Source organism: Weeksella sp. HMSC059D05, from assembly GCF_001809725.1.
Taxonomy (GTDB): Bacteria; Bacteroidota; Bacteroidia; order Flavobacteriales; family Weeksellaceae; genus Weeksella; species Weeksella virosa.
In genome coordinates, this window is sequence record NZ_KV798542.1 from 1 (window position 1) to 49247 (window position 49247).

The 49247-nt window shown below is 36.2% G+C and carries 51 protein-coding genes and 1 pseudogene; 38 read left to right on the plus strand and 14 right to left on the minus strand.

Annotation, left to right across the window (positions count from 1 at the left end):
• Window positions 1-129 precede the first annotated feature (129 nt).
• The 13 genes and pseudogenes from HMPREF2660_RS06100 to polA all read left to right on the plus strand — a co-directional run bounded on the left by HMPREF2660_RS06100 (window position 130) and on the right by polA (window position 10098).
• The gene (locus HMPREF2660_RS06100) at window positions 130-429 is read left to right on the plus strand and encodes a hypothetical protein (protein ID WP_070486142.1); all 300 of its coding nucleotides are present in this window, start codon (window positions 130-132) and stop codon (window positions 427-429) included.
• A gap of 12 nt (window positions 430-441) precedes the next feature.
• Complete coding sequence (locus HMPREF2660_RS06105; protein WP_018027467.1) at window positions 442-1056, plus strand: hypothetical protein; 615 nt, start codon at window positions 442-444, stop codon at window positions 1054-1056.
• A 153-nt stretch (window positions 1057-1209) separates the two neighbouring features.
• A complete protein-coding gene (locus HMPREF2660_RS06110; RefSeq protein WP_255356421.1) occupies window positions 1210-1596 on the plus strand; it encodes an RHS repeat-associated core domain-containing protein in 387 nt (128 codons plus the stop codon).
• A 213-nt stretch (window positions 1597-1809) separates the two neighbouring features.
• A complete protein-coding gene (locus HMPREF2660_RS06115) occupies window positions 1810-2334 on the plus strand; it encodes a hypothetical protein (protein WP_070486150.1) in 525 nt (174 codons plus the stop codon).
• 46 nt (window positions 2335-2380) lie between these two features.
• Window positions 2381-2476 (plus strand): annotated as a pseudogene (locus tag HMPREF2660_RS11035) (RHS repeat domain-containing protein); the annotation flags it as partial.
• A complete protein-coding gene (locus HMPREF2660_RS11015) occupies window positions 2474-2914 on the plus strand; it encodes a hypothetical protein (RefSeq protein ID WP_348984810.1) in 441 nt (146 codons plus the stop codon). The pseudogene HMPREF2660_RS11035 and the gene HMPREF2660_RS11015, both read left to right, overlap by 3 nt.
• A complete protein-coding gene (locus HMPREF2660_RS06125) occupies window positions 2904-3725 on the plus strand; it encodes a tetratricopeptide repeat protein (RefSeq protein WP_070486153.1) in 822 nt (273 codons plus the stop codon). The genes HMPREF2660_RS11015 and HMPREF2660_RS06125 overlap by 11 nt, the downstream gene beginning before the upstream one ends.
• Window positions 3726-3926: 201 nt before the next feature.
• Window positions 3927-4544 carry a DUF8184 family protein gene (locus tag HMPREF2660_RS06130; protein ID WP_141743560.1) on the plus strand — a complete coding sequence of 206 codons (618 nt, stop codon included), beginning with the start codon at window positions 3927-3929 and terminating at the stop codon, window positions 4542-4544.
• 50 nt (window positions 4545-4594) lie between these two features.
• Entirely contained in the window at window positions 4595-4777 is a 183-nt protein-coding gene (locus HMPREF2660_RS06135) for an HNH endonuclease (RefSeq protein ID WP_070486156.1), read from the plus strand.
• A gap of 28 nt (window positions 4778-4805) precedes the next feature.
• Window positions 4806-5144: a DUF7716 domain-containing protein gene (locus HMPREF2660_RS06140; protein WP_141743561.1), complete on the plus strand. Its 339-nt coding sequence runs from the start codon at window positions 4806-4808 to the stop codon at window positions 5142-5144.
• A 453-nt stretch (window positions 5145-5597) separates the two neighbouring features.
• Window positions 5598-6650 carry an NAD(P)/FAD-dependent oxidoreductase gene (locus tag HMPREF2660_RS06145; protein WP_013598321.1) on the plus strand — a complete coding sequence of 351 codons (1053 nt, stop codon included), beginning with the start codon at window positions 5598-5600 and terminating at the stop codon, window positions 6648-6650.
• Between the two features lie 240 nt (window positions 6651-6890).
• On the plus strand, window positions 6891-7223 hold the full coding sequence (locus HMPREF2660_RS06150) for a 2Fe-2S iron-sulfur cluster-binding protein (RefSeq protein WP_013598322.1): 333 nt from the start codon (window positions 6891-6893) through the stop codon (window positions 7221-7223).
• Between the two features lie 49 nt (window positions 7224-7272).
• Entirely contained in the window at window positions 7273-10098 is a 2826-nt protein-coding gene (polA, locus tag HMPREF2660_RS06155; RefSeq protein ID WP_070486160.1) for a DNA polymerase I, read from the plus strand.
• Window positions 10099-10206: 108 nt separating this feature from the next.
• Here the strand turns inward: polA and HMPREF2660_RS06160 are convergent, their stop codons facing one another.
• Window positions 10207-11280 carry a mannose-1-phosphate guanylyltransferase gene (locus HMPREF2660_RS06160; protein WP_070486162.1) on the minus strand — a complete coding sequence of 358 codons (1074 nt, stop codon included), beginning with the start codon at window positions 11278-11280 and terminating at the stop codon, window positions 10207-10209.
• A complete protein-coding gene (locus HMPREF2660_RS06165; RefSeq protein ID WP_070486164.1) occupies window positions 11277-11864 on the minus strand; it encodes a hypothetical protein in 588 nt (195 codons plus the stop codon). Before HMPREF2660_RS06165 ends, HMPREF2660_RS06160 begins: the two co-directional genes overlap by 4 nt.
• A 52-nt stretch (window positions 11865-11916) precedes the next feature.
• Between HMPREF2660_RS06165 and HMPREF2660_RS06170 the strand changes: the two genes are divergently transcribed.
• The 8 genes from HMPREF2660_RS06170 (at window position 11917) to cmk (ending at window position 18007) form a co-directional block, all read left to right on the plus strand.
• Window positions 11917-12663 carry an MlaE family ABC transporter permease gene (locus tag HMPREF2660_RS06170; protein WP_041942111.1) on the plus strand — a complete coding sequence of 249 codons (747 nt, stop codon included), beginning with the start codon at window positions 11917-11919 and terminating at the stop codon, window positions 12661-12663.
• The gene (locus HMPREF2660_RS06175) at window positions 12663-13430 is read left to right on the plus strand and encodes an ABC transporter ATP-binding protein (RefSeq protein ID WP_070486165.1); all 768 of its coding nucleotides are present in this window, start codon (window positions 12663-12665) and stop codon (window positions 13428-13430) included. The genes HMPREF2660_RS06170 and HMPREF2660_RS06175 overlap by 1 nt, the downstream gene beginning before the upstream one ends.
• Window positions 13431-13443: 13 nt before the next feature.
• Window positions 13444-14043 carry a porin family protein gene (locus HMPREF2660_RS06180; RefSeq protein WP_013598328.1) on the plus strand — a complete coding sequence of 200 codons (600 nt, stop codon included), beginning with the start codon at window positions 13444-13446 and terminating at the stop codon, window positions 14041-14043.
• Window positions 14044-14121: 78 nt separating this feature from the next.
• Entirely contained in the window at window positions 14122-14823 is a 702-nt protein-coding gene (locus tag HMPREF2660_RS06185; RefSeq protein WP_013598329.1) for a tetratricopeptide repeat protein, read from the plus strand.
• A gap of 129 nt (window positions 14824-14952) precedes the next feature.
• On the plus strand, window positions 14953-15447 hold the full coding sequence (gene ribH, locus HMPREF2660_RS06190) for a 6,7-dimethyl-8-ribityllumazine synthase (protein WP_070486166.1): 495 nt from the start codon (window positions 14953-14955) through the stop codon (window positions 15445-15447).
• 9 nt (window positions 15448-15456) lie between these two features.
• Window positions 15457-16185 carry an acyl-[acyl-carrier-protein] thioesterase gene (locus HMPREF2660_RS06195; protein WP_070486169.1) on the plus strand — a complete coding sequence of 243 codons (729 nt, stop codon included), beginning with the start codon at window positions 15457-15459 and terminating at the stop codon, window positions 16183-16185.
• 66 nt (window positions 16186-16251) lie between these two features.
• Complete coding sequence (porQ, locus tag HMPREF2660_RS06200) at window positions 16252-17280, plus strand: type IX secretion system protein PorQ (RefSeq protein ID WP_070486170.1); 1029 nt, start codon at window positions 16252-16254, stop codon at window positions 17278-17280.
• 28 nt (window positions 17281-17308) lie between these two features.
• Window positions 17309-18007 (plus strand): (d)CMP kinase, encoded by a 699-nt coding sequence (gene cmk / locus HMPREF2660_RS06205; RefSeq protein ID WP_070486172.1) that lies wholly within the window; start codon window positions 17309-17311, stop codon window positions 18005-18007.
• A gap of 45 nt (window positions 18008-18052) precedes the next feature.
• Here cmk and HMPREF2660_RS06210 read toward each other — a convergent pair whose 3' ends face one another.
• From HMPREF2660_RS06210 to smpB, 3 genes are all read right to left on the minus strand, one after another.
• Entirely contained in the window at window positions 18053-18577 is a 525-nt protein-coding gene (locus HMPREF2660_RS06210; protein WP_013598334.1) for a hypothetical protein, read from the minus strand.
• A gap of 119 nt (window positions 18578-18696) precedes the next feature.
• Complete coding sequence (locus tag HMPREF2660_RS06215; protein WP_013598335.1) at window positions 18697-20199, minus strand: OmpA family protein; 1503 nt, start codon at window positions 20197-20199, stop codon at window positions 18697-18699.
• Window positions 20200-20253: 54 nt separating this feature from the next.
• Window positions 20254-20706 carry an SsrA-binding protein SmpB gene (gene smpB / locus HMPREF2660_RS06220; protein WP_115042210.1) on the minus strand — a complete coding sequence of 151 codons (453 nt, stop codon included), beginning with the start codon at window positions 20704-20706 and terminating at the stop codon, window positions 20254-20256.
• A 68-nt stretch (window positions 20707-20774) separates the two neighbouring features.
• Here smpB and HMPREF2660_RS06225 point away from each other — a divergent pair, with 68 nt between their 5' ends.
• On the plus strand, window positions 20775-22400 hold the full coding sequence (locus HMPREF2660_RS06225) for an ABC-F family ATP-binding cassette domain-containing protein (RefSeq protein WP_013598337.1): 1626 nt from the start codon (window positions 20775-20777) through the stop codon (window positions 22398-22400).
• 154 nt (window positions 22401-22554) lie between these two features.
• Complete coding sequence (gene pyrF, locus HMPREF2660_RS06230) at window positions 22555-23904, plus strand: orotidine-5'-phosphate decarboxylase (RefSeq protein ID WP_013598338.1); 1350 nt, start codon at window positions 22555-22557, stop codon at window positions 23902-23904.
• Between the two features lie 62 nt (window positions 23905-23966).
• Here pyrF and HMPREF2660_RS06235 read toward each other — a convergent pair whose 3' ends face one another.
• Window positions 23967-26495 (minus strand): M1 family metallopeptidase, encoded by a 2529-nt coding sequence (locus HMPREF2660_RS06235; protein WP_083299080.1) that lies wholly within the window; start codon window positions 26493-26495, stop codon window positions 23967-23969.
• A 76-nt stretch (window positions 26496-26571) separates the two neighbouring features.
• Entirely contained in the window at window positions 26572-27366 is a 795-nt protein-coding gene (locus HMPREF2660_RS06240; RefSeq protein WP_070486174.1) for a thymidylate synthase, read from the minus strand.
• Between the two features lie 95 nt (window positions 27367-27461).
• On the opposite strand from HMPREF2660_RS06240, the gene rlmB reads away from it, so the two are divergent.
• Together rlmB and HMPREF2660_RS06250 are read left to right on the plus strand one after the other, a co-directional pair.
• The gene (gene rlmB / locus HMPREF2660_RS06245) at window positions 27462-28211 is read left to right on the plus strand and encodes a 23S rRNA (guanosine(2251)-2'-O)-methyltransferase RlmB (protein WP_013598341.1); all 750 of its coding nucleotides are present in this window, start codon (window positions 27462-27464) and stop codon (window positions 28209-28211) included.
• 12 nt (window positions 28212-28223) lie between these two features.
• The gene (locus tag HMPREF2660_RS06250; RefSeq protein WP_013598342.1) at window positions 28224-28484 is read left to right on the plus strand and encodes a hypothetical protein; all 261 of its coding nucleotides are present in this window, start codon (window positions 28224-28226) and stop codon (window positions 28482-28484) included.
• Here HMPREF2660_RS06250 and HMPREF2660_RS06255 read toward each other — a convergent pair.
• On the minus strand, window positions 28481-28927 hold the full coding sequence (locus HMPREF2660_RS06255; protein ID WP_013598343.1) for an exosortase F system-associated membrane protein: 447 nt from the start codon (window positions 28925-28927) through the stop codon (window positions 28481-28483). The genes HMPREF2660_RS06250 and HMPREF2660_RS06255 overlap by 4 nt on opposite strands.
• On the minus strand, window positions 28911-29462 hold the full coding sequence (xrtF, locus tag HMPREF2660_RS06260) for an exosortase family protein XrtF (protein WP_041942112.1): 552 nt from the start codon (window positions 29460-29462) through the stop codon (window positions 28911-28913). Before xrtF ends, HMPREF2660_RS06255 begins: the two co-directional genes overlap by 17 nt.
• Before the next feature lie 153 nt (window positions 29463-29615).
• Between xrtF and HMPREF2660_RS06265 the strand changes: the two genes are divergently transcribed.
• The 3 genes from HMPREF2660_RS06265 (at window position 29616) to gyrB (ending at window position 32764) form a co-directional block, all read left to right on the plus strand.
• Window positions 29616-30062, plus strand: a complete 447-nt coding sequence (locus tag HMPREF2660_RS06265; RefSeq protein ID WP_041942302.1) for a GAF domain-containing protein — start codon at window positions 29616-29618, stop codon at window positions 30060-30062.
• A 9-nt stretch (window positions 30063-30071) separates the two neighbouring features.
• Entirely contained in the window at window positions 30072-30701 is a 630-nt protein-coding gene (gene rsmG / locus HMPREF2660_RS06270; protein WP_013598346.1) for a 16S rRNA (guanine(527)-N(7))-methyltransferase RsmG, read from the plus strand.
• A 128-nt stretch (window positions 30702-30829) separates the two neighbouring features.
• A complete protein-coding gene (gyrB, locus tag HMPREF2660_RS06275; protein WP_070486176.1) occupies window positions 30830-32764 on the plus strand; it encodes a DNA topoisomerase (ATP-hydrolyzing) subunit B in 1935 nt (644 codons plus the stop codon).
• Between the two features lie 184 nt (window positions 32765-32948).
• Here the strand turns inward: gyrB and HMPREF2660_RS06280 are convergent, their stop codons facing one another.
• A complete protein-coding gene (locus tag HMPREF2660_RS06280; protein WP_013598348.1) occupies window positions 32949-33203 on the minus strand; it encodes a hypothetical protein in 255 nt (84 codons plus the stop codon).
• Between the two features lie 778 nt (window positions 33204-33981).
• On the opposite strand from HMPREF2660_RS06280, the gene HMPREF2660_RS06285 reads away from it, so the two are divergent.
• On the plus strand, window positions 33982-36246 hold the full coding sequence (locus HMPREF2660_RS06285; protein ID WP_070486179.1) for an aconitate hydratase: 2265 nt from the start codon (window positions 33982-33984) through the stop codon (window positions 36244-36246).
• A gap of 236 nt (window positions 36247-36482) precedes the next feature.
• Here the strand turns inward: HMPREF2660_RS06285 and HMPREF2660_RS06290 are convergent, their stop codons facing one another.
• Together HMPREF2660_RS06290 and trmB are read right to left on the minus strand one after the other, a co-directional pair.
• Window positions 36483-37967: a M20/M25/M40 family metallo-hydrolase gene (locus HMPREF2660_RS06290; protein WP_083299081.1), complete on the minus strand. Its 1485-nt coding sequence runs from the start codon at window positions 37965-37967 to the stop codon at window positions 36483-36485.
• Between the two features lie 13 nt (window positions 37968-37980).
• A complete protein-coding gene (gene trmB / locus HMPREF2660_RS06295; RefSeq protein WP_070486183.1) occupies window positions 37981-38658 on the minus strand; it encodes a tRNA (guanosine(46)-N7)-methyltransferase TrmB in 678 nt (225 codons plus the stop codon).
• 122 nt (window positions 38659-38780) lie between these two features.
• On the opposite strand from trmB, the gene HMPREF2660_RS06300 reads away from it, so the two are divergent.
• Together HMPREF2660_RS06300 and HMPREF2660_RS06305 are read left to right on the plus strand one after the other, a co-directional pair.
• Window positions 38781-39203, plus strand: coding sequence for a hypothetical protein (locus tag HMPREF2660_RS06300; RefSeq protein WP_013598352.1), 423 nt, complete (start codon window positions 38781-38783; stop codon window positions 39201-39203).
• 85 nt (window positions 39204-39288) lie between these two features.
• On the plus strand, window positions 39289-39765 hold the full coding sequence (locus tag HMPREF2660_RS06305) for a DUF6702 family protein (RefSeq protein WP_013598353.1): 477 nt from the start codon (window positions 39289-39291) through the stop codon (window positions 39763-39765).
• A 67-nt stretch (window positions 39766-39832) separates the two neighbouring features.
• Here HMPREF2660_RS06305 and HMPREF2660_RS06310 read toward each other — a convergent pair whose 3' ends face one another.
• Together HMPREF2660_RS06310 and HMPREF2660_RS06315 are read right to left on the minus strand one after the other, a co-directional pair.
• On the minus strand, window positions 39833-41068 hold the full coding sequence (locus HMPREF2660_RS06310) for a D-alanyl-D-alanine carboxypeptidase/D-alanyl-D-alanine-endopeptidase (protein ID WP_013598354.1): 1236 nt from the start codon (window positions 41066-41068) through the stop codon (window positions 39833-39835).
• A 19-nt stretch (window positions 41069-41087) separates the two neighbouring features.
• Complete coding sequence (locus HMPREF2660_RS06315) at window positions 41088-42005, minus strand: mechanosensitive ion channel family protein (protein WP_013598355.1); 918 nt, start codon at window positions 42003-42005, stop codon at window positions 41088-41090.
• A gap of 201 nt (window positions 42006-42206) precedes the next feature.
• Between HMPREF2660_RS06315 and HMPREF2660_RS06320 the strand changes: the two genes are divergently transcribed.
• The 7 genes from HMPREF2660_RS06320 to rplT all read left to right on the plus strand — a co-directional run bounded on the left by HMPREF2660_RS06320 (window position 42207) and on the right by rplT (window position 49089).
• Window positions 42207-43526, plus strand: a complete 1320-nt coding sequence (locus HMPREF2660_RS06320) for an OmpA family protein (RefSeq protein ID WP_070486187.1) — start codon at window positions 42207-42209, stop codon at window positions 43524-43526.
• 92 nt (window positions 43527-43618) lie between these two features.
• A complete protein-coding gene (gene tgt, locus HMPREF2660_RS06325; protein WP_013598357.1) occupies window positions 43619-44749 on the plus strand; it encodes a tRNA guanosine(34) transglycosylase Tgt in 1131 nt (376 codons plus the stop codon).
• A gap of 1 nt (window position 44750) precedes the next feature.
• On the plus strand, window positions 44751-45848 hold the full coding sequence (locus HMPREF2660_RS06330) for an LptF/LptG family permease (RefSeq protein WP_013598358.1): 1098 nt from the start codon (window positions 44751-44753) through the stop codon (window positions 45846-45848).
• Window positions 45849-45902: 54 nt separating this feature from the next.
• Window positions 45903-47825, plus strand: a complete 1923-nt coding sequence (gene thrS / locus HMPREF2660_RS06335; RefSeq protein ID WP_070486189.1) for a threonine--tRNA ligase — start codon at window positions 45903-45905, stop codon at window positions 47823-47825.
• 51 nt (window positions 47826-47876) lie between these two features.
• Complete coding sequence (infC, locus tag HMPREF2660_RS06340; RefSeq protein WP_115041944.1) at window positions 47877-48389, plus strand: translation initiation factor IF-3; 513 nt, start codon at window positions 47877-47879, stop codon at window positions 48387-48389.
• 58 nt (window positions 48390-48447) lie between these two features.
• A complete protein-coding gene (rpmI, locus tag HMPREF2660_RS06345) occupies window positions 48448-48645 on the plus strand; it encodes a 50S ribosomal protein L35 (RefSeq protein ID WP_013598361.1) in 198 nt (65 codons plus the stop codon).
• 99 nt (window positions 48646-48744) lie between these two features.
• A complete protein-coding gene (gene rplT, locus HMPREF2660_RS06350; protein ID WP_013598362.1) occupies window positions 48745-49089 on the plus strand; it encodes a 50S ribosomal protein L20 in 345 nt (114 codons plus the stop codon).
• The last annotated feature ends 158 nt before the right edge of the window (window positions 49090-49247 follow it).

Below are 49247 nucleotides of genomic sequence, written 5' to 3' on the forward strand. Positions count from 1 at the left end.
AACCCGGTGGAGTGGGTGGATCCGTTGGGGTGGAATAATGTTAGCACAGGTGCATGAAGAGATAGTGTGACTTATCGAGGGTATAAAAACGGGAAATCATATACTGGCTACGCTAGTGCCCCTAGTAGCATGGGGCTTTCACCTGAGCAAATTATTAGTTATAGATATGGTGGTAATTTTGATGCTTTTGGGGGACAGGCACCTACGCCTGTATATAGTGGAAGTGACATAGAAGGTAAAAAAACAGCTAGAGGATTAGAGCAATATTATTTTGAGGAAGATAAGACAGTTTTGGGAAGAGAAAACGTTGCCAATGCGCAAAATCCAGTCGGAGCAAATAATCCAAATAGAGACGAGTACAAAAAGGCAGCAGAAGCGCATCTAGGCAAGAATCCTCAAACAGTTCATAAAACAAAATGCGAGACTTAAAAGGAATTAAGAATGACTAGAGTTACTTGGAAAAAAGGCACGGTTATTAGTATTGAAGCTAGAGAGGATATTTGCTTTTTAGCCCAAATGATGGAGGAGCCTTTTCTTTATTTTTTTGATATTTATAATGATTCTCACGAGTGGAAAATCTCATCGTTAGAAAATACAAATACTCTCTTTTGTGTTCCTGTGGTACATAAATTTTTAAAAGACAGTCATGTCAAAAAAATGGATATAGTTGGAAATTCTACCCTGCAATTTCCTTCACGCTGGATACAAAGAAACTTTGAATCTCAAATGTATACTATTTGGGAGGGGACGGATGATGAAATGACTTTTGCTATGTCAAAGCCGGGTGGGGTTTTAGTTGAAAGGACTCTGACAACTAAACCACAAGATTTCATTGTAATCAAAGAAATTAACAATAATGAGGACAGCATCATTGATAGTCATGAACTTACATCGTTGAGAACATATCCTGAACTTAATGAAAGGCTATATCTTAGCTATTTATTCGGTAAAAATGTAGATCCACTTAAAGATATTATGTTTCAAAGAACTATGAAAAAAGAATATAAAGTGTATATGCAAATATTTACAGGAAAATATAAAGGACTTTATAAGTAAATGCGGAGATTGTGAAAACTCTTTGATGGTCAGTTTGTGCCCTTGGCGCAATACATCAATAGCAGTGATGGACAAGCGGAACTATTGAGCTCACGGGTGTGGCAGGCCGAGTTAGCAGAAGAAACTCAAGCAGAGCCGAAACTTTATCATTATGTGTGCGATCACCTCGGTAAGGTACAATTTTTGAAGAACCAAAATCAGTATTATGATGCTGAGACGTCGTTAAATTACAATACCTTTAGGTATTATCACCCAGAGCTAGGTCGCTTTATCAGCCAAGACCCGATCGGCTTGATGGGAGGGATTAACCTCTATCAATACGCCCCGAACCCGGTGGAGTGGGTGGAACCGTGGGGATGGAAAACTCGCTCTAGTACATTGCAAAGACTTTGGAAAGATTATGTCGGACAGCCTCATGTTTTCGCAGAAATTCATCATGGTTTCCCTGAAGAGTTTGCAGATAGATTTAAAAGATTAACTGATATTGATGTTAATAATCCGAAATATTTCTTAATTTCTCGCCTGAAAGACATAGATTAACTAAAGGTGTACATACTAATAGTTCTAGAGTTGGCAAGAATTGGAACAAAGTATTTGATGGTTTGTTAGATTATGTTGAAAAACAAGGAATGGATAAAGAAACAGCTAAAGATTTCCTTGAAAAACGACTGAGAGATTTAGCAAGAAAAGAAAGAATCGGTAAATATTTTGCTGACGCAGTAAAAAATAGACCTTGTAAGTAATCTAGTTAACATGGATAAAGAAGATAAAATGAAACTGATTAACTCAAATGAGCTTTTTAATTTCCTTGAAAAACTTGATCCTGTCATTAAAGATAAAGGTAGAATCCCTCAAATTGATACAAAATATACTGAGTTCATTCATCAGTATAAAGAGGTTAGTATTACACCGGATATTGTGTTATATGGCTATCAGAAGGCGATTGAGTGGAATAAGCGAGCATCCGATAATAATTTGCCACAAAATTTGTGGCTTATAGGGCAGTCAGGGCAAGGAGATGAATGGTTTTTGAATGAACAAACCAAAACCGTATTCTTTTTTGACCATAATCAGGGGGAATATGGGGGATTAGAGAATTTTTTAAATCTGCAGATTGATTTCACTGGTTTTCTTAGGATGGGTTTTTTGCTTGCGAAGTTAGAGCAGAGACTTGAAAAAGACCAAAGTATAGATGAATTTAAGCAGGTAGTCATGGGACTAATGAATAGTATTCACCCTCAATTATTTGAGATGTTTCCTTATAAATATTTCGATTGATTGTTCCTAGTCAGAAAAGTAGACAAACTCTCTCTTTAGGTATTATGACCCAGAGCTAGGTCGCTTTATCAGCCAAGACCCGATCGGCTTGATGGGAGGGATTAACCTCTATCAATACGCCCCGAACCCGGTGGAGTGGGTGGATCCGTGGGGGTGGCATCCTGCTTTGGTTAGGCAAGTTCTTCGAAATGGCGCAATTTTGGTGGGAGGCTTGTCAAGGCTTGGAAAACGAGCGCATGGCAATTCTAAGTTAAGCAGGCGACGGAATCATGTTTATAGAATTGTGGATATAGATACTGGTGATGTTTATAAATGGGGCGTTAGCGGTGGTAGGATAAGACGTGATGGAAAATCTAGCCGCGCAGAAAGTCAAGTAAGAAAACTAAACCATGAAGGCGGAAATTTTAAGTCGGAAATTGTTTGTAGAAATTTAACAAGGGCAGAAGCTTTGGCTAAAGAACAAGGTTTTGTTAATGCTTATGCAATAGGTGCAATGAGGCGAGATGGAACAGCACGTAACCCTCTTGGTAATAAAAGACCTAAATATAATGAAGTGATAGTCAACAGTTATGGTAAATAAATACTTAAATGTTCTAGAAATTGTTACTCCTTTTGATGTTGGGGAAAATGGTTGGGCTTGGAAAGTCATTAGTAGTGCTTTTGAATTTTACGCTCATAGGAAAATTACTTCTGAAAAAATAGATAAATTGGTTATTTATATACTTGATACTCCACCAGAGAAACCATTGAATAAAAGCCCCGAGACATTGGGTGTTGTGCAGGTACGTGTTGTTATTGATGGTGAATATTTCAGGCGGTTAGACTCAAAGCGTGAGTTACTAGAGTTTGCGTATGATGTTTTTAAAACCACTGTACTTGGTCTAGTTAATGATTATGATCTAAAGCAAGATGAACTCTTAACTGTATTTGCTGCTTTTGAAGCATTAGACTTTGTGTACGAAGGTGTAGTGAAGAAAATCGATAAGGAGCTGACTTTACGTTGGCATTTAGAGAAACATTTACATTACTTTATCCGAATGACTAGGGAGGACGAAGGCTTTGATGATATTACCGTTTTGGAAGTAAATGGAGGGGATTTACGTCATTTTGATCGATTCGGTAAGATTAAACGACAAGATAATAAGGTATTAATTCATTGGAAGAAAAGTAGTTTTTATTCATTGGTGGATTTAGATAGTCATGAAGTCAAAGTTTTATCTGAAAAAGCACTAGCAGGGGATGCGCATCATCAATATATGCTTGCTCAAGCATATTTTAAGGGGCAATACACAAAAGTGAACGAAAAAGAAGGCATATATTGGCTTAAGTTAGCAGCAGAGAATGGTTTCTCACGCGCTCAAAATATGTTAAAGAAATTGGTTGATGACTAATTTAGTGTTGGCGCAAAGAGTGTTAGTATTCACGAAACTAGATCTAACAAAGTCATTGGAAATTTAAAAATTCCAAAGGAAAACTTTCGCGCTGCTCAGGAGGCTTTATCCAGTCTCTTAAATAAGGGTTTAGGTACTAGAAAAACATCAGATATGGCATGGGAAATATTAAAGAAATTTTCTAACTAATATATTGAATATGTGAGTGTTATTTATTATGGAATTATTATGGAATCGTTTGATATTGAGAACTTTAAAAGTGGATATATAGCAATTCAACCTACTTATGGGTTTGACTTTTATCACCACCATTGTATTAGTTTTAGTAAGAAGATAGGTGGCTTCGGTATGAATTTATCACCGTTAGGAGAACCACTTGTTGTCCCTATTCGGGGTTTTCAACTTACTGAAAAAGGGTATGAGTTTCATTGTAATGGTGAACGTTACTCAGGAGAGGATAATAGCCTTCTTGAAAGCAAATTAACAAAGAATCTAATACAGATAGTCAATGCTTTTACTTTTACGGAAAAAAGCAAAACAAACATTTCAATAGAGTATACCTCTGATTTTTTGGTTGCTCTAAGGATGTCAACTTATCTTCCTAGTGAAGAACCTCAATTTTTTAAACTTATACGCGCAGAAAACGGAAATTTATATTCCGGTCAGTTCCCTCTTTCGGAGACTGAGGCGGTGTTTGTGCATAATGTTTCAATAGAAAATGACAAAATCATTGTCAATATAAATACTGATTCAGAAATTGTTTATCCTTTTTTTCTCCAACCGGAGATACAGCGTATTTTAAAATGCTTTTTCAGTTAGATATTAATAGATTTGCAGATAAAGTTTAATGGCTCTCTATGTCAGGATAGTTGTCACCCCCTGGATTGACTTGGCATCATCATGAAGATTTAGGACGATTGTCTTCAGTTGACCGTACAGATCATAGTTCAAATCATGCTCTTTACCATCCGACAGGCAAAGGAGGTAGAGATATATGGGTGGAGGTGAAGATGGTAGAAGAGGTAAGCTTGATGGAAAAACAGGTGGATTAAAAAGTAAAGGATCAAAACCATGCTCATAATGAAAACATTTTACTCTATAAATAAATTAGTTGATGCGTTCAAAGAGAATCTAACTATAGGCGAACAGATTTGTGTTTATACGAAACCCAATGTTGACGAGTTTGTGCTTGGACAAGAGTATTGGATCGATGATTACCCGGATATTGATGACGATGATAATGAAGTATTTCCATCTGGGGTGATTGGTAATCATTTGGTTTATTTATATTCTGGCCAACAATTCGCCGATGTTATTGGTAACGTCAGTGAGCAAAAGGCTACTGCGACGTTAAGTGATTATGTTGCTGCCTTAAATTATTATAATCAGCATGATACCTTCATGGATTTTAGTAGTTAAATTATCTTGAGAATGCTATATAACGACGTTTCACTTTTGCGTTTTATTGCATTTACGAACCCATGCATTGATGTCTGCTCGGTGAACATTTATTTACTTTTGCTTTAAAATATTAAATAATTACACCCCCGATTTTTTTTAATAGAAAATGAAAAATATAGCCAAACGAATCTCTTATATAAGAAAATAAAGAAAAGCTATTCCTGAAACTTAAGTATATTATCGATGGAGAGAAGCATAATCTTTTAAAAAAAATGCAAGAGTATTTTGAGGATTATTGTCGTAAACCTGTGAGGTAATAATAAACACTTCTCTCTAAAACATTCCATAAAAAAACGATAAGTTTCACTTGCATAATTCATTAAAACTTAACTATGATGATGATAGTCATTCATTTTTTGGTTCAAAATTGTTAAATTTGTGGACATCAAAAAACGTAAAAAAAATCCAATCATGATAGAAACAGATATCATCATTATAGGCGCTGGACCAACAGGATTATTTGCTGTATTCGAGGCCGGATTATTAAAACTAAGATGCCATATAATCGATGCTCTTCCACAGCCTGGAGGTCAATTGGCAGAACTATATCCTAAAAAACCAATTTTCGATATTCCAGGATTCCCAAGCATTGGTGCAGGAGAGTTAATAGACAATTTGATGGAGCAAATAAAACAATTCGAACCAGGATTTACGCTCAATGAAATTGCCACTACAGTAGAGAAGCAAGAAGATGAAACCTTTATAGTAACAACCAACCGAGGGACCAAAGTTCACGGAAAAGCCGTTGCAATAGCAGGAGGATTAGGGTCTTTTGAGCCAAGAAAGCCGTTAATCGACAATATTGCCGATTACGAAGAAAAAGGAGTAGAATATTTTGTTCGTCAGCCCGAAATGTTCCGCGATAAAAAAATTGTGATTGCAGGAGGAGGTGATTCTGCTTTGGATTGGACGATTTTTTTGTCGGATATAGCAGAAGAAGTTACCCTTGTTCATCGTAGAAACGAGTTCCGTGGTGCCCTGGATTCGGTAGATAAAGTAATCGAACTGAAAAAATTAGGAAAAGTTAACCTAATTACGCCTGCCGAAATTACAGCAATACAAGGAGACGGAAAGGTAGAAAAATTAGAGATAGAAAAAGAAGGAGAGAAATTCTATATAGAGACAGATTATTTTATTCCACTTTTTGGTCTATCGCCAAAATTAGGTCCTATTGCCAATTGGGGATTAGAAATAGAGAAAAATGCAATCAAAGTGAACAATGCACTTGACTATCAGACCAATATAGAAGGTATTTATGCCATAGGCGATATCAATACCTATCCAGGAAAATTGAAATTGATACTCTGTGGTTTCCATGAAGCAACCTTGATGTGTCAATCGGTCTATAATCGCTTAAACCCAGGTAAGAAATTTATCCTGAAATACACAACTGTAGCAGGAGTGGATGGTTTCGATGGAACCCGAAAAGAAGCAGAAAAAGCAGTAGTAAAAGCCATAGAGTAATTCATTGCTGTGAGAAAATCATCAGAAAAACCTTGTTGCTTGCAATAAGGTTTTTTAGTTTTTAAAATAGATAAGCATCAAACTAGAGTACAGAATTCATGTAAAAAGAAACCGTCCTATGAACCATTCTACCGAAAAAGCTTATATAGATTGAGTTTTTTTAACCCAAATCTTATTGATGAAGTATCGTAAAGGAGAATAAAATTGTATTTTTGTTAGCAACACAAATTCTTAGAAACAATGTCTGATATAAAAGTTACAATCATCGATCGCGAAGGAGTAAGCCACGAAGTTGATGCACCAACCGATATGAACATGAATATGATGGAAATTGTGCGTGTATATGAGTTGGTAGAAGAAGGTACCTTTGGGGTTTGTGGTGGAATGGCCATGTGTGCCTCATGTCAGTGCTATGTAGAATCTCCAGAGACTCCACTGCCAGAGATGAATCCTGATGAAGATGCAATGCTCGCAGAAGCTTTTCACGTGAGAGAAAATAGCCGTTTGAGCTGTCAATTGGCCGTAACTCCCGAAATAGAAGGATTGGTTTTGCAGATAGCTCCCGAACAATAATAGAACAATTATAGTTCTACATTAGAAAATAATATATATAAGAACCCGAATGAATCATTCTGATAAAAGATTATTTCTATTAGATGCATATGCATTGATTTTTAGAGGTTATTATGCATTTATTAAGAACCCAAGAATCAACTCGAAAGGTTTTAACACTTCGGCAATAATGGGGTTTCTTAACTCCTTGTTCGATGTTATTCGACGAGAGCAACCCACACACTTAGCCGTAGTTTTTGATGTGGGAGAAGCAACCATAAGAACGGTTGATTTCCCTCAATATAAAGCAAACAGAGAAGAAACTCCCGAAGCCATCCGCGAAGGAGTACCTTATATCCAAGAAATCCTTAATGCACTAAGAATACCTGTTTTGTACGCACAAGGCTACGAAGCAGATGATGTGATTGGGACACTCGCAAAAAAAGCAGAACAAAGAGGATATACCACTTATATGGTGACTCCCGATAAAGATTTTGCACAATTGGTTAGCGAACACATCAAGATGTATAAACCACCAGCTTATGGTCGTGGAGTTGAGATTTGGGGTGTAGAAGAAGTAAAAGAAAAATACCAAATAGAAGACCCAATACAAGTAATAGACTTATTAGGTATGATGGGCGATTCGGTAGACAACATTCCTGGAATTCCAGGAGTTGGAGAAAAAACAGCCATAAAATTCATCAAAACATACGGGTCTTTAGAAGGGTTATTGGCCAATACTGATCAATTGAAAGGAAAACAAAAAGAGAATGTCATCGAAAATAGAGAACAAGCAATCTTATCTAAAAAATTAGCTACGATTATTACCGATGTACCCGTTGAGTTCGACGAAGAAGACTTAACAGTTTGTCCGCCCAATCTGGAGAAAGTTACCGATTTGTTTACAGAGTTAGAGTTTCGTCGAATGCTCGAAACCGTTTATAGATTATATAATGTCGATCCTTCTAGAATCAATCAAGATACACAAAACGAGATTTCTCAATCGATACAAAAAAACAAAGAAACAACACAACAATCGTTGTTCGACTTCACCTCAGAAGAAGTAATCGTTCCGCTCAATTCTAATTTTACCAATATTAGCAATACCGATCATTTTTATCAATTGGTCGACACACCTGTGGCGCGTAGATTACTAATTGACAAAATGAAAACGTTGGACAGCTTTGCGTTCGATACCGAAACGACAAGTTTAGATCCATTAGAAGCCAAGTTAGTAGGAATTTCTTTCTCTTGGGAAAAAGGCAAAGGGTATTACCTACCCTTCCCAGAAGATTTTGATGATGCAAAAAACATTATTCTCGAGTTTGCCGAACTATTCAGCAACCCTGCAATAGAAAAAATAGGACATAACATAAAATACGACCTCAAGGTTTTGTATAAATACGGAATCCGAATTGATGGAGAAAATTTCGATACGATGATAGCACATTATCTTCTCAATCCCGATATGCGTCATAATCTCGATGTTTTGTCAGAAACATATTTAGGATATAAGCCAGTATCTATCGAAACATTGATAGGAAAGAAAGGGAAAAATCAGAAAAATTTCCGAGAAGTTGATTTAATAGAACAAACCGAATACGGTACTGAAGATTCGGATGTAACCTTTCAGTTGAAAAATATCTTCGAACCCGAACTAGAAAAAGTATCGCTCACGAAACTCTTTCGAAATATAGAAATGCCTTTGATGAAAGTTTTGGCAACAATGGAAATAGAAGGAATACGGCTAGATGTAGATTTTCTGCAGCAATTATCGAAAAAGCATCAGGAGAAAATCAAAGAGTTAGAACAAAAAATATTTTCAGAGGCAGGAGAAGAGTTTAATTTAAATTCCCCAAAACAATTGGGAGATATTCTATTCGATAGATTAAAACTCGAGCCTAAAAGTAAAAAAACCAAAACAGGGCAATATTCAACAGGAGAAGAAGTACTATCTAAATTGGCGCATTATCCAATTATCAAAAATATTTTACATTACAGACAGTTACAAAAACTGAAATCAACCTATATCGACGCTTTGCCAGAGTTAGTGAATCCTGTTACACAGCGTGTTCATACAACATTTGCACAGACGGTTGCCGCTACAGGGAGATTATCCTCAGTAAATCCGAACTTGCAAAATATCCCTATAAGAACAGAAGAAGGGCAGCAAATCAGAAAAGCATTTATTGCTCGCAATCCCGAGCATAAAATAATTTCTGCCGATTATTCTCAGATAGAACTTCGGTTGATTGCGCAAATGGCACAAGATCCCGTAATGGTGAAAGCTTTCCAAGACGGAGAAGATATTCATGCGTCCACAGCAGCAAAGATTTTTGGGGTTGCACTAGATGAGGTGACAAGAGAACAGCGATCGCAAGCCAAAACCGTAAATTTTGGTATTATTTATGGTGTTTCTGCTTTTGGATTGGCACAGCAAACAGGGCTTTCGAATACAGAAGCCAAAAAACTGATAGATGCTTATTACGAAACATATCCTACACTGAAAAAATATATAGATCAACAAATTGCATCTGCAAGAGAAAACGGATTTGTCGAAACTCTGATGCGGCGCAGACGTTATTTAAAAGACATCAACTCGAGAAATAATACAGTACGTTCGCATGCAGAGCGCAATGCTGTAAATGCTCCGATCCAAGGGTCTGCAGCAGATATTGTCAAGTTGGCTATGATTCAAATCCAGAAAGAGCTGGATAAGAAGTTTGCCACCAAAATGCTCCTTCAGGTACATGATGAGTTGGTGTTTGATGCACCCATTAGCGAAGTAGAAGAAGTGAGTAAAATGATAAAAACCACCATGGAGTCGGTAATACAAATGGAAGTTCCTTTGGTGGCGGAAGTTGGTGTAGGAGATAATTGGTTAGAAGCGCATTAGATCTTTGTGTCTTCTTATATACAGTGATTCTACAATAAAATAAGCGCAGAATTTTTTTTCTGCGCTTATTTTATTGTAGGTTGTTTTTTTATTCTATTAAGAAAATCTCTAACAAAAACGATCGCCCTTACTCAGTTTAAGATCGTTGACATACGTTTTGATTTCTTGATCATTTTTTTTAGGACAAATCAGTAAGCCTTCTTTGGTATCGACTATAATATAATCATCGAGACCATCGATAATCATTGCTTTTTTAGTTGTGTTGTAGATGATACTATTGGTTGTATTGTATACTTGAACATGCTTCCCTTTGATGATATTCTCTTCTTCGTTTTTCTTTCCGTATTCGAACAAAGAATTCCATGTTCCGAGGTCTGTCCAACCGAATTCTGCAGGTACTACATACACATTTTTAGATTTTTCGAGTACCCCGACATCAATAGAAATCATTGGTAAGGTCGAATAAACAGAACGCAAAATAACTTCGTTGTTGGTTCCATTCTCGAAATAGGTGTTGAGTGTCTTGTACATGCTTGGTAATAATTCTTTGAAAGCGTCTAAAATAGCCCGTACCGACCAAATAAAAATTCCAGAATTCCATAAAAATTCACCACTCTTCAGTAAGGTTTCAGCTATTTCTAAACTAGGCTTTTCCGTAAAAGTCAAGACCTTAGATATGGGATCACTCGAAAAGTTATTATACTGTATATATCCATAGCCAGTTTCTGCTCGAGTTGGTTTTATGCCTAAGGTTATTAATTTTTCATCATCCACATGATCGAAAGCAAAGTTTACTTTATGCATAAATTCTTCTTCATCCAAAATAAGATGGTCAGACGGAGCAACAATAATTTTTGCTTTCTTATTGATTTCTCGGATAATGAGAGATGATAAAAGATTACAGGCAGCAGTATTGATAGCCTGTGGTTCTCGAATAATATTGAAGGGATGAAGTTCGCTCAATTGTTCCATTGTAATATCAACATACTGTTGGCTGGTAACAACAAAAATATTTTCTACCGGAACAACTTTCTTTAGGCGTTCATACGTTATCTGGATAAACGTTTTTCCGGTTCCTAAAATATCATGAAATTGTTTAGGCTTTCGGGTTGTACTCAACGGCCAAAAACGTGTGCCAATTCCACCCGCCATAATTACAGCGTAGCGATCATTCTGTTTCATTCTTTCACTCTATTTACTTGGGCAAGACCACTTACTAAATACTTCTTACCTGTATTTTTTTCATGACAAAGATACCTTATTTTTCTTTTTTTTCCTTTCTGTAAAAGTTTATTTCCTATGTAGAAAAGGCTTCCTTCTGGCAAATCTTCTAAATAAGGCAAACCGTTCTCATTTCTCAAAAGATTTTTAGCAATGCCCGGATCAGCCGTGACAGAAGCTTTTGGTTTGCGTGCATGTTGCAAAATATAAGGCTGTATTTCGGTAGAATAAAGATAAGCCGAATCGATCAAAAGTTTAGAAAAAGTCTCTTTCCATTCTTTCCCGTGTGCTAAAATTAGTTTCCCATGAAAGTCGTGATAAGCTTTTAGATGAGCAAACTCATGTGTGAGAACAAAAAAGAAGGCCTCGGGTGATAAATTTCCGTTTACCGAGATAGAATGTAAAATACCGTTTTTGCGGTAATCGCCCAATTTTGTTTTGCGATTGGGCGTTATTCTTAGTTGTATTTTAAAAGGCGAAAACCATGTTTCAATCAAAGGTAAAGCATCTTTAGGAACATAATTTTCAAGTTGTCGATAGTGCACTTTGTCGAATATTTAAAAAGAATATAACAATAAAAATACTATTTTTGTGGCAATGAAATTGTTTGAAAACTTAGGGAGATACGTTTTGCTGATGACAAAAGTATTTCAAAAACCTATCAAGTTTAAATATTTTTGGAAATTAATCATCCGCGAAGTGATGGATCTCGGGATGAGTTCCTTGGGTATTGTGACGTTTATTTCTACGTTTATGGGTGCCGTTGTTGCGATTCAAATGGCTCAAAATTTTCGAGGATCAGAAATTCCAGTTCCCGATGCATATATCGGTTATGCAACAAAAGTAGTGTTAGTTTTAGAATTTTCCCCAACCATTGTTTCGCTTATTCTGGCGGGGAAAGTTGGTTCTTATATCGCCTCTAGTATTGGTACAATGAGAGTGACCGAACAAATCGATGCATTGGATGTGATGGGAATTAATTCTCCTAACTTTCTCATTTTACCGAAAATAATAGCTTGTGTATTTTTCTTTCCATTCCTGATCGCCATTAGTATAGGATTCGGGATTCTAGGAGGACATCTCATTGGTGTTTTTACCAAAATGTGGGCACCAGTCGATTTTGTACAAGGACTACAAATGGGAATGGCTCTAAAATTCTATATTTATACTTTCTTCAAAACCATGGTGTTTGCATTTGTTATTGCTACAGTACCAGCTTATTATGGGTATTACGTAAGCGGAGGATCTCTAGAGGTGGGACGCTCGAGTACGACAGCAGTTGTATGGACATCGATTTGCATCATCATTCTCAACTTATTATTAACCCAAACCATTCTTAGCTAATGATTGAAGTAAGAAACATAACTAAATCGTTCGATGATATCGAGGTATTAAAAGGTTTTTCGGTCGATTTTCACGAAGGGAAAACCAATCTCATTATCGGACAAAGTGGTTCAGGTAAAACAGTTTTCTTAAAATGTTTGATAGGATTATTAATGCCGACCTCTGGAGAAATCTACTTCAATGGTGAAAATACTATTGATTATGATTACAAACAAAGACAATATTTACGAGAACAAATTGGAGTTGTATTTCAGGGAAGTGCCCTTTTTGATTCGATGAATATTCTAGAAAATGTTTGCTTCCCATTAGAGATGTTCTCTAATCTATCTAGACAAGAAGCTATTGCAAGAGCTAAGAAAATGCTTGATCGTGTAGAAATAGCCAAAGAAGCTTTGGTAAAATATCCATCAGAAATTTCAGGTGGTATGCAAAAAAGGGTCGCTATTGCTCGTGCAATGATCAACGAACCAAAATTCCTATTTGCCGATGAACCAAACTCTGGGCTCGACCCAAAAACAGCTCTAGTTATCGATAAATTGATTTATGAGATTACACGAGAGTACAATACAACAACGGTGGTTAATACCCACGATATGAATTCGGTGATGGAAATTGGAGATAAAATTATTTTCCTGAAACAAGGCTACCTTGAATGGGAAGGGACAAAAGATGAAATACTCACGGCCGACAATAAATCGGTGATAGATTTTGTATATTCATCAGAACTTTTTACGAAATTGAGAACAGCATTATTAAAAGACAAATAAAAAAATAAATACCATGAGAAAAAAATTATTTATCGCAACAACTGCATTAATTACAGGATTTGCACAAGCTCAAAGTTTAGATTTTGGATTGAAGGCAGGCGTTGTTTTCAATGCCGATAACGGTAAGTCGGTAGTAGAAAATGCTGGAAATATTTTCAGAGACAAAGGAAACGGATCTACAGGTTTCCAGGCAGGAGCCTTAATTCGTGCAAAATTTGCAGGAATTTATGTACAGCCAGAAGTATTGTATACACAATATAAAAATGAGTATGAAACGCAAGGAATCCAATACGACATTACTAAAAAAAGAATTGATATCCCTGTAGGAATTGGAAAAGAATTTTTAGGATTAGCTCACGTACAAATCGGACCAACCTTTTCTTATTACTTTAATGACGATATTTCTTTTAACGAAATTTCCAAAGCAAAACAAGATGAATTTAATGTAGGAATGCATATCGGTGCAGGAGTAGAAGTCTCTAGATTCTTATTCGATTTGCGTTACGAATTTGGATTTGGGAAAGTAACGTCTGAGTTTATAAAAGATAACTGGGATTACAAAACAGAATCAACTCCGAAACTCCTAAATTTGTCGGTAGCTTATTTATTCTAAATCTGTTATAAAACTATAGAAGATTGTTGGAAATAAGCAAATAGAAGCCTATTTTTGCAATCGCATTAATAATATTACATGGCAAAGAAAGTAAAAAACGAAGAGTCTACAACAGAGGAATTGGTACAGAAATTAGATCGTACCGCCCTTAATATGGAACTCTTCTTAGAAAAAAATGCTAAAGCTATAGGAATTGTAATCGGCATAGTGGTGCTTGCTGCATTGGGTTATTTCGCTTATATAAAATTAATCGTAGACCCAAAATCAGATCAAGCACTCAAAGAAATGGTGACAGCAGAACGACTTTTCGAGCAAGACTCAATCGGTCAAGCACTCAACGGGAGCAAAGGAAGTTATATGGGGCTGCAACAAATCGTAGACGAGTATGGCAATACAGATGCGGGAAATTTAGCCAAACTAAAGGCCGGAGTTGCATATTACAAACTGGGTGATTATACAACTGCGATAAAAATGTTCGAAGATTTCTCGACCAAAGATCCAGTTCTTATGGCTCAGAAATACGGAATGATCGGAAACTGTTTAGTACAAACCGGGAAAGTAGAAGAAGGTTTGCCATATTATGTAAAAGCAGCAGAAGCAACCAACGTTGTTACCATCGAGCAAACATATTATACCAAAGCAGGCAATATTGCGATGAGCTTAGGTAAGAATGAAGATGCGCTAAAATATTTCCAGACAATTGTAGATAAATACCCAGGAGCAAACAATAACGAAGCAGAGAAGTTTGTAGAACGTCTAACTTATGCGCTAGGTCAGTAATAAAACAAACAAAAGATAGAAGACTATCAAATAAAAAGTCGGGTTGGATACAATTATTATTCGGCCCGACTTTTTTCTTGGCAAGAATAGCCGTAATTTTACTCATGCACAAAATAATAACATAATATAATGGCAACTGAAAATAAAAATCTATCACAGTACGATAAAAGCACACTACCATCAGGTAAAGGAAAATGCTTTGCAATCGTAACCTCAGAATGGAATAATCACATAACATTCAATCTAAGAGATGGCGTAAAAGATACGTTGATAGATTTGGGAGTAGATGAAAAAGATATCTTAATGATGCATGTGCCAGGTAGTTTCGAGTTGGTCTATGGAGCCGATAAAATCGCACAAAAGTACCCAAATCTCGACGGAATAATAACGGTAGGATGCGTCATAAGAGGAGAAACCGCACACTTTGATTATGTCTGCCAAGGCGTTACCCAAGGTATTCAATTTCTTAATCAGAAACATCCAATGCCCATAATATTCTGTTTATTAACTGATGAAAACGAACAACAATCGATTGATCGTTCGGGCGGAAAACATGGGAATAAAGGAGTAGAAGCAGGTGTTGCAGCTGTAATCATGGCCGATTTCAAATCTCAATTATCGTAAATATTGTAAATGAATCCTGTCGATTATTATACCGAAAAATTTTATATCGATTACAGTAGAGTCTATCCCAACCGTAAAATAAAATACCCAGAATTGGCAAACATTCTACAAATAACCGCAGCCAATCATGCAGATTTTTGTGGTTTGGGTTTTGATGATTTGCAGCATAATAAACAGGCTTGGGTGATGAATCGGATTCGGATTGAGATTGATACTTTACCCGAACTCAATGATGAGGTTACAATTGATACTTGGCTAGAGTTACTTCGTGTTCCGAAATCTATTCGGAACCTCGAGATAAAGAAAGAAGGGAAGAAACTAGTCGGTGTGTCGAGTTTGTGGGCCGTTTTCAATACAGAAAGAAGACGTCCAGAAGCATTGAAAATTGACGCTGACCACCTGAAAATTTTCACTGATTTACATGCGACATCTTTGGAAAATAATAAAATAGAAACTCCAGAAAGTTTCCAGAAAGTTGCAGAATATCAAGTAAAATTATCAGATTTAGATGTAGTGAATCATGTTAATAATATTCAATATCTCACTTGGTGCCTCGATACTTTGTCCAAAGAAGAAGTATTGGAACGCTCGATTGCCGTTTTGGAAATGAATTTTCTCAAAGAACTATCTTACCAGAGAATTATACATATCGAACAATATCGACAAGAACACGAACTCTATTTACGCATTAGAGATGAACAGTTTATATATTTCGTGGCTAGAATCACTTATCAATAATTTTTCGAATCTTCTTATACCAAAGCTCCAATAATCACGTTATCTAACAACATTGAAACAGAAAATATGCGTAAACTATATTTACTTTTGTTGATAATGATAGGAGTTTCTCAGCAAACATTTGCTCAGGACGGAACAAGAGTATATGAGTTTCTTAATATATCGACTTCTGCAAGACAAGCAGCCTTGGGTGGGAATGCACAAACTGCATGGGATACCGATCCGAATATGTCGCTATGGAATCCAGCGCTGATGAATCATAAAATGCATGGTCAACTGGCGATGAATTATGTTTCTTACATTGCAGATGTGAATTTTGCAACATTCTCGGGCGTTTATCAATTAACAGACATTGATTTTCTTTCTTTACACGGGCAGTATGTCGATTATGGGAAATTAATCGGGGCAGATGAAATTGGGAATATTACAGGTGATTTTAAAGCAAATGACGCGGCAATTGTACTGGGATACGGACGAGAAATAAGTGATTTTTTTTCGGTTGGTGTTAATCTAAAATATATCAACTCTAGAATAGAATCATATACTTCTTCGGCTGTAGCAGCGGATATTGGCATTTCATATCATAATTTTGATGATAATTTTAATGCAACATTGGTCGCTAGAAATATCGGAAGTCAGATCAAATCCTACGATGGAAAAAAAGAAAAAATGCCTGTGCAAATCAATCTAGGTCTTACGCATCGTTTAGAGCACGTACCAATAGAGTTAAATCTTACTTTGCACGACTTACAAAAATTTGATAATTCGATACCAGAAAATAAAAATGGTAAAGAAACTTCATTTGGACGTAAATTTATTGATCACGTTTCGATCGGAGCAGAAATTTTCCCAGAACAAGATTTCAATTTACGAATTGGCTACAACTTCAAACGAGGAAATGAATTGGCTATAGACGATGTTCGTTCTTTTGCTGGGCTTACGTATGGTTTCGGTTTTCGAGCAAACGCTTTCCGTATAGAATATGCTCATGCCAATTATCATAAATCGGGTGGAGCAAACCATTTCGGCATCATTGTTAATCTAGATCGACTGATCCAAGGGCGAGATTATTGGCGCAGTAATCCATGGTTATAATCTAAGTTTTCTTTCTTATTTTTACAACATGAAATTACCAATTGTTATTGCTATAGACGGTTATTCTTCAACCGGGAAAAGTTCAACTTCTAAACGGATTGCACAAGCCTTGGGTTTTATACATATCGATAGTGGAGCGATGTATCGAGCAATAACCTTATTTGCATTACGTAAAGGTTTTATTACGCCAAATAACCAAATCGCTACCCAAAAACTGATTCCTTTGTTATCTTCTATATCTATCCAATTCAGACCTAATCTACAAACCGGCAAACTAGAAACTTATCTCAACAATGAAAGGGTAGAAGATAAAATACGTTCGATAGAGATTTCCTCTCATGTTAGCAATATTGCAGCCATAAAAGAAGTGCGCGATCTTTGTGTAGAATTACAGCGTAGCATGGCAAAAGAGATGGAGGTAGTGATGGATGGTCGCGATATCGGGACCGTGGTTTTCCCAGATGCAAATGTGAAGCTTTTTATTACAGCCTCGGCAGAAGCACGTGCAGAAAGAAGGTTTTTAGAATATCAAGCAGAAGGTAAACAGGTAACTTATGAAGAAGTTTTGGCCAATGTAATCGAACGCGATAAGATAGATAGTACGCGAGCAATAGCTCCATTAAAAGCCGCAGACGATGCAATTATTATCGATAATTCGTGTATGAATCTGGAAGAAACCGTAGAAAAAGCATTGCAAATAATAAAGCAGAAACTTGCTGTTTTATAAAAAATTCCAGTAGGATGTATATCTAACCAAAAATAAGACAATTATTTACTTTTTTACTTCCTGCCAATAACGTTGCTCTATTTCTTGTTTAGAGATGGGAGTAGTAGATTCTAAAAATCCTAAAAAAGGCGTAATTTTCACTGTATCTATACGGATTTCTTGTGTATCTATACACGTATTTTTTTGTAGGATAATTACTTGCTCTTGATTGATTTTAGAGATGTATAATGTTTGGATGTTTTCTGATTTTTTCATCCAAAAGGGACAAGGCGTAACAGAAAATATTCCATACAAGAGAAATGGAATCATCCCAAGAAAAATGGCAACAATAAATTTTATTATATTAGAAAAGTGCCACTTTTTTTTCAGATTAATTTGAATTATCACTATGAGATAGAGAGAAACTGCCGCCATGAAAACAACCCATTTCGGGAAGACTAAGCGTAAATTTGTATTGGTAAAGCTGTAACTGAAATTTTCGCCAACAAGGAAATATAATAAAAACCATACAATAAAGAAACTGCAGGCAATGATGATAACTGTCTTTAAGGTTTTGTTTTGCTGTAACATAGGTCAGTATCCATAACAAATATAAGAAAAATTAATGCATTTTACCATGTTTCTTGAAATACTGGATAATAAAAAAACCACCTCAATTGAGGTGGTTTTTTATTTATCTAAAGAAAGAATTATTTCTTTTTAGAAGGTTTTACAACTTTCGTTTCGATAACTTCTGCGTTTTTCGGTAATACCTCAACACGTCTGTTTCTTTGGTAACACTCTTCAGTGTTTTCAGTACATAGTAATTGAGTTTTTCCTAATCCACGAGCTGTTAAACGTTTTCTATCAACGTTTCCTCTTTCTACTAAGATGTTAACTAATGCTTGTGCACGTTTCAATGATAACGCTTTGTTGTAAGCATCTCTACCTCTTTGGTCAGCGTGTCCATCGATGTAGTAAGAGTTAGCTAATAAATCTTCAGAGTTAAGAATCTGAGCTGCTATACGTACGTCTTCGTAAGAAGATGGAACGATTTTATCTGAGTTGTACTCGAATAAGATGTTCGATAAACGTTTTGCAACCTCAACTTCAGTCCAAGGACATCCGTTATTCTCTTTCGGACCTTTTACTGTAGGACAAGCATCATCCTTGTCTGGAATACCGTCACCGTCTGTATCAGGACATCCGTTAAACTCTGCTAATCCTGGTACTGTAGGACACTCATCGTCTTTATCTAATACTCCATCACCGTCAGTATCTGGCCAAGGACATCCGTTGTTTTCTTTCGGACCTGCAACTTCAGGACATTCGTCTTCGTTATCTGGAATACCGTCACCGTCTGTATCAGGACATCCGTTAAACTCTGCTAGACCTGGTACATCTGGACATGCATCGTCTTTGTCAAATACACCGTCACCATCTCTATCAGGACATCCATTTGTTAATGGATCATCTGTAGCGATACCAAAGTCGTCCGGACATGCATCTTCTTCGTCAGGGATGCCATCACCATCTCTATCTTGTTTTCCGAAACGGAAAGTTACCCCAACTGTGTGTTGGAAGAAATCGAAATAGTCTGACTTAGCAGAAGGAATCCAGTTGTAGTCAGAAGCAACGTTCAAACCAAAGTTTTTAGTAAACCAGAAGTTGATACCAGCACCTCCCGAAAGACCAAAATGATTTTTCTCAGTCTCTACATCTTTCCCTGCTACATGTGTATAAGGATTGTTTGATGAACCTAATGTAGTAGTTTGACCTTGTGCATTTGCAAATGCAGTAGTGTAATCGTAGTAGTGGTAGTTGGCACCAATTCTCAAATACGGATCAAACCACGAGTCTGATTTAAAGATGTAATCATTCGCAAATTTATAGCGTAAACCTAAACCTGCATTGATGAATAATTCGTCTTTGATGTTGAAACGTTTGTTGTCAATCTCACCAACCGAAGCCGTTAAATCAACGTCAAAAGAACGGTTTAAGTTACGGATAACCGATAACTTAGATAGTGGAGGAACAATGCTCCAGTTATCTGTATCAAAGAAGTGGTCAAATGCACCACGAACAGATCGGTGATCCGTTGCATGTGCTCCTACTGTAATCGCCCAAGGATTCTGAGAATTCTGAGCATCTACAAATGTGCTACCCGCAACGAATAACATAACTGTAGATAATAATAGATTAAACTTTTTCATTATCAAATATTTAGTATTTTGTTTTATTCAAAAAAATTAAAACAGTATGCAAATTTAAGAATTCTTTATGATTCTTTCCAAATCTCTTTTCAAATCTTTTCCTTTAAGGGCTTCACGCTTATCATATAGTTTCTTTCCTTTGGCAAGGTATATTCTTAATTTTGCCAAGCCTTTATCATTGATATACAATGTAGTAGGCACTATTGTGAGGCCTGTTTCTTTTGTTTTTCGCTCTAGTTTTTTTAATTCTTTTTTTTGCAATAATAATTTTCTTTCTCTCTTCGGGAGATGATTGTAATGCGTTCCCCATGCATATTCATCGATAAACATGTTTATAATATACAATTCACCATTTTTCATTTGGCAGAAACTGTCTACTATAGAAGCTTTGCCAAGACGAATAGATTTTATTTCAGTGCCAAACAATTGAATGCCCGCATCAAATCCTTCTAACAACTCATATTCAAAACGAGCTCGTTTGTTTTTTATACTAATCTCTTTTGACACCTTAGAATATTTTCCAATTAAAAATTTGTAACTTTGCACAAAATTAAACAAACATTATACCAAAAATTATGTTAAATGTTTCTAATTTGTCGCTACAGTTCGGCAAGCGCGTACTTTTCGACGAAGTTAATATAAAATTTACAAATGGCAATTGCTATGGAATTATTGGTGCAAATGGTGCCGGTAAATCTACATTTCTGAAAATATTATCGGGTGAAATAGAACCTACCTCAGGACAAGTTTCCTTAGAGAAAGGAAAAAGAATGTCTGTTTTGGAGCAAAACCACTTCAAATATGATGAATATACCGTATTAGACACCGTTTTGCGAGGAAATAAAGTGCTGTATGATATCAAAGAAAAAATGGATGCACTCTATGCCAAACCAGATTTCTCCGAAGAAGACGGGATAAAAGCTGGTGAACTTGGTGTAGAGTACGAGGAAATGGGAGGGTGGAATGCCGAATCGGATGCTGCAGCCCTTTTATCGAATGTAGGAATCGAGTCGGATATGCATTATACGCTGATGGGAGATTTGGATAACAAAGCAAAAGTGAGAGTTTTGATCGCTCAGGCTCTTTTCGGTAATCCAGATGTACTTATACTCGATGAACCAACGAACGAATTAGACGTGCAAACGATTTCTTGGTTAGAAGACTTCTTGGCTAATTACGAGAACACCGTGATTGTTGTTTCGCACGACCGTCACTTCTTAGATGCAGTTTGTACACATATTTGCGACTTAGACTTCTCTAAACTCAATTTATATTCTGGGAATTATACTTTCTGGTACCAATCTTCTCAGTTAGCTGCAAAACAACGTGCACAGCAAAATAAGAAAGCAGAAGAAAAGAAAAAAGAATTACAAGAATTTATTGCTCGATTCTCTTCTAACGTTGCAAAAGCTAAACAAGCAACGGCACGTAAGAAAATGATCGATAAACTAAATATAGAAGATATTAAGCCATCTTCTCGTCGATATCCAGCTATTATATGGGAGCAATCTCGTGAGGCAGGTGATCAAATCCTAGAAATTAATAATCTTTCTGCTTCGGTAGATGATGAGGTTTTGTTTAAGGATGTAACGCTGAATCTGAAAAAAGGAGATAAAATTGGCGTTTTCTCAAGAAACTCTAAAGCGGTAACTCAGTTTTTCGAGATTATTTCGGGTAATGCTCAAGCCGATAGTGGAGATTATTCGTGGGGTGTTACCACAACTCAGGCTTATCTACCGCTAGACAATACCGAATTCTTCAAAGAAGATATTAATTTAGTCGATTGGTTGCGTCAATACACCGAAAACGACGAAGAAAGACACGAAGAATATATGCGTGGATTTTTAGGTAAGATGTTATTCTCGGGTGACGAAGCCCTAAAAAAATCATCAGTTCTATCCGGAGGAGAAAAAATGCGTTGTATGTTTTCTCGTATGATGCTGTTGCGCGCCAACGTGTTGATTATGGATGAGCCAACAGCTCACTTAGATTTAGAGTCGATTACAGCACTGAATAATTCTCTACAGAATTTTAAAGGAACATTACTAATGGGGTCTCATGACCACGAGTTGGTACAAACTACTTGTAATAGAATCATAGAACTTACACCAAACGGAATCATCGATCGCTACATGACCTATGATGAATTCTTAGAAGACGATAAAGTAAAAGAATTGAAACAAAAATATTACGCAAAATAAAGGAAAGAAACCTCTGACTATGTTTAGAGGTTTTTATTTTTAGGATAGATAAAAACCCATAAACCAATATATTTTCATCCAAAACAAAGAAACAATTGGCTGATAATTGGATTTTTTTAATCATAAGTCTTAAATTTGCTTAAACATTACACAAATGAATCCACGCGAAGATTTTTTATTAAAAGCGTTCGAATTAGGAATCATCAAATTCGGAAACTTTACCCTGAAAAGCGGCATAGAATCACCTTTTTATGTTGATTTAAGACCATTAGCTTCTAGCCCACAATTATTGAAAACTTTATCCAATAATTTGTTAGAATTGGTCGATAATAAAGATTTCGAACTAATTTGCGGTGTACCCTATGCTGCCCTACCAATGGCAACAGCGATGAGTCTAACCTCGAATATACCCTTGATTATCAAACGCAAAGAAAATAAAGGTTACGGAACCAAGCGAATGGTAGAAGGTGTTTTCCACGAAGGCCAAACCTGTCTTCTGGTAGAAGATGTTATAACGTCTGGTAAAAGTTTACTCGAAACCATTGACCAAGTAGAGAGAGAAGGATTAATCGTTGAGGATCTTGTTGTTGTTCTCGATCGCGAACAAGGTGGTGTAGATAAACTACGCGAGCGAGGATATCATGTGCAAACACTTTTTACTATAAACGAAGTCATCGATATCCTACATAAATATCATCGTTTGACCGATTCGGAAAAGGTAAAAATAAAAGAATTTCTCAACAATCCAACCGAAGAAGTTGTACAAAAAAGGCTTCCACTAGAAGAAAAAAAAGTAACACATCCTATCGGGAAAAGATTAGTAGAACTGGCTCTGAAAAAACAATCGAATCTAATTGCGTCAGCAGATCTCATTACTTCTGCAGAAGTGTTGCGATTTGCAAACGAAGTAGCTGACCATATTGTAGCACTAAAATTACATTCCGATATCATTCAAGATTTTTCTGATGATTTAATCTATCAATTGAAGAAATTGGCTAAAGAAAAAGAATTCTTATTGTTTGAGGATAGAAAGTTTGCCGATATCGGTAATACGCAAGAAATGCAGTTCAAGAAATCGATTTATAAAATTTCAGACTGGGCAGACTTGGTAACGGTTCATCCGATTGGAGGAGCAGAAAGTTTGAAGGTTTTCGAGAATACAGGTGTTATTACTTTGGCCGAAATGTCATCAAAAGGTGCCTTAACAGACGACTACTATTTCAGTAAAGTAATCAATGTATCCGAAAACGAACCCAAAGTTTTAGGTTGTGTTGCACAGCGCAAAATTGGTGATCATTTGTTGTTGTTTACGCCAGGTGTAAATATCAATGTAAGTGGTGATAGCAAAGGGCAACAATACAACACGCCAGAAGTTGTTTTCAATAATTACCATACCGACTTTATGATTGTTGGTCGTGGGCTGTACAAATCTGCCGACGTTAAAACAGCTGCCAAAGAATATCAAACACTGGGATGGATAGCTTATTTGCAAAGCTTGAATTAATACAATAGATCGTATTCGTTATATAAAAAAAAATCCGCAAATTTTTGCGGATTTTTTTGTGTCTATTTCATTTTATCTAGAGCAGCTTGAATTTCTTTTACTTGATTTTCGAGCTTTTTATTTTCTCTGGCAGCATTCGATTTTATCGATAATGCATTTTGAGCCATTTGTTTAATAAGCACACTGGCTTGCGGATTTTCATTTTTCAGAAAAGCATAATATGAACTATACAATTTAGCAATTCGTTTGGTCGCAGTCGGGGTGTCATTTTTCATCACCCACTCGAATCCTTGTGCAATAACTTTCGCATTCCGAGGATCTTGGAAAGGAGCAAACGCATAAAATGCGACGGTTTCTGCTACTAATTTTGATTTTGATAGATCGTTATTGTCAATCCATTCAGGGAGTAAATTAGCAATAAGTGCAGGACTTCCGCTGATTACTTCATCTTCTACCGTATTGATATATGCCGAAGCTTTGCTCGGGTCTTGCTTCAGGATTCCATTAATAGCTGCAGCTTGTACCGAAAAAGATGGACTTTTGGCTAGAGTTTCATAAAGAGAAAGATCAACTTGTTGTGTGAAATTTAACCAAGAAATTGCAGCTGCCTGAACTTTTGTTTTTGGGTCATTTTGTGCTAAGCTTTTTATGGTCGCACTGGCCTTCTGTATAACTTTTTGCGAGCTTGGGTCTAATTTGTTAATCGCCATAATACGAAGACCTTCATACGGATCTTGCGTTGCTTTGATCAAAGCATTCAATGCTTTTTCATTGGTAGCTTGTGCCTCTACAAAGGCATCGATTGCTCTTTTTCGTACTCCATAATTACCTTCGCCAGCTTGGTATTGGGCGATAAATTCATCGATGGTTTTATTATCTTTCAGGTCGCAAAGTAAGACTTCGTTGGCATTTGGTATGATGACTTCTGGTTTTTGATCAGCGTCAAAACTAAAAGTGTTGATTACTTTTTTTCCTACCCAAACAATTTCTCTATGCACTTTTCCATTTATACGGTAATCAATAGTAAAAGGAAACTCAAAAAGTTTTTCTCCTTCTTGTTTTATGGTTACGATAATTTTTTTGTTTTGGGTATGATAATCATATGCAATGTTGAGTTTTGGGTGATCGTTGCCAAAATACCATTGATCGAAAAACCAATTGAGGTCTTTGCCCGAAACTTCTTCCAGAGCCAAGCGAAGGTCAACTGCTTCAGCTTTCCCGAATTTGTGTTGGTTGAGAAAATGATTAAGACCGGTGAAAAATGCATCATCACCCAAATAATTTCTTAGCATATGGGTAATTGCACCACCTTTATTGTAAGTTACCGCATCGAAAACATCTTCGCGAGAATTGTAATGCATCCTTACCAAATCCTTGTTGAGGTTGTCGCCCATTTTATAACTTTCAATATCATCGAGACGGTGTTCCTCTGCTTTCTCTTTTCCGAATTTGTGTTCGAACCATAAATACTCAGAATAGTTTGCAAACGCTTCGTTAATCAAAAGATTAGACCAGCTTTCTGCGGTTACTAAATTTCCAAACCAATGGTGAAATAATTCGTGTGCAATAATCGATTCGGCAATATTTTCGTCTATTAATTGTCCTGGCTTTTGTTGCACATTTTCGTAAAATAAGACAGCGCCTGTATTTTCCATTGCGCCAGAAATGTAGTCGCGCCCAGTAATTTGCGAGTATTTGTCCCATGGGTAGGGATATTGGAGCAAATCCGAGAAGAATTGTAGCATTTCGGGTGTATGGCCAAATATATCTTTTGCATAGTCTTTGTAAGCAGGCTCTACATAATAGTTTACTTCGATATTCTTCCATTTATCTTTGATGATGGCATAATCGCCAATCCCTACAAAAAATAGATAAGGAGCATGTTGAAAATCGAACTTCCAATAATCGGTTTTCGTTCCGTCGTTGTTTATTTTAGAGGATTTTAATAAACCATTTGATAATGATATGTATTTTTCGGGATAGGTAAGATAAATTTCTTGTGAGGTTTTTTGATTCGGTTTGTCTATGGTCGGGAACCAACAAGATGAAGATTCGGTTTCTCCTTGTGTCCAAACTTGTGTTGGTTTATCAGGGTCGCTTCCGTCTGCATTGATAAAATATAATCCTTTGGCAGCGGTAATTGCATCGCTTCCTGCTTGCTTTATTTCGTTTGGCCGAGCTGTGTATTTGATATAGATTTTATACGGTTCATTGCGTGTATAGGTTTTGTCTAGATCGATAATTAATTGATTGTCATCGTTATGGTATTTTAGTTTTTTTTGTTTGTTGTTATCGATCAACACTACTTCATGAATTAGCATTGCTTTTGCATCTAAAATCAATTGTTTGCTAGGATAAAAATGAGGTTTCAGATCTAGCCAAGCCTCACCCAAAACATGCTCTTTTTTATAGTCAAATTTCAGATCTAGTTTCGTGTGGATAAGCGTATGAACGCGTTCGGCTTCTGCTCTATAAATGGCTATTTTATCGGCTTGCTGCTCATCATAACTCGGCGGTGTTCCAGAGATTTGAGCTGTTGTAAAATGTAAACCTAAGCAAAGACTTGCTAATAAGAATAGTTTTTTATTCATTTTAATTCAATGATTTTGGTAGGATATAAGTTTAGATAGGATATAAATCGTCATAATGAAAAGATGCAAAACATTCCTAAACTGCAACAATTCCTTTGATGTGCGGATGTGACTGGTAGTCTATCAACTCGAAATCAGAAAACTGAAAATCGAAAATATCTTTTACATCCGGATTAATTTTCATCTTCGGTAAGGGAAAAGGATCACGAGATAATTGGAGTTCTATTTGATCGAAATGATTTTTATAAATATGTGCATCTCCAAAAGTATGAACAAAATCCCCTAACTCTAGATTACAAACTTGGGCAACCATCATTTGCAACAAGGCATATGAGGCAATGTTGAACGGGACACCTAAAAAAAGATCTGCACTTCTTTGGTAGAGCTGTAAGGAAAGTTTACCATCGGCAACATAGAACTGAAAAAAAGCATGACAAGGAGCAAGAGCCATTTCATCTAGTTCGCCCACATTCCACGCAGAAACGATCAATCTTCTAGAATCTGGATTGGTTTTTATTTGGTCAATAACTTCTTTTATTTGATCTATCGTTTCGCCATTTGGTTTAGCCCAACTTCTCCACTGTTTTCCGTAAACAGGTCCTAATTCTCCATTTTCATCCGCCCACTCATTCCAGATTCTCACTCCATTTTCAGTAAGATAAGAAATATTTGTTTCGCCCTTTAGAAACCATAACAATTCGTAAATTATAGACTTTAGATGCACTTTTTTTGTAGTCACTAAGGGGAAACCCTCGTTGAGGTCAAACCGCATCTGGTAACCAAAAATACTTTTTGTACCAGTACCGGTTCGGTCTTCTTTTAGGGTGCCTTCTTGCATTACTTTCTTACACAGGTCTAAGTATTGTTTCATGATAAACGATTGTTTTTTTACAAATTAACGGATATCTTTTGATTATGAAAATTTGTAAACCCTAATTTTTTTTAAAAAAACCTTATCTTTACCGCATGAAGAACGAAGGAGGTATTTTTGGTTTAAGACCCATAATAGAAGCTATAGAGTCGGGAAAAACAATCGACAAGTTGTTTGTGCAGAAAGGCTTACAAGGTGAAATTTTTTCTCAGCTGAGAAAACTAATTGCGCAATACGAGATTCCGACAAGCTATGTTCCGGTTGAAAAGTTGAATCGACTGACCGGTAAAAACCATCAAGGAGTCTATGCCTTTCTCTCGCCAATCGAATTCGATTCTATAGAAAACGTTCTTCCACAAATTTACGAAAGAGGAAAAACGCCTTTTCTACTCATTCTCGATCGAGTGAGTGATGTGCGTAATTTTGGTGCTATTGCACGTACGGCCGAATGTGTTGGGATAGACGCAATTATTATCCCCTATAAAGGATCTGCTTCTGTAAATGCCGATGCGGTAAAAACTTCTGCTGGTGCTTTGTATAACATTCCTATTTGTAAAGAAAACAACCTAAAAAAAACAGTAGACTATTTACAACAATCTGGGATAGTTTTGGCTGCAGCATCTGAAAAGTCCGACACCTATTTATACGATGTGGATTTCACTACTCCTTTGGCAATAATCATGGGAAGTGAAGAGGACGGAGTGTCGGATGCTTTACTGAAAGTTTCAGATTATATCATAAAATTACCTATGGCAGGGCAAACAGCATCTCTCAACGTTTCGGTTGCCTGTGGTGCAATTTTGTACGAAGCTGTTCGTCAGCGTCTGAATGTAGATTTATTTTAAAAACCAATAACTATGAAATACACAACTATTATCGGAATCTTGCTTTTCGCAATAGGAATCGGTCTATTTTCGTTTGCCGAATTGCAATTGGATCGATTATTTATCAATAAAGAATTTATAGTAGGAATTTTTTTGGGCAGTGGCTTGGGTTTCTTTTTAGGTGGAATTGTAGGATGGGCTTACAAACGTAGAAAAATAAAAAGAGAAGAAGCAATCCGTAAAGCAGCTGAAGCTGTCGTTATCACTGAGCAAAAATCAGAAGAAAACAATTAATTCTCACGGTTGTTTTTGTTGAGGTAATTTTGATAGAAAAAAGAAGGAATCAATAGAAGAACATACATCGGTTGAATGAGAAATCGTCGAATGTAAAATCCTATATTAGTCCCCAGCTGAAACTCTTGTTTTATTGCGTAATTGTACAATGGTAATAATACAAATAAACTAATAATCAGAACCAAAACTGTAAAGCGAGTATATTTTTTGTTCTGGAAAAGCACCGCAATGATTGCTGTGGTAAGTAAAGCGTTTAAAGCGTAACGAAAGAGAATACTTGCATTTACCCGAGACAATACATAATAAGGAAATGTTTGGTTGCTTGTATCTCGTTGAAAATATTCTAGAAAAGGATCGTAAAATAAATCTTTTTCAAAAACGCGAATCATAATTAATCCTACCAAAAATAGGGCTGCCCATAAAAATCTAAGCCACTTCTTCATTGTTGTGTTTGTTTTTTTTCATCACAAAAAAGCGGATCCAAACTATCCAAAGAATCACAATCGAACCATAAATCAGTGCCGGGAAAAGATAATCATGCGCCATTTTTCCGTAGGAAGGATGATAACGAAAAATCCAATTTAGCAAAACGATTCGTCCGATATTCATCAAAAATAAAAAAATTAATCCTACAAAAATATAAAGAAAGGTAGTTCTGAAATTTGTACTAAAAGCTACAACAAAAGCCACGAAAATAATCATAATCGATAGGGCATTGCAGCCCTCGTTTACGATAGAGGTAGAAATACCATTGATAGCAATTCGGTAATAAGGCTCGTTTTCGATATGATAACTCTCTGCCGGAAAACCTATAAAATTAAGCACCGCGCTCGTCGTGTTTGATGTGAAAGCCGTGAAAGGATCGGGATTGTGAGCAGGCAAATAATTTTCGAGATATAGATTATAGAGCAAAATTAGCAAAACATAGGTTCCGAGGAATTTTAGGAGAAAAAGAAAAAGCGATTTATATTCTTTCATTAAATTGTCATTGTGTAAGAACAAATATAGAAGAAAAAATAGTATTTTGTTTGTCGTGTACATTAAGTTATGTCTATTTTTTTAGGAGTTTCTGTCCTCCAGAAGTACGGAAAAGAGAATCTTTACTTAACTTTGCTGTTCAATACGCTTTTTATGGAAGAATTACAAAAAAGAATAGACATTTTGCTCGATGCTCATCATCAGATAGAAGACAAACTACAAAAAGTATGTACACTTTTGCATACAGAAATTGATTACTATAATTGGGTGGGATTTTATTTTAAGAATGGCGATAAAAACGAGTTGAAGCTCGGTCCATTCGCTGGTGCAGTTACCGAACATACGATTATCCCGTTTGGTAAAGGAATTTGTGGGCAAGTGGCAGAGAGTAATGAGCTATTTTTGGTGCCCGATGTACAAAAAGAAAATAATTATCTCAGTTGCAGCATCGAAACAAAAGCAGAAATTGTAGTTCCGATAATCAAGCATGGAGAAAATATAGGTCAGATAGATATAGATTCCCATACACTTAATCCTTTTACCAATAAAGACATTCAGCTTCTAGAACATATATGCCAACGAGTAGCAAAATTATTATAGAAAAATACAATGGTAGACATTATAATAAGATACTTCCCGAGTTTAACAAAGAAACAAATCGAGCAATTATCGCGTTTGGGAGATTTGTATAAAGAATGGAATGAGCAGATAAATGTTGTATCGCGAAAAGACATAGACAAACTTTATGTTAACCATATTTTGCATTCCCTTGCGATTGCCAAAGTAATGGAGTTTACAGACGGCTCGAAAGTGTTGGATGTTGGTACTGGAGGTGGTTTACCTGGGATTCCTTTGGCCATTCTTTTCCCAAATGTTCATTTTCATTTGGTGGATTCTATTGGCAAAAAAATAAAAGTAGTTCATGCTATAGCAACTTCCTTGGGGCTAGAAAATGTAAAGGCAGAACAGAAAAGAGCCGAATCTCTCACCGATCAATACGATTTTGTGGTATCACGAGCAGTGACTGCCATGCCAAAATTTGTAGAATGGATACGAGATAAATTTAATGATCAAAATAATAACCCATTGCCCAACGGATTATTGTATCTGAAAGGAGGTGACCTTAGTGAAGAGTTGACAGACTTTCCTAGCGCAAAACTGTACTCAATTTCTGATTTTTTTGATGAAGAATTTTTCCAAACAAAAAAAGTAGTATATCTCAATAAAAAAGATTTATAAAACCATGCTAGCAGGTCGTTTTTAGAATAAAAATATCAAGAATAATATGAGTTTTCTGTCATGGGAGACTCATATTTTTTTTGTATATTTGAAAGTTATATATAAAAAAAATTGAAGAAAAAAGAAGTATGAGTCAAAACACCTATACAGCAGACAATATCCAAGCCCTCGAGGGGATGGAGCACGTTCGTCTTCGTCCTTCGATGTACATTGGTGACGTTGGAACACGTGGACTACACCACTTGGTTTATGAAGTTGTTGACAATTCAATAGACGAGGCCCTTGCTGGATTTTGTGATACCATTTCTGTGAAAATATTAGAAGGAAATTCAATATCCGTTTCGGATAACGGTCGCGGTATTCCGGTAGACATCCACAAAAAAGAAGGAAAATCTGCTTTAGAAGTTGTCATGACCAAAATTGGTGCTGGTGGAAAATTCGATAAAGACACCTATAAAGTTTCTGGAGGGCTTCACGGAGTTGGTGTTTCGTGCGTTAATGCCCTTTCTAACCATCTTACGGCAGAAGTTTTCAAAAACGGTAAACACTATATCCAAGAGTACGAAAAAGGGAAACCATTATATGATGTAAAACAAGTTGGCGATACCGATAAAAGTGGTACGACAGTAACCTTCACGCCCGACAATACCATCTTTAACGAACTAGAGTATAATTTCAATACACTGGCAAATCGTTTACGAGAATTGTCGTATCTAAATAAAGGAGTCACCATTACGCTAGCAGATGAGCGCGTGAAAGATGAGAAAGGTGAACCATTGCTCGAAGTTTTTCATTCGGATGGTGGATTAAAAGAATTCGTAGAGTTTATCGACGGTAATCGTGAGGCGATTATGGATAACGTTATTTGTATGGAAGGAGAACGCGATGGCATTCCTGTTGAGGTAGCAATGCGATACAATACCTCATACAATGAGAACTTGCATTCGTACGTTAACAATATCAACACCCACGAAGGAGGAACACATTTGGCAGGATTTCGTCGTGCATTGACCCGAACTTTAAAAAAATATGCAGATGAAAACTTTAATCTTACAAAAGAAAAAGTCGAAATTGTAGGAGATGACTTCCGAGAAGGTTTAACGGCGATTATTTCTGTTAAAGTTATGGAACCTCAATTCGAAGGACAAACCAAAACGAAATTAGGAAACTCAGAAGTAAGTGGTGCGGTTGATAAAATCGTATCAGAAATGTTGACAAACTTCTTAGAAGAAAATCCAATTGAAGCCAAAATAATTGTAGACAAAGTTATCCTTGCTGCAAAAGCTCGTCAGGCTGCTAAGAAAGCTAGAGAGATGGTGCAAAGGAAAAACCCAATGGGTGGTAGTGGATTGCCGGGTAAATTGGCCGATTGTTCTTCTCGCAATCCAGAGGAATCAGAAATTTTCTTGGTCGAAGGGGATTCGGCAGGAGGAACAGCAAAACAGGGACGTGATCGACATTTTCAGGCTATTCTTCCTTTAAGAGGAAAGATTTTAAATGTGGAGAAAGCAATGGCTCATAAAGTTCTTGATAATGAAGAGATCAAAAATATCTACACGGCTCTAGGGGTATCTATCGGAACAGAGGAAGATTCAAAAGCACTCAATATCTCAAAACTTCGCTATCATAAAGTTGTGATTATGACGGACGCCGATGTCGATGGTTCGCACATTGCGACTTTGATTCTTACTTTTTTCTTCCGTTACATGAAAGAGTTGATAGAGAATGGGCACATTTATATAGCAACACCACCATTATATTTAGTGAAAAAAGGAAATAAAGCAGAATATGCTTGGGGAGAAGAAGAACGGGAAGCATTGATAGAGAAACTTGCTCCAGATGGCAAAGGAGTAACTATCCAGCGCTATAAAGGTCTTGGTGAAATGAATGCAGAGCAGCTTTGGGATACAACACTCAATCCGCAAAATAGAACTATGAGAAAAGTTACTATAGAAAATGCTGCCGAGGCAGATCGTGTATTTTCGATGCTAATGGGGGATGATGTACAGCCACGTCGAGAGTTCATCGAGAAGAATGCTGAATATGCAAAAATTGATGCATAAGTAAGCATTGGAATAAAAATTAGTAAAATCAAAAAAAACCACTCGATTATCGAGCGGTTTTTTTTAAATTGTGCATATCGTAGTGAACAGAAGTTAACTTTAGCACTTTAGCAGAAAGTTAATTGCATAAAAAAACCATCTCATTGAGATGGTTTAAAATTCTATTAAATCAGTAATAATTTACTTATTTAGCAGCTTCTTCTACTTTGTCAGCAGCCTCTTCTACTTTATCAGCAGCATTGTGAGCAGCATCTTCCATTGTAGCAGCAGCATCAGCAGCAACAGAATCAATTTTTTCTACTTCTTCTGTAGTAACTGAATCTAATTCAGCAACTTGCTCCTCAACAACTGGTTCAGTTGCAACTTCTTCTTTTTTCTCACATGAAATAGCTCCGAATGCTAAAGCAGCAACTGCTGCAGATAAAAATAATTTTTTCATTTTCTTAAATATTATTTGTTAAACTTTTTTTGTCTCATTTTGACATAGCAAATGTACGGCGGTGTCTCAATTTCGTTTTGAATATCCGTTGTACTCTCGTTGTATAACCGTTTTTGTTTTACAAACGCTTGATAGTTAGGTTTTTGTAAAATAGTTTTACAAAATAAATCTTTTCAATAATTCAGTCTAATCGAGAAAAAAGTTAGATTATTTTTCGTAAAATTATAAATAATGAAATGAATATTTCTGAAGAAGTTTCTCGTAGTTTAGATAATTACTGTTTTTTACTTTGAACAAGAAAACAAACCTAAAAATTTATTTTTTTTTGCTTAAGATGATTTTGTGTTTATAACAGTGTACCAATTACAATGATCGTTTAGTATAGAATGTTCGAGAAAATTCAGAATCATTAGTGTAATTGTAAGACAATAGTTGAGAAATAGCAGCTTTTTTGGATAGGCTTACTGTGAAATTTTATCATGTATTTACTGTAAACTATAGTACGTCTAAATAATAAATAAAAAGTATTGTCTGATATAAAAAAATGATAAAAAAGATAAAGAATTATCAGATTTTCATTTTACTTGTATAATGATTTTATACAGAAGGTATTTTTTTGTAAAAAATTAGCAATTAGATATTTAGGTGTTTTTTATAATTATTCTAAATTGTATAAACCTTCTTTATATCGTGTCAAACTCCTTGAATAATACGTAACTAAGGCCTATTTTTGTAATTTAAATTTATTTTTAAATAAGTAAAAACTAATTTTTTGTTTATGGCATTTGATATAGAAATGATCAAAAGAGTTTATGCGAGAATGCAAGAACGCGTTGATCAGGCAAGAAAAATTGTAGGAAGACCATTAACCTATTCTGAGAAAATTTTATACGCTCATCTTTATGATGGTGAGCCTACGAAAGCATATACACGTGGAGAATCGTATGTAGATTTTGCGCCGGATCGTGTAGCTATGCAAGACGCAACTGCACAGATGGCTTTGTTGCAGTTTATGCAAGCGGGAAAAGCGAAAACAGCTGTCCCTTCTACCGTACATTGTGATCACCTGATTCAGGCAAAAGTTGGTGCCAAAGCAGATTTGCAAGACGCAATCAATAAATCATCGGAAGTGTTCAACTTCTTAGAGTCTGTTTCTAATAAATATGGAATTGGTTTCTGGAAACCTGGTGCAGGGATTATTCATCAAGTTGTCTTAGAAAACTATGCTTTCCCAGGTGGGATGATGATTGGTACCGACTCTCACACGCCAAACGCAGGAGGTCTAGGGATGGTAGCTATTGGTGTTGGTGGAGCAGATGCTGTAGATGTAATGGCTGGAATGGCTTGGGAATTGAAAATGCCAAAATTAATCGGAATCAAATTAACCGGTAAATTAAGTGGATGGGCATCTCCTAAAGATGTTATTCTAGAAGTTGCTGGTCGCTTAACAGTAAAAGGTGGTACAGGTTCTATTGTAGAATATTTCGGTGAAGGAGCAGAGTCTTTATCAGCTACAGGTAAGGGAACCATTTGTAACATGGGAGCAGAAATTGGTGCAACAACTTCTATTTTTGCATATGATGATTCTTCTGAGCGTTATTTACGTGCAACGGATCGTAATGACGTTGCTGATTTGGCAAATGCCAATAGAGCTTACTTGCGATCTGATGATGAAGTATATGCAAATCCAGAAAAATTTTATGATGAATTAATTGAAATTAATTTGTCTGAATTAGAACCAAGATTAAACGGACCTTTCACGCCAGATTTAATGACGCCAATCTCTAAAATGAAAGAAACCGCAGCAGCAAATGACTGGCCATTAACTGTAGAATGGGGGCTTATCGGTTCTTGTACAAACTCATCGTATGAAGATTTGTCTCGTGCTGCTTCAATTGCTAAACAAGCAGTGGAAAAAGGATTAGTAACAAAAGCTTCTTTCGGAATTAATCCTGGTTCTGAGCAAGTTCGTTATACAGCAGAACGCGACGGAATTCTAAAACCTTTCAATGATTTAGATGCAGTGATATTCACCAACGCTTGCGGACCATGTATTGGGCAATGGGATCGTGAAGGTGCAGATAAAGAAGAGAAAAATACGATCGTTCATTCGTTCAACCGTAACTTCAAGAAACGTGCAGATGGCAATCCAAATACTTATGCATTTGTGACTTCGCCAGAGATGGTTGCTGCTATAGCAATTTCAGGTCGTTTAGATTTCAACCCAATAACCGATACATTGATCAATAAAAATGGTGAAGAAGTAAAATTAGACCCACCAGTAGGAGAAGAATTGCCAGAAAAAGGCTTTTCTTATGAGGATAATGGATATCAAGCGCCTGTAGAAGATGGTTCTTCGGTACAAGTGGAAGTAAATCCAGACTCAGAACGTTTACAGTTGCTAGAAAGCTTCAAACCATGGGATGGGGAAAACATCACAGGAGCCAAATTATTGATCAAAGCATACGGTAAATGTACTACCGACCATATCTCTATGGCTGGACCTTGGTTACGTTTCCGTGGTCACCTGGATAATATCTCAAACAATACGTTGATTGGAGCAGTAAATGCATTTACTCAAGAAACAAATTCTGTAAAAAATCAATTGACAGGGGAGTATGCGCCAGTTCCAGACACTGCACGTGCCTATAAAGCAGCAGGAATTCCTTTTGTGATTGTTGGAGATGAAAATTATGGAGAAGGTTCTTCTCGTGAGCATGCAGCTATGCAACCACGACACTTGGGGGCTGTAGCCGTATTGGTACGCTCTTTTGCTCGTATCCATGAAACAAACTTGAAAAAGCAAGGAATGTTAGCATTGACTTTTGCCAATAAAGAAGATTACGATAAAATCCAAGAAGACGACACATTCAACTTTGTAGATTTAAAAGATTTTGCACCAAACAAACCTCTTACAATAGAGTTGGTACATAAAGACGGTTCTATAGATACAATTCTAGCAAACCATACCTATAATGATGCACAAATCGAATGGTTCAAAGCTGGATCTGCTTTAAACTTGATTAAGCAACAACAAAACTAATTGGGTCATCTGATCAATAATAAAGCCTCATCAATTGATGAGGCTTTTTATTTCTTACATAAAATGCAACTCTTTGAAAATTTAATATACTATTATATTATGTAAACTAACTGGTAAAGACTTCTTTGAGATTCAAATACTTAAAATATTGTAAAAAGCTCACTTGTAAAATTACATTTTTTATTTGAAAACGTGTATTCTAGTTATATTTTTTAGGTTTTCTATGCAAGTAAAACCTATTGTACAATAAATTTAGATGTATAAACTTCACCTGTTCCAAGCCTGAAAACTCCTAAATATAGACCTGAGTCTAATGAAGCAATAGATAATTTACCAGAATTTTTTATTGGGCTTTCTATAACTACTCGTCCATAAAGGTCAATTATCTGTACTTCACCAGCAGAAGTATTATGAGGTAAACGATAGAGTAAATTTTTGTTGTTGACGACCGTTACAAATTTTTTTGTACTAGAGCTTGTTGTGCTCATGTCTTGGGCGCTTTTGGCAACTTCTACCAAAAATTGTAAACCTAATTTTGCAAATTTTTCTGCCTGAAAACTATTTCCAGTCACACTATATCGGTCATTTACAGAATGAATATTTCTGTTGTAATCCTCAAACTTCGATTCGAATGGGAAAGCTGCTGCATAGCCGTTACGCGCCCAACTTTCATGGTCAGAGCAAGCATAATTACACTTGGTGAATCCGAAACTTATCGGATGCGGAGAGTTGGATGAATTGTAGTGTTCTAGCAATTCTATCAAAAAAAGATTAAGATTATTGTCGATATAAGAATCGGTTGTGAGGTATAAATCATTTTCAGAACCCTGATAATTGGTCATATCAAACTGTACATAGCCCAAAACTTTTTTACCCAGATTTTTGTAGTGAGCAGCAATTTCTTTCGACCCGACTAAACCAACTTCTTCTGCGCTATATGCCATGATCTGAATGGTTTTTTGAGGTTTAAAGTTGTTTTCTATCAACACCCTTAGAACTTCGGTAATTGTTGCAATCCCGCTCGCATTATCATCAGCACCAGGAGCCGGAGAATTTGGATTGATGTAACTATTAGACGTGATACTGTCTGCATGTCCACCAATAATTACCAATTCATTACTATTTTCACTCCCGTCAATCGTCAAAATAACCGAAGGCATAGGTGTGTTGGTGTGTTGATATAAAGACAAATGAATGTCAGTTCTCCCACTTTTGTCAACGATTGATTGCCACTTGTTCAGAATAAACTCCATTGCAGGAATTGCCTGACTAGAGGTATGAAACCGAGTGCCGAAATTTTCTAATTCTATGATAGTTTCTTCTATTTTTGTAGGATTAGTTTTCGATAAAAGTTGATTAATAATGGCCTGCTCGGTAATTGTGAACAAAGCAACTTGCTCACGAGTTTCTGTATTTTTATACAAATAATCTTGTGCTTCTAAGGCAGAAAAATGACGAACATAAGCAGGTCCGTGTAAGTGTAATTCGTTTTCGAAAGCAACAGTCAACGATTCTGGAAGGTAAACTGCCGCAACATTCTGGTGAGTTTGTAGAATTTTTACCTGATTAGGATACATTAATTGCAAATTCTCGGCCTGCGAGGCATCCATCGTTGCGTAAAGATAGTCACTTGAGGTGGACTGAAAACCCGTAGATTCTTGAGCATTTACGATAGAGGCGATAGCTATAAATGAAGCGAGTAAACTGTTTCTTAATTTCATATGATGTTTACTTTCAGTGTGTTAGTTGAAAACGAATATAGGTAATTTTTTTGTTTTCTTCGAGAAATTTAGATTCGTAAAAAGTTTGTACTTCGGTAACAATAGGCGGAATATCCGCATGATCAGGGTGATACACATCATGTGAAGACTGTAAAACTTTGTGTCCTTCAGCCTGTAAAATCCCATGTGTGTAACCGTGTAAAAATTCTGAATCCGTTTTTAGATTGACTGTACCATCTTTGGTTAGAATCGATGCGTATTTCGCTAAAAAAGATGGGTGAGTAAGTCGATGCTTGGTTCGTCTGAATTTGATTTGAGGGTCTGGAAAAGTTATCCATATTTCATTAACCTCTCCTTTATCAAATAAATAATCAATCAGCTCTATTTGGGTACGAACAAAACCAACATTTTGTAAGTTTTCATCTTTAGCAGTTTTTGCTCCACGCCAAAAACGCGCCCCTTTAATATCAATACCAATAAAATTTTTATTTGGTTCTCGCCTTGACATCGCTATCGTGTATTCTCCTTTACCACAGCCTAATTCTAAAACGATAGGATGATCGTTTTTGAAAAATTCTTGTCGCCATTTTCCTTTCAATGAAAAATCATTAATTACCTCATCACGAGTTGGTTGCACAACATGTTTAAAAGTCTTGTTTTCCTCGAACCTTCTGATTTTATCTTTCCCCATCGAATAAAATTTTTGCGAAATTAGAGCTTTTTTATCAACTATAAAACTAACAAATAATAATCCTTCTCCTTTGAAATAAGAAAAGGTTTTCTATTTTTGTAACATTAAAAACAATCGTTATTATGGATTTTATAAAACAATTACACAGTGGATGGGCATATCTTGTATTGCTTATGGGGGTCGTATTTTTGGTAAGTACATTGGTGTACGCAATCTCGAAAAAACCAACCGACAATGCTATTCGAAAAATTAGCCTAATTACTACAATCGTCTTCCATGTTCAACTATTAGTAGGATTTGTTACTTTCTTTATTACAGGAAGATACAAACTATTTGCAGATATGGGGAGTGTAATGAAAGATGAAGTTACCAGACTTCTGACGGTAGAACATCCGATGATGATGATAGCAGGAATTATTTTTATGACAATCGCTAATGCAAAATTAAAACGTTCGTCAACCGTAGGGTTTAATGTGGTTTTATTGGCGTTGATAGCCTTGGTAGTTATCGTATCGAGAATTCCTTGGCAACTGTGGCATGGATAAAATTCAAACTGTTAAATGCAAGATAAGTTAATTGTTTGGCATCGGATTTGTGAATATCTGTACCGAACCAATACAATAATTAAAGATGAAAGCATTATACAAAATATTTATTTTCTTTAGCTTATTTGGTTTCTATAAGACTGTACAAGCACAAAATTTCCATTCGTCAACAACCAAAGTAGAGTACGATCATCAATCGAGTGTACTCAATGTAACTTCACGATTTCTGACAAATGATTTAGAGCAAGTAGTAGGTGAGAAAATAAGTAATAAAGCTAATTTCGAGTCTAAATTGAAAAGCTATATTGGGAACAGAATGGTTTTATCTGTTAATGGAGTAACGCTGGGGGTTTCTTATATAGGTTTCCAGACCAATGATAAGATGACACGCGTTTATCTAAAAGCCGAAAACGTTTCCAAACCAACAAGTATTTCATTAAAAATGACGATGCTAACAGACGTTTTTGCTGATCAACAGAACATGATTTCTTTTGATATCAGTGGCGTAAGGAAAAGCTTTACAACAAGTCGTGGAAACGAAACTGCAAGCTTGAAACTATAGAAATGTAAACCCTAGAATAGCAAAGCCCTTCAGATTTCTGAAGGGCTTTTTTATATTTTTTAGAGTGTCAATAATTTGTTCGTATAAGATTGAGTAATTTCTCGTGCTCGTTACGGACTTGTGACAAAGGTCGAGTACTATTATTACTCATTAAACTAAAAATATAGGTTTTGCCAGAGTTGGTTTTCAGATAACCACTCAAGGTAACCGTATTCGAAAGCGTACCTGTTTTACCAAACATATAAGCATTTTTGCTGCGGTAACGAGATTTCAGAGTCCCCGATTTGCCACCAACAGCCATCAAATCTAGAATCTCTTCTTCGGGTAGTTTTTTGTATAATTTGTCTAGAATTTGAACAATCGATTTCGGGCTGAATAAATTATACCTAGAAAGACCCGAACCATCAATCCATCGAGGAGCTTGACTTAAATTTTGCAATTCATTCTTTAGGAGATTAGCAATTAATTTCTCACTTCCAATTTCCATAGAACGCTCGGCAGAAGCAGCAATCAATAATTGTTCGGCCAAAAAATTATCACTTTCTTCCATCATATATTTTGCGACCGAATGCCACGGTCGACTGTAGAGAATTTTAGCCTTTTTGGGTATTTCTGTAAATGTTAACGAAATTTCTTTATCTAAGACCGAAGATAAAATCTCTCTTGTAAGTTCGGGCGAAGTGATATACGGTATTTTTATATTAGATTTATGTGGAGCGAAATAAAATGTGTTTCGATGAAATTCACGCGCAAAACTTCTCTTTTCAGAAGTAACCTTGTCTTCGAAATATCTTGGTGATGCCGAGATCGATTTTCCTGTCCTGCCAAAGTAAACCAAGTTTTCTTGGATCGGGAAAGGAGAACGTTCGGGCGCATAATCGCTAGCATAATCATCCCACGACCAACCATTGCCGAAAGGAGAATCATCGAAAGCAGGAGCGTGGTATATGAGGTTTTTAGTAGAATTCTTTAGAAAGTTTAATACCCGCTGATTGTCGAATTTTGGATGCAAAAAAGTAGGGTCTCCAGTACCCTGAAAATGTAGCTCGCTATCGGTTTCGTAATAAAAAATGCCCGGAATAGAATCTTTCATCACTGTCGCAACTGCATATAAAGTTGCAATTTTTGTGTTGGATGCAGGTAAAAAATAAGAAATTCCGTTGTAAGAAAAAACTTCTTTTTGGGTGTCGATATCATATAAATAGAAACCAACTTGCTGATCATCATAAAAAGAAGATTGCAAACTCCGCTCGATTAGTTCATTTTGGGCAAACGAAAAATAACATCCCAAAAAAAGAAGCAAACAATAGGTGTTTTTCACTTTAATCTTTTGGGTTTATTGGGTTGGGGCTTGTATTGGGCAGAATCATTTGGGTATGTGGATATGGAATAGAAATGTTATTTTGGTCTAATGCATATTTCACATTGCGATGTATCTCCCAATAAGCTGTCCAATAGTCAGAGTTCTTTACATAACAACGTACAGCTAGATCGACACTGCTGTCGCTAAATTTCAGGATTTCTACCGTTTTGGCTTGATTTTGATCTACAAGAGGATGTGAGTCTAGAACATTGATTAACACTTTTTTAGCTAGATCGAAATCATCATCATACGAAATACCAACTTCTATGTCGAGGCGTCTAAACTCTCTTATAGAGTAGTTGATAATCGGATTATTGAAAACACTGGCATTGGGCAAGGTAATAACTTGTCCTTTTACGGTGTGTAGGATGGTGTAGAGAATACTAATAGAGTCGACAGTTCCTTCATTATTTTGCGAAACAATATAGTCACCAACCTTAAAAGGTTTGAAGAGAATGATTAATATTCCGCCAGCAAAATTTGCCAAAGAACCCTGTAAAGCCAAACCAATTGCCAGGCCGACTCCACCTAAAGCTGCGATAAAAGCCGAAACATTGAGACCTAATCGGTTGATGACAAAAATAATTACGATGGTTTTTAAGAGAATATTGATAATCGGAATCGCAAAAAGACGTATAGAAACATCAATGTTCAATGCAATCATTCGTCTATCGATGAGGTTTTTTATTTTCTTCGATAACCAGAATCCAACAACCAAAATAAATATAGCCGTAAGTAAAGCCCAGCTAATTTGTCCGCCTTTTTCGATCAAGAATTCGGTAATTCTTTCCATTGTTTTTATGGGGCGTGTAATGGCCTCTTCGATACTATGAGGAGGATCTTGTAGTTGTGGTGTTTGTGTAAGAAAAGGAATCATATTTTTTGATTGAATAATTTTTGTCAAAAATATAATCTATACCTTGTATTTCCTTAGATTTTGAGTAGATTATACATACTTTAACATTTTTTTATACAAAGCATTTCTCAAAAAAGTTATTCATTTTCATGGTCTTTTCAAAAATAAAACCTATCTTTATTTGAAAGTAATATATATTAACCTATAAAACTGTAAAAAATTATGTCAGTAAATATTTTCGACCTTGTAAAAGGATACATAACTCCAGAGCTGGTAAACAATGCCGCTACTACCTTTGGAGAAAGCGAGTCAGGAATTTCTAAAGCACTCTCTGCTTTTATACCATTGGTTTTGGGTGGATTGATAAATAAACACCACGATTCACCAAATATATTAGATCAAGTAAAACAACTGGGTAGCCAGTTTTCTGCGTCGAATGATGTTCATCAATTGACAAGCCAACCACTTGTACAATCGCTTTTGGCGAGTATTTTCGGAGAGAAACAAAACGGAATAGTTTCAAAGATTGCAGAATTTGCAGGAATATCTGATACATCATCCAATCAATTACTCAACTTAGCAGCAGCATTAGGATTTGGTGGGCTCGGTAAATATGCCAACGATCAAAATCTAAATACTAATCAGTTTTCTGATTTGCTTGGATCATCAAGTACAAAATTGGCAGCTTTATTACCAACAGGTTTAAGTTTAGGAGCATTGGGCTTAGGAGGCTTAGGAAATCTTTTCGATAATGCAACAGAAACTATTTCTGAAAAAGCACATAATGTGCAAGAAAGCGTAACGAAACAAGTGCACAAAACCTCAGAAGATGTAAAAGAGAAATACAATCAAGTACGTGATCAAGTAAGAGAAGAAGCGCCTTATCAGGGTAGAGAAACTACAAACGAGAAAGGTGGGGGAGGTTTCCTTAAGTGGTTTATTCCGCTCGTTATTTTATTATTGATTGGCTATTTACTCTATAATTGGCTTGGGAAAAAAGAAGATAAAACGTTAGTAGAAGATCCGGCACATGTAGAAAATACCGGAGTAGTAACTACACCAACAGCAAGAGAAGAAGCAACATTTGATTTGGATGGATTAACAATCAAAGGATACAAAGATGGCTTAGAAGATCAACTGATAAGATTTATAAAATCGGATGACTACAAAAACGCTACAGAAGAATCACTAAAAGATAAATGGTTCAATTTTGATAATGTAAACTTCGAGTTTAATTCGACCGACCAACTAGAGGCTGGCTCTTATGAGCAATTAGAAAACTTGGCTGCAATCCTGAAAAAGTTTCCAGAATCGAAAATAAAAATCGGTGCATATTCAGATAAAAAGGGAGACGATAATATCAATAAAGAAGTTTCGCAAAAACGTGCAGATTTCTTGAAAACCGAATTGGGCAAACTAGGCGTTGGTGAGCAAGTAGTTTCAGCAGAAGGATATGGCGAAGAATTTGCAACTGTACCGGAAACTGCATCAGACGAAGAAAGAGCTGTCGATAGAAAAATGGCTCTACGTTTTACGAAATAATAATCCTTTAAATAATAAGATTCAAAAGACAGCTTTTTTTAGGCTGTCTTTTTTTGTACATAAAACAGAAACTTCAATTATCTTTGTACTCTATGAAATTTTCGATTGAACAAAGAGATCCATTGTCTAAAGCACGCGCTGCAGTGGTTACTACAGATCATGGAGAGATTGAAACGCCTATTTTTATGCCAGTAGGCACTGTAGGTACGGTTAAAGCCGTGCAACAAAAAGAGTTGGTTAGCGACATCAATGCACAAATAATACTAGGAAATACCTATCATCTGTATCTGAGACCAGGAACAGAAATTCTTCATAAAGCAGGGGGCTTGCATCAATTCATGAATTGGGAGAAACCGATACTCACCGATAGTGGAGGATTTCAGGTTTTTTCTTTAGCATCGAGTAGGAAAAAATCAGAAAATGGAGTCCGTTTCAAGTCTCATATCGATGGATCCTATCACTTATTTACGCCAGAAAAATCAATGGAAATTCAACGATATATCGGTGGCGATATTATAATGGCTTTCGACGAGTTGACAGGTATACCTGCAGAATATCACGATGCAAAGCGTGCCATGAATGTTACTCATCGATGGTTAGAGCGCTGTAGAGTCTGGTTGGATAATAATCCAGAATTTTATAAACACAAACAAACTTTGTTTCCGATTGTCCAGGGTAATGATTTCAAAGATTTACGCCAAGAATCAGCAAAGTATATTTCAGATTTCAATGCAGAAGGAAATGCCATCGGAGGCTTATCGGTTGGTGAGCCAGAAGAAGTAATGTATGAAATGACAGATCTTGTAACGGATATCCTACCAAAAGAAAAACCACGTTATTTGATGGGTGTCGGGACCCCATGGAATATTCTAGAAGGAATCGCATTGGGGGTTGATATGTTCGATTGTGTGATGCCAACCAGAAATGCACGCAATGGAATGCTCTTTACATGGAACGGTGTGATGAATATGAAAAATGCTAAATGGAAAGATAATTTCGATGCACTGGATGAAAACGGAACTAGTTTCGTCGATCATTATTATTCAAAAGCTTATGTGCGACATCTATTCAATGCGCAAGAATTTCTGGGTAAACAAATTGCATCATTACATAACTTGGCTTTTTATCTAGATTTGGTGCGTGTAGCTAGAGAACATCTCTTAGCAGGAGATTTTACTCAATGGAAAAATCAAATCATACCGCAACTAAAAACACGTCTGTAAATTGAAAATATTAGATAAGTATATTGTAAAGAATTTTTTGGGCACTTTCTTTTTCATGGTGCTCATCCTTACTTCAATTGCAATAATTATCGATTTCACCCAAAAGTTAGATCGTATAGATAGTACAGGATCTACGGTAACAGAAGCTCTTATACACTTTTACCCATATTGGGGAGTATGGATTGTGAATACTTTTTTGCCCGTCGCGGTTTTCATTTCGGTAATCTATTTCACTTCGAGGCTAACAGCACAAACAGAAATCGTTGGGATGCTCTCGGGCGGGATAAGCTTCTATCGATTAACGCGACCTTACGTTATTGTAGCGGCAGGGTTGGCTTTTACGGCTATGATGGTGAACAATGTAGTTTTGCCTTGGGCGAATATCAAAAAAAACAAATACCAATACGAGCATTTATTGAGTATGCGTGCTCGAAAAGAATACTATAAACAACAAGTAATTTCTGCACAAATCTCATCTAATGAATATGTTTTTGTAGAAAGTTATGATCGGATAGAAAAGCGAAGCGATTCCTACTTCTTGTACCAAAAATTCGATTCGGTACAATTAAAAGAACAGATAATGGCCTCATCTTTTACCTGGGATGACAAAGACTCTAGCTATATCCTACAAAATGTTTTCGAGAGAAAAGTTCTAAGTCCGAAAAAAGATTCCATTGCATATTTATCATCCAAAAAAATAAAACTCAAAGCTACACCCGATGAAATTCTACCAGAGGGCTATGTGGCCGAAACCATGAATTCTTTCGAGCTGATGAAATTCATAGAGTCTCAAAAAAACAAAGGATCTGCCAATGTTGTCGTTTACGAGAATGAGCTGCAGCAGCGTGTAAGTTCGCCTTTTTCTACTTTTATTCTAACAATTCTGGCGCTAAGTTTATCTTCTAAAAAAAGAAGAGGAGGAATCGGAGTGAATCTTGCGGTGGGAATTACACTCGCTTTTGTTTACATTTTTTTCAGTCAAATTGCAACAACATTTTCAGAACAAGGATATGTAACGCCATTTGTAGCCGCATGGATTCCGAATGTCGTGTTCGGATTACTGACAACATTTTTATATTTCAGAAGAGCACAATCTTAGGCTTTTATATAAAAAAAATATATCGTAATTTTGCACTTTAAATACCCTTTAAAAATGATCAATATTACTCTTCCAGATGGAAGCGTCAAGCAGTATCCACAAAAAGTTACTCCATTAGAAGTAGCAAAAAGCATTAGCGAAGGTTTAGCGCGTAATGTTCTCTCGGCTTTGGTGAATGATAAACAGACAGAAATCACCACCCCGATAACCGAAAATGCTACACTACAGCTGTTAACTTGGAACGATGATTTAGGGAAAAAAGCTTTTTGGCATTCATCAGCACACTTACTTGCTCAGGCCATTTTACAATTCTATCCAAACGCAAAATTAACAATAGGACCTGCTATCGAAAAAGGATTTTACTATGATGTAGATTTTGGTGAAGATAGTTTTGGTGAAAAAGATTTCGAGAAAATAGAGAAAGCTATGCTCGAAAATGCTAAGAAAAAAGCAGAGTTTAAACTGTATTCTGTTTCTAAAGCAGAAGCCTTAGAAGAATATAAAAACAATGAATATAAAACAGAGCTTATTAGTAATCTAGAAGATGGCGATATAACGTTTTGTGTTCATGATAATTTTACAGACTTGTGTCGTGGGGGACATTTGCCAAACACCGGATTTGTGAAAGCAGCTAAAATTCTTAACGTTGCCGGCGCTTATTGGCGTGGTGACGAAAAAAATAAAATGCTAACCCGTGTTTATGGGATTACCTTCCCTAAACAAAAAGATCTTACAGAATACCTAGAGCTCTTAGAAGAGGCAAAGAAGAGAGATCACAGAAAATTGGGGAGAGAACTTGGGTTGTTTGCTTTTTCAGAGAAAGTAGGGCAAGGCTTGCCGTTATGGTTGCCAAAAGGAGCAGCTTTGCGTAGAAAGCTAGAAAACTTCTTGCTAAAACAACAACAGAAGTTAGGGTACGAAATGGTAATCACACCACATATCGGGCAAAAAGAATTATACGTAACTTCTGGGCACTATGCAAAATATGGTGCGGATAGTTTTCAGCCAATTCAGACGCCAAATGAGGGTGAAGAGTTCTTGTTAAAACCGATGAATTGTCCTCACCATTGTGAGATTTATAAAACTTCACAATGGTCGTATCGAGACTTACCAAAACGTTATGCCGAATTTGGTACTGTTTATCGCTACGAGCAATCTGGAGAATTGCACGGTCTCACACGAGTAAGAGGATTTACCCAAGATGATGCACATATTTTCTGTACGTCAGACCAATTATTAGAAGAATTTAAAAAAGTAATAGACCTTGTACTATTTGTATTTAAAAGTTTAGGTTTTGATAATTATTCGGCTCAAATTTCGTTACGTGACCCTAACAATAAAGATAAATATATAGGTACAGACGAAAATTGGGAGAAGGCAGAAAATGCAATAATTACAGCAGCCAAAGAAAAAAATCTGCCAACAGTAGTAGAACACGGAGAAGCAGCCTTCTATGGGCCTAAACTAGATTTCATGGTCAAAGATGCCCTGGGACGTCAGTGGCAATTGGGGACAATTCAGGTCGATTATAATTTACCAGAAAGATTCGAGCTTTCATATATAGGTCCAGATAATCAAGCACATCGTCCGGTGATGATTCACCGAGCGCCATTTGGCTCTATGGAGCGTTTCATCGCTATATTACTCGAAAATACTGCAGGGAATTTACCATTATGGCTAACTCCAGATGTTTTTACAATTTTACCAATTAGTGAAAAATATGTAGAATTTGGAGAAAAAGTATTAAATTTGCTGGCCGAACAAGAAATTAACGGATTGATAGACAGTAGAAATGAAAAAACTGGAAAGAAAATCCGTGATGCTGAAGTTAAGAAAATTCCGTATATGCTAATTGTAGGGGAAAAAGAAGAGGAAAATGGTACGGTTTCTGTACGTAAGCACGGAGAAGGCGATTTGGGTGAGATGAAAATAGAAGAATTTATCCAATTCGTAAAAAAGGAAATGAAATTAATTTAAAATTAGAATATTATCGCAATCAGAAGAAAAGGGGGCAGAGGGCCTGCTCGCATTATTAAAGAGGATCAACACAAGATCAACAACAAGATAGACGTGCCAGAAGTTCGCGTTGTGGGCGACGGCATAGAATCTAAAATTTATCCTATCGCAGAAGCTTTGGAGCTAGCAGAAGAACAAGGCTTGGACTTGGTAATGATTAGTGAAAAAGCAGTTCCGCCTGTATGCCGTGTCGTTGAGTACAAAAAATTTCTTTACGAACAGAAAAAGAGAGAAAAAGAATTAAAAGCAAAACAGCAAAAGGTAGTCGTAAAAGAGATAAGATTTGGACCGCAAACAGACGATCACGATTTTGATTTTAAAAAGAAACACGCTCGTTCTTTCTTAGAAGAAGGGTCGAAGTTGAAAGCCTATGTGTTTTTCAAAGGACGTTCAATTATTTTTAAAGATCAAGGAGAAATCTTGTTGCTGAGATTGGCTCAAGAATTAGAAGATGTTGGGAAAGTTGAGCAGTTGCCAAAATTAGAAGGTAAAAGAATGATCATGATGATGGCGCCTAAGAAATAAAGGCAAGTATCTTCATACACCATAAAAGAAACGTTTTAATTATAATAAAAAAGTAATCATGCCAAAATTAAAAACAAAATCAGGAGCTAAAAAGCGTTTTAAATTAACCGGTACAGGTAAAATTAAAAGAAAACACGCTTTTAAAAGTCATATCCTTACTAAAAAGGAAACAAAGCAAAAACGTAATTTAACGAAAACAGGTCTTGTTGACAAAGCAGACGAAAAAAGCGTTAAAAGACAATTAAGATTAATCTAACAGATTATCTAAATTGGTTTCTTAATTAAATATTAACCCTGTAGTAGGTAATATAAGTAATCTAAAATAGATTCGCCTCCTACAAAAAAATTAAAAATTATGCCAAGATCAGTAAATTCTGTTGCTTCAAGAGCACGAAGAAAAAAAGTTTTAAAATTAGCTAAAGGATATTACGGAAGAAGAAAAAACGTATGGACTGTTGCTAAAAATGCAGTAGAGAAAGGTTTACAATATGCATACCGTGATAGACGTCAGAAAAAAAGAAACTTCCGAGCATTATGGATACAGCGTATCAATGCCGGTGCACGATTACATGGAATGTCTTACTCGCAATTCATGGGGGCAACGAAAAAAGCAGGAATTGAGTTAAATCGTAAAGTGTTAGCTGACTTAGCGATGAATAACCCAGAAGCTTTCAAAGCCATCGTAGAAAAAGTAAAATAAACATTGACAATTAAAACGTTCTATCACCCACCTCTAGTAAAGGTGGGTTTTTTTATATTTAAAACCCACTTCATTCAGCATATAGTACTGTTAGTTTATAAAACATTATTTAAGTATTTGATATTTAAGTAATATGAATAAAACTTTAAAAAAAGGTT

Bases quoted from the DNA above. Each gene is read 5' to 3' on its own strand.
- trmB (WP_070486183.1), bottom strand. From the start codon at position 38,658: ATGGGGAAAGATAAAATCAGAAGGTTCGAGGAAAACAAGACTTTTAAA.
- HMPREF2660_RS06195 (WP_070486169.1), top strand. From the start codon at position 15,457: ATGAATCCTGTCGATTATTATACCGAAAAATTTTATATCGATTACAGT.
- HMPREF2660_RS06315 (WP_013598355.1), bottom strand. From the start codon at position 42,005: ATGATTCCTTTTCTTACACAAACACCACAACTACAAGATCCTCCTCAT.
- HMPREF2660_RS06240 (WP_070486174.1), bottom strand. From the start codon at position 27,366: ATGAAACAATACTTAGACCTGTGTAAGAAAGTAATGCAAGAAGGCACC.
- HMPREF2660_RS06160 (WP_070486162.1), bottom strand. From the start codon at position 11,280: ATGAAACAGAATGATCGCTACGCTGTAATTATGGCGGGTGGAATTGGC.
- HMPREF2660_RS06115 (WP_070486150.1), top strand. From the start codon at position 1,810: ATGGATAAAGAAGATAAAATGAAACTGATTAACTCAAATGAGCTTTTT.
- HMPREF2660_RS06255 (WP_013598343.1), bottom strand. From the start codon at position 28,927: ATGAAGAAGTGGCTTAGATTTTTATGGGCAGCCCTATTTTTGGTAGGA.
- HMPREF2660_RS06225 (WP_013598337.1), top strand. From the start codon at position 20,775: ATGTTAAATGTTTCTAATTTGTCGCTACAGTTCGGCAAGCGCGTACTT.
- HMPREF2660_RS06320 (WP_070486187.1), top strand. From the start codon at position 42,207: ATGTCAGTAAATATTTTCGACCTTGTAAAAGGATACATAACTCCAGAG.
- HMPREF2660_RS06250 (WP_013598342.1), top strand. From the start codon at position 28,224: ATGAAATACACAACTATTATCGGAATCTTGCTTTTCGCAATAGGAATC.
- thrS (WP_070486189.1), top strand. From the start codon at position 45,903: ATGATCAATATTACTCTTCCAGATGGAAGCGTCAAGCAGTATCCACAA.
- HMPREF2660_RS06145 (WP_013598321.1), top strand. From the start codon at position 5,598: ATGATAGAAACAGATATCATCATTATAGGCGCTGGACCAACAGGATTA.
- HMPREF2660_RS06185 (WP_013598329.1), top strand. From the start codon at position 14,122: ATGGCAAAGAAAGTAAAAAACGAAGAGTCTACAACAGAGGAATTGGTA.
- HMPREF2660_RS06170 (WP_041942111.1), top strand. From the start codon at position 11,917: ATGAAATTGTTTGAAAACTTAGGGAGATACGTTTTGCTGATGACAAAA.
- HMPREF2660_RS06305 (WP_013598353.1), top strand. From the start codon at position 39,289: ATGAAAGCATTATACAAAATATTTATTTTCTTTAGCTTATTTGGTTTC.
- polA (WP_070486160.1), top strand. From the start codon at position 7,273: ATGAATCATTCTGATAAAAGATTATTTCTATTAGATGCATATGCATTG.
- HMPREF2660_RS06235 (WP_083299080.1), bottom strand. From the start codon at position 26,495: ATGAATAAAAAACTATTCTTATTAGCAAGTCTTTGCTTAGGTTTACAT.
- HMPREF2660_RS06100 (WP_070486142.1), top strand. From the start codon at position 130: ATGGGGCTTTCACCTGAGCAAATTATTAGTTATAGATATGGTGGTAAT.
- cmk (WP_070486172.1), top strand. From the start codon at position 17,309: ATGAAATTACCAATTGTTATTGCTATAGACGGTTATTCTTCAACCGGG.
- ribH (WP_070486166.1), top strand. From the start codon at position 14,953: ATGGCAACTGAAAATAAAAATCTATCACAGTACGATAAAAGCACACTA.
- HMPREF2660_RS06140 (WP_141743561.1), top strand. From the start codon at position 4,806: ATGAAAACATTTTACTCTATAAATAAATTAGTTGATGCGTTCAAAGAG.
- rsmG (WP_013598346.1), top strand. From the start codon at position 30,072: ATGGTAGACATTATAATAAGATACTTCCCGAGTTTAACAAAGAAACAA.
- HMPREF2660_RS06180 (WP_013598328.1), top strand. From the start codon at position 13,444: ATGAGAAAAAAATTATTTATCGCAACAACTGCATTAATTACAGGATTT.
- tgt (WP_013598357.1), top strand. From the start codon at position 43,619: ATGAAATTTTCGATTGAACAAAGAGATCCATTGTCTAAAGCACGCGCT.
- HMPREF2660_RS06265 (WP_041942302.1), top strand. From the start codon at position 29,616: ATGGAAGAATTACAAAAAAGAATAGACATTTTGCTCGATGCTCATCAT.
- HMPREF2660_RS06285 (WP_070486179.1), top strand. From the start codon at position 33,982: ATGGCATTTGATATAGAAATGATCAAAAGAGTTTATGCGAGAATGCAA.
- HMPREF2660_RS06105 (WP_018027467.1), top strand. From the start codon at position 442: ATGACTAGAGTTACTTGGAAAAAAGGCACGGTTATTAGTATTGAAGCT.
- xrtF (WP_041942112.1), bottom strand. From the start codon at position 29,462: ATGAAAGAATATAAATCGCTTTTTCTTTTTCTCCTAAAATTCCTCGGA.
- rpmI (WP_013598361.1), top strand. From the start codon at position 48,448: ATGCCAAAATTAAAAACAAAATCAGGAGCTAAAAAGCGTTTTAAATTA.
- gyrB (WP_070486176.1), top strand. From the start codon at position 30,830: ATGAGTCAAAACACCTATACAGCAGACAATATCCAAGCCCTCGAGGGG.
- rlmB (WP_013598341.1), top strand. From the start codon at position 27,462: ATGAAGAACGAAGGAGGTATTTTTGGTTTAAGACCCATAATAGAAGCT.
- HMPREF2660_RS06300 (WP_013598352.1), top strand. From the start codon at position 38,781: ATGGATTTTATAAAACAATTACACAGTGGATGGGCATATCTTGTATTG.
- HMPREF2660_RS06280 (WP_013598348.1), bottom strand. From the start codon at position 33,203: ATGAAAAAATTATTTTTATCTGCAGCAGTTGCTGCTTTAGCATTCGGA.
- HMPREF2660_RS06150 (WP_013598322.1), top strand. From the start codon at position 6,891: ATGTCTGATATAAAAGTTACAATCATCGATCGCGAAGGAGTAAGCCAC.
- porQ (WP_070486170.1), top strand. From the start codon at position 16,252: ATGCGTAAACTATATTTACTTTTGTTGATAATGATAGGAGTTTCTCAG.
- HMPREF2660_RS06175 (WP_070486165.1), top strand. From the start codon at position 12,663: ATGATTGAAGTAAGAAACATAACTAAATCGTTCGATGATATCGAGGTA.
- HMPREF2660_RS06215 (WP_013598335.1), bottom strand. From the start codon at position 20,199: ATGAAAAAGTTTAATCTATTATTATCTACAGTTATGTTATTCGTTGCG.
- pyrF (WP_013598338.1), top strand. From the start codon at position 22,555: ATGAATCCACGCGAAGATTTTTTATTAAAAGCGTTCGAATTAGGAATC.
- HMPREF2660_RS06290 (WP_083299081.1), bottom strand. From the start codon at position 37,967: ATGAAATTAAGAAACAGTTTACTCGCTTCATTTATAGCTATCGCCTCT.
- rplT (WP_013598362.1), top strand. From the start codon at position 48,745: ATGCCAAGATCAGTAAATTCTGTTGCTTCAAGAGCACGAAGAAAAAAA.
- HMPREF2660_RS06125 (WP_070486153.1), top strand. From the start codon at position 2,904: ATGGTAAATAAATACTTAAATGTTCTAGAAATTGTTACTCCTTTTGAT.
- HMPREF2660_RS06210 (WP_013598334.1), bottom strand. From the start codon at position 18,577: ATGTTACAGCAAAACAAAACCTTAAAGACAGTTATCATCATTGCCTGC.